The organism is Undibacterium sp. Xuan67W (assembly GCF_049340165.1).
In the GTDB taxonomy this organism is placed as follows: Bacteria; Pseudomonadota; Gammaproteobacteria; order Burkholderiales; family Burkholderiaceae_D; genus Undibacterium.
In genome coordinates, this window is record NZ_JBMPPN010000018.1 from 1 (window position 1) to 56,523 (window position 56,523).

63 protein-coding genes and 1 tRNA gene (1 of these 64 only partly in view) are annotated in these 56,523 nt (G+C 47.6%); 20 read left to right on the top strand and 44 right to left on the bottom strand.

Annotated elements, in window-relative coordinates; all coding sequences use genetic code 11:
• Nucleotides 1–94: 94 nt before the first annotated feature.
• From ACO0LE_RS15005 to ACO0LE_RS15055, 11 genes are all read right to left on the bottom strand, one after another.
• Nucleotides 95–385 carry a hypothetical protein gene (locus tag ACO0LE_RS15005; protein WP_422961164.1) on the bottom strand — a complete coding sequence of 97 codons (291 nt, stop codon included), beginning with the start codon at nucleotides 383–385 and terminating at the stop codon, nucleotides 95–97.
• A 104-nt stretch (nucleotides 386–489) separates the two neighbouring features.
• Entirely contained in the window at nucleotides 490–1,485 is a 996-nt protein-coding gene (locus ACO0LE_RS15010) for a hypothetical protein (RefSeq protein WP_422961165.1), read from the bottom strand.
• An 18-nt stretch (nucleotides 1,486–1,503) separates the two neighbouring features.
• Complete coding sequence (locus ACO0LE_RS15015; protein WP_422961166.1) at nucleotides 1,504–2,334, bottom strand: hypothetical protein; 831 nt, start codon at nucleotides 2,332–2,334, stop codon at nucleotides 1,504–1,506.
• Nucleotides 2,335–2,345: 11 nt separating this feature from the next.
• Nucleotides 2,346–2,744, bottom strand: coding sequence for a DUF4150 domain-containing protein (locus ACO0LE_RS15020; protein WP_422961167.1), 399 nt, complete (start codon nucleotides 2,742–2,744; stop codon nucleotides 2,346–2,348).
• A gap of 34 nt (nucleotides 2,745–2,778) precedes the next feature.
• Nucleotides 2,779–3,897, bottom strand: coding sequence for a hypothetical protein (locus tag ACO0LE_RS15025; RefSeq protein ID WP_422961168.1), 1,119 nt, complete (start codon nucleotides 3,895–3,897; stop codon nucleotides 2,779–2,781).
• Entirely contained in the window at nucleotides 3,894–5,009 is a 1,116-nt protein-coding gene (locus tag ACO0LE_RS15030) for a DUF2169 family type VI secretion system accessory protein (RefSeq protein WP_422961169.1), read from the bottom strand. The genes ACO0LE_RS15025 and ACO0LE_RS15030 overlap by 4 nt, the downstream gene beginning before the upstream one ends.
• An 11-nt stretch (nucleotides 5,010–5,020) precedes the next feature.
• Nucleotides 5,021–5,560, bottom strand: a complete 540-nt coding sequence (locus tag ACO0LE_RS15035; protein ID WP_422961170.1) for a DUF6484 domain-containing protein — start codon at nucleotides 5,558–5,560, stop codon at nucleotides 5,021–5,023.
• 10 nt (nucleotides 5,561–5,570) lie between these two features.
• Nucleotides 5,571–6,806 carry a hypothetical protein gene (locus ACO0LE_RS15040; protein WP_422961171.1) on the bottom strand — a complete coding sequence of 412 codons (1,236 nt, stop codon included), beginning with the start codon at nucleotides 6,804–6,806 and terminating at the stop codon, nucleotides 5,571–5,573.
• A gap of 187 nt (nucleotides 6,807–6,993) precedes the next feature.
• Complete coding sequence (locus ACO0LE_RS15045) at nucleotides 6,994–7,479, bottom strand: hypothetical protein (protein WP_422961172.1); 486 nt, start codon at nucleotides 7,477–7,479, stop codon at nucleotides 6,994–6,996.
• Between the two features lie 92 nt (nucleotides 7,480–7,571).
• Complete coding sequence (locus tag ACO0LE_RS15050; RefSeq protein ID WP_422961173.1) at nucleotides 7,572–10,313, bottom strand: DEAD/DEAH box helicase; 2,742 nt, start codon at nucleotides 10,311–10,313, stop codon at nucleotides 7,572–7,574.
• On the bottom strand, nucleotides 10,310–12,004 hold the full coding sequence (locus ACO0LE_RS15055) for a site-specific DNA-methyltransferase (RefSeq protein ID WP_422961174.1): 1,695 nt from the start codon (nucleotides 12,002–12,004) through the stop codon (nucleotides 10,310–10,312). The genes ACO0LE_RS15050 and ACO0LE_RS15055 overlap by 4 nt, the downstream gene beginning before the upstream one ends.
• A 146-nt stretch (nucleotides 12,005–12,150) precedes the next feature.
• Here ACO0LE_RS15055 and ACO0LE_RS15060 point away from each other — a divergent pair, with 146 nt between their 5' ends.
• Nucleotides 12,151–12,330 (top strand): hypothetical protein, encoded by a 180-nt coding sequence (locus tag ACO0LE_RS15060; RefSeq protein WP_422961175.1) that lies wholly within the window; start codon nucleotides 12,151–12,153, stop codon nucleotides 12,328–12,330.
• A gap of 59 nt (nucleotides 12,331–12,389) precedes the next feature.
• On the opposite strand, the gene ACO0LE_RS15065 is transcribed toward ACO0LE_RS15060, so the two are convergent.
• The gene (locus ACO0LE_RS15065; protein ID WP_354332239.1) at nucleotides 12,390–12,617 is read right to left on the bottom strand and encodes a DUF6471 domain-containing protein; all 228 of its coding nucleotides are present in this window, start codon (nucleotides 12,615–12,617) and stop codon (nucleotides 12,390–12,392) included.
• Between the two features lie 132 nt (nucleotides 12,618–12,749).
• Between ACO0LE_RS15065 and ACO0LE_RS15070 the strand changes: the two genes are divergently transcribed.
• A complete protein-coding gene (locus tag ACO0LE_RS15070) occupies nucleotides 12,750–13,772 on the top strand; it encodes an IS1595 family transposase (RefSeq protein WP_422961176.1) in 1,023 nt (340 codons plus the stop codon).
• Between the two features lie 10 nt (nucleotides 13,773–13,782).
• On the opposite strand, the gene ACO0LE_RS15075 is transcribed toward ACO0LE_RS15070, so the two are convergent.
• From ACO0LE_RS15075 to ACO0LE_RS15150, 16 genes are all read right to left on the bottom strand, one after another.
• A complete protein-coding gene (locus ACO0LE_RS15075) occupies nucleotides 13,783–14,217 on the bottom strand; it encodes a hypothetical protein (protein WP_422961177.1) in 435 nt (144 codons plus the stop codon).
• A 46-nt stretch (nucleotides 14,218–14,263) separates the two neighbouring features.
• Entirely contained in the window at nucleotides 14,264–14,890 is a 627-nt protein-coding gene (locus tag ACO0LE_RS15080; protein WP_422961178.1) for an Eco57I restriction-modification methylase domain-containing protein, read from the bottom strand.
• The gene (locus ACO0LE_RS15085; RefSeq protein ID WP_422961179.1) at nucleotides 14,887–15,066 is read right to left on the bottom strand and encodes a hypothetical protein; all 180 of its coding nucleotides are present in this window, start codon (nucleotides 15,064–15,066) and stop codon (nucleotides 14,887–14,889) included. The genes ACO0LE_RS15080 and ACO0LE_RS15085 overlap by 4 nt, the downstream gene beginning before the upstream one ends.
• A gap of 279 nt (nucleotides 15,067–15,345) precedes the next feature.
• On the bottom strand, nucleotides 15,346–16,725 hold the full coding sequence (locus tag ACO0LE_RS15090; RefSeq protein ID WP_422961180.1) for a relaxase: 1,380 nt from the start codon (nucleotides 16,723–16,725) through the stop codon (nucleotides 15,346–15,348).
• Nucleotides 16,722–17,123, bottom strand: coding sequence for a plasmid mobilization relaxosome protein MobC (gene mobC, locus ACO0LE_RS15095; RefSeq protein WP_422961181.1), 402 nt, complete (start codon nucleotides 17,121–17,123; stop codon nucleotides 16,722–16,724). Before mobC ends, ACO0LE_RS15090 begins: the two co-directional genes overlap by 4 nt.
• 209 nt (nucleotides 17,124–17,332) lie before the next feature.
• Entirely contained in the window at nucleotides 17,333–17,659 is a 327-nt protein-coding gene (locus ACO0LE_RS15100) for a hypothetical protein (protein ID WP_422961182.1), read from the bottom strand.
• A gap of 705 nt (nucleotides 17,660–18,364) precedes the next feature.
• Nucleotides 18,365–19,471, bottom strand: coding sequence for a hypothetical protein (locus ACO0LE_RS15105; protein ID WP_422961183.1), 1,107 nt, complete (start codon nucleotides 19,469–19,471; stop codon nucleotides 18,365–18,367).
• Between the two features lie 59 nt (nucleotides 19,472–19,530).
• Entirely contained in the window at nucleotides 19,531–20,742 is a 1,212-nt protein-coding gene (locus ACO0LE_RS15110; RefSeq protein ID WP_422961184.1) for a hypothetical protein, read from the bottom strand.
• A gap of 482 nt (nucleotides 20,743–21,224) precedes the next feature.
• A complete protein-coding gene (locus ACO0LE_RS15115; RefSeq protein WP_422961185.1) occupies nucleotides 21,225–22,151 on the bottom strand; it encodes a tyrosine-type recombinase/integrase in 927 nt (308 codons plus the stop codon).
• Between the two features lie 77 nt (nucleotides 22,152–22,228).
• The gene (locus ACO0LE_RS15120; protein ID WP_422961186.1) at nucleotides 22,229–22,468 is read right to left on the bottom strand and encodes a DUF4224 domain-containing protein; all 240 of its coding nucleotides are present in this window, start codon (nucleotides 22,466–22,468) and stop codon (nucleotides 22,229–22,231) included.
• A gap of 185 nt (nucleotides 22,469–22,653) precedes the next feature.
• Nucleotides 22,654–24,210, bottom strand: coding sequence for a replication endonuclease (locus tag ACO0LE_RS15125; protein WP_422961187.1), 1,557 nt, complete (start codon nucleotides 24,208–24,210; stop codon nucleotides 22,654–22,656).
• Nucleotides 24,211–24,421: 211 nt separating this feature from the next.
• Nucleotides 24,422–24,547, bottom strand: a complete 126-nt coding sequence (locus tag ACO0LE_RS15130; RefSeq protein WP_422961188.1) for a hypothetical protein — start codon at nucleotides 24,545–24,547, stop codon at nucleotides 24,422–24,424.
• Nucleotides 24,548–24,558: 11 nt separating this feature from the next.
• A complete protein-coding gene (locus ACO0LE_RS15135) occupies nucleotides 24,559–25,263 on the bottom strand; it encodes a hypothetical protein (RefSeq protein ID WP_422961189.1) in 705 nt (234 codons plus the stop codon).
• 85 nt (nucleotides 25,264–25,348) lie between these two features.
• Nucleotides 25,349–25,894, bottom strand: a complete 546-nt coding sequence (locus tag ACO0LE_RS15140) for a helix-turn-helix domain-containing protein (RefSeq protein WP_422961190.1) — start codon at nucleotides 25,892–25,894, stop codon at nucleotides 25,349–25,351.
• A gap of 160 nt (nucleotides 25,895–26,054) precedes the next feature.
• Nucleotides 26,055–26,360 (bottom strand): type II toxin-antitoxin system RelE/ParE family toxin, encoded by a 306-nt coding sequence (locus tag ACO0LE_RS15145; protein ID WP_422961191.1) that lies wholly within the window; start codon nucleotides 26,358–26,360, stop codon nucleotides 26,055–26,057.
• Entirely contained in the window at nucleotides 26,353–26,625 is a 273-nt protein-coding gene (locus ACO0LE_RS15150) for a hypothetical protein (RefSeq protein WP_422961192.1), read from the bottom strand. The genes ACO0LE_RS15145 and ACO0LE_RS15150 overlap by 8 nt, the downstream gene beginning before the upstream one ends.
• Nucleotides 26,626–27,107: 482 nt before the next feature.
• On the opposite strand from ACO0LE_RS15150, the gene ACO0LE_RS15155 reads away from it, so the two are divergent.
• Nucleotides 27,108–27,485 carry a hypothetical protein gene (locus ACO0LE_RS15155; RefSeq protein ID WP_422961193.1) on the top strand — a complete coding sequence of 126 codons (378 nt, stop codon included), beginning with the start codon at nucleotides 27,108–27,110 and terminating at the stop codon, nucleotides 27,483–27,485.
• Nucleotides 27,486–27,655: 170 nt separating this feature from the next.
• Here ACO0LE_RS15155 and ACO0LE_RS15160 read toward each other — a convergent pair whose 3' ends face one another.
• From ACO0LE_RS15160 to ACO0LE_RS15200, 9 genes are all read right to left on the bottom strand, one after another.
• Nucleotides 27,656–28,066 carry a hypothetical protein gene (locus ACO0LE_RS15160; RefSeq protein WP_422961194.1) on the bottom strand — a complete coding sequence of 137 codons (411 nt, stop codon included), beginning with the start codon at nucleotides 28,064–28,066 and terminating at the stop codon, nucleotides 27,656–27,658.
• On the bottom strand, nucleotides 28,059–28,490 hold the full coding sequence (locus ACO0LE_RS15165; protein ID WP_422961195.1) for a DUF5681 domain-containing protein: 432 nt from the start codon (nucleotides 28,488–28,490) through the stop codon (nucleotides 28,059–28,061). Before ACO0LE_RS15165 ends, ACO0LE_RS15160 begins: the two co-directional genes overlap by 8 nt.
• A 77-nt stretch (nucleotides 28,491–28,567) precedes the next feature.
• Nucleotides 28,568–29,320 (bottom strand): hypothetical protein, encoded by a 753-nt coding sequence (locus tag ACO0LE_RS15170; RefSeq protein ID WP_422961196.1) that lies wholly within the window; start codon nucleotides 29,318–29,320, stop codon nucleotides 28,568–28,570.
• A gap of 231 nt (nucleotides 29,321–29,551) precedes the next feature.
• A complete protein-coding gene (locus ACO0LE_RS15175) occupies nucleotides 29,552–30,094 on the bottom strand; it encodes a hypothetical protein (protein WP_422961197.1) in 543 nt (180 codons plus the stop codon).
• A gap of 2 nt (nucleotides 30,095–30,096) precedes the next feature.
• The gene (locus tag ACO0LE_RS15180) at nucleotides 30,097–30,318 is read right to left on the bottom strand and encodes a hypothetical protein (RefSeq protein ID WP_422961198.1); all 222 of its coding nucleotides are present in this window, start codon (nucleotides 30,316–30,318) and stop codon (nucleotides 30,097–30,099) included.
• A gap of 2 nt (nucleotides 30,319–30,320) precedes the next feature.
• Nucleotides 30,321–30,515, bottom strand: a complete 195-nt coding sequence (locus ACO0LE_RS15185) for a helix-turn-helix domain-containing protein (protein WP_422961199.1) — start codon at nucleotides 30,513–30,515, stop codon at nucleotides 30,321–30,323.
• Between the two features lie 107 nt (nucleotides 30,516–30,622).
• Nucleotides 30,623–31,243, bottom strand: a complete 621-nt coding sequence (locus ACO0LE_RS15190) for a hypothetical protein (RefSeq protein WP_422961200.1) — start codon at nucleotides 31,241–31,243, stop codon at nucleotides 30,623–30,625.
• Entirely contained in the window at nucleotides 31,240–31,494 is a 255-nt protein-coding gene (locus ACO0LE_RS15195) for a hypothetical protein (RefSeq protein WP_422961201.1), read from the bottom strand. Before ACO0LE_RS15195 ends, ACO0LE_RS15190 begins: the two co-directional genes overlap by 4 nt.
• Before the next feature lie 2 nt (nucleotides 31,495–31,496).
• Complete coding sequence (locus tag ACO0LE_RS15200) at nucleotides 31,497–32,795, bottom strand: tyrosine-type recombinase/integrase (RefSeq protein WP_422961202.1); 1,299 nt, start codon at nucleotides 32,793–32,795, stop codon at nucleotides 31,497–31,499.
• A 117-nt stretch (nucleotides 32,796–32,912) separates the two neighbouring features.
• On the opposite strand from ACO0LE_RS15200, the gene ACO0LE_RS15205 reads away from it, so the two are divergent.
• The 3 genes from ACO0LE_RS15205 (at nucleotide 32,913) to ACO0LE_RS15215 (ending at nucleotide 35,290) form a co-directional block, all read left to right on the top strand.
• A tRNA-Phe gene (locus ACO0LE_RS15205) sits at nucleotides 32,913–32,999 on the top strand.
• A 169-nt stretch (nucleotides 33,000–33,168) separates the two neighbouring features.
• On the top strand, nucleotides 33,169–33,915 hold the full coding sequence (locus ACO0LE_RS15210; RefSeq protein WP_422961203.1) for a hypothetical protein: 747 nt from the start codon (nucleotides 33,169–33,171) through the stop codon (nucleotides 33,913–33,915).
• A 61-nt stretch (nucleotides 33,916–33,976) separates the two neighbouring features.
• Nucleotides 33,977–35,290, top strand: coding sequence for an amidohydrolase family protein (locus ACO0LE_RS15215; RefSeq protein WP_422961204.1), 1,314 nt, complete (start codon nucleotides 33,977–33,979; stop codon nucleotides 35,288–35,290).
• 130 nt (nucleotides 35,291–35,420) lie between these two features.
• Here the strand turns inward: ACO0LE_RS15215 and ACO0LE_RS15220 are convergent, their stop codons facing one another.
• Entirely contained in the window at nucleotides 35,421–36,551 is a 1,131-nt protein-coding gene (locus tag ACO0LE_RS15220; protein ID WP_422961205.1) for a YeiH family protein, read from the bottom strand.
• Nucleotides 36,552–36,708: 157 nt separating this feature from the next.
• On the opposite strand from ACO0LE_RS15220, the gene ACO0LE_RS15225 reads away from it, so the two are divergent.
• The 12 genes from ACO0LE_RS15225 to prmC all read left to right on the top strand — a co-directional run bounded on the left by ACO0LE_RS15225 (nucleotide 36,709) and on the right by prmC (nucleotide 50,260).
• Nucleotides 36,709–37,641: a LysR family transcriptional regulator gene (locus ACO0LE_RS15225; protein ID WP_422961206.1), complete on the top strand. Its 933-nt coding sequence runs from the start codon at nucleotides 36,709–36,711 to the stop codon at nucleotides 37,639–37,641.
• A 120-nt stretch (nucleotides 37,642–37,761) separates the two neighbouring features.
• Entirely contained in the window at nucleotides 37,762–38,610 is an 849-nt protein-coding gene (locus tag ACO0LE_RS15230) for a hypothetical protein (protein ID WP_422961207.1), read from the top strand.
• Between the two features lie 243 nt (nucleotides 38,611–38,853).
• Nucleotides 38,854–39,621, top strand: coding sequence for a septum site-determining protein MinC (gene minC / locus ACO0LE_RS15235; RefSeq protein ID WP_422961208.1), 768 nt, complete (start codon nucleotides 38,854–38,856; stop codon nucleotides 39,619–39,621).
• A gap of 65 nt (nucleotides 39,622–39,686) precedes the next feature.
• Complete coding sequence (gene minD, locus ACO0LE_RS15240; protein WP_422957289.1) at nucleotides 39,687–40,502, top strand: septum site-determining protein MinD; 816 nt, start codon at nucleotides 39,687–39,689, stop codon at nucleotides 40,500–40,502.
• Nucleotide 40,503: 1 nt separating this feature from the next.
• Nucleotides 40,504–40,767, top strand: coding sequence for a cell division topological specificity factor MinE (gene minE / locus ACO0LE_RS15245; protein WP_422961209.1), 264 nt, complete (start codon nucleotides 40,504–40,506; stop codon nucleotides 40,765–40,767).
• Between the two features lie 378 nt (nucleotides 40,768–41,145).
• On the top strand, nucleotides 41,146–41,838 hold the full coding sequence (locus ACO0LE_RS15250) for a response regulator transcription factor (RefSeq protein ID WP_422961210.1): 693 nt from the start codon (nucleotides 41,146–41,148) through the stop codon (nucleotides 41,836–41,838).
• 66 nt (nucleotides 41,839–41,904) lie between these two features.
• Nucleotides 41,905–43,602, top strand: a complete 1,698-nt coding sequence (locus ACO0LE_RS15255; RefSeq protein ID WP_422961211.1) for a FecR domain-containing protein — start codon at nucleotides 41,905–41,907, stop codon at nucleotides 43,600–43,602.
• Nucleotides 43,603–43,624: 22 nt separating this feature from the next.
• Nucleotides 43,625–46,033 carry a CHASE2 domain-containing protein gene (locus ACO0LE_RS15260; RefSeq protein ID WP_422961212.1) on the top strand — a complete coding sequence of 803 codons (2,409 nt, stop codon included), beginning with the start codon at nucleotides 43,625–43,627 and terminating at the stop codon, nucleotides 46,031–46,033.
• A gap of 90 nt (nucleotides 46,034–46,123) precedes the next feature.
• Nucleotides 46,124–47,413, top strand: coding sequence for a glutamyl-tRNA reductase (gene hemA, locus ACO0LE_RS15265; protein WP_422961213.1), 1,290 nt, complete (start codon nucleotides 46,124–46,126; stop codon nucleotides 47,411–47,413).
• Nucleotides 47,414–47,519: 106 nt separating this feature from the next.
• Nucleotides 47,520–48,599: a peptide chain release factor 1 gene (prfA, locus tag ACO0LE_RS15270; protein ID WP_422957295.1), complete on the top strand. Its 1,080-nt coding sequence runs from the start codon at nucleotides 47,520–47,522 to the stop codon at nucleotides 48,597–48,599.
• Between the two features lie 309 nt (nucleotides 48,600–48,908).
• Entirely contained in the window at nucleotides 48,909–49,415 is a 507-nt protein-coding gene (locus ACO0LE_RS15275; RefSeq protein ID WP_422961214.1) for a disulfide bond formation protein B, read from the top strand.
• Nucleotides 49,415–50,260 (top strand): peptide chain release factor N(5)-glutamine methyltransferase, encoded by an 846-nt coding sequence (gene prmC, locus ACO0LE_RS15280; RefSeq protein WP_422961215.1) that lies wholly within the window; start codon nucleotides 49,415–49,417, stop codon nucleotides 50,258–50,260. Before ACO0LE_RS15275 ends, prmC begins: the two co-directional genes overlap by 1 nt.
• 43 nt (nucleotides 50,261–50,303) lie before the next feature.
• Here the strand turns inward: prmC and ACO0LE_RS15285 are convergent, their stop codons facing one another.
• Complete coding sequence (locus tag ACO0LE_RS15285; protein WP_422961216.1) at nucleotides 50,304–51,689, bottom strand: ATP-binding protein; 1,386 nt, start codon at nucleotides 51,687–51,689, stop codon at nucleotides 50,304–50,306.
• Between the two features lie 3 nt (nucleotides 51,690–51,692).
• On the bottom strand, nucleotides 51,693–52,382 hold the full coding sequence (locus ACO0LE_RS15290; RefSeq protein ID WP_422961217.1) for a response regulator: 690 nt from the start codon (nucleotides 52,380–52,382) through the stop codon (nucleotides 51,693–51,695).
• 235 nt (nucleotides 52,383–52,617) lie between these two features.
• Between ACO0LE_RS15290 and ACO0LE_RS15295 the strand changes: the two genes are divergently transcribed.
• Both ACO0LE_RS15295 and ACO0LE_RS15300 read left to right on the top strand, forming a co-directional pair.
• Nucleotides 52,618–53,499, top strand: coding sequence for an intradiol ring-cleavage dioxygenase (locus ACO0LE_RS15295; protein ID WP_422961218.1), 882 nt, complete (start codon nucleotides 52,618–52,620; stop codon nucleotides 53,497–53,499).
• 206 nt (nucleotides 53,500–53,705) lie between these two features.
• Nucleotides 53,706–54,128 carry a GNAT family N-acetyltransferase gene (locus ACO0LE_RS15300; protein WP_422961219.1) on the top strand — a complete coding sequence of 141 codons (423 nt, stop codon included), beginning with the start codon at nucleotides 53,706–53,708 and terminating at the stop codon, nucleotides 54,126–54,128.
• On the opposite strand, the gene ACO0LE_RS15305 is transcribed toward ACO0LE_RS15300, so the two are convergent.
• The 4 genes from ACO0LE_RS15305 to ACO0LE_RS15320 all read right to left on the bottom strand — a co-directional run.
• Nucleotides 54,121–54,606 carry an acyl-CoA thioesterase gene (locus ACO0LE_RS15305; protein ID WP_422961220.1) on the bottom strand — a complete coding sequence of 162 codons (486 nt, stop codon included), beginning with the start codon at nucleotides 54,604–54,606 and terminating at the stop codon, nucleotides 54,121–54,123. The genes ACO0LE_RS15300 and ACO0LE_RS15305 overlap by 8 nt on opposite strands.
• 133 nt (nucleotides 54,607–54,739) lie before the next feature.
• Nucleotides 54,740–55,564, bottom strand: a complete 825-nt coding sequence (locus tag ACO0LE_RS15310) for a hypothetical protein (RefSeq protein ID WP_422961221.1) — start codon at nucleotides 55,562–55,564, stop codon at nucleotides 54,740–54,742.
• Nucleotides 55,565–55,641: 77 nt separating this feature from the next.
• Complete coding sequence (gene lpoB, locus ACO0LE_RS15315; RefSeq protein WP_422961222.1) at nucleotides 55,642–56,268, bottom strand: penicillin-binding protein activator LpoB; 627 nt, start codon at nucleotides 56,266–56,268, stop codon at nucleotides 55,642–55,644.
• 63 nt (nucleotides 56,269–56,331) lie between these two features.
• Nucleotides 56,332–56,523, bottom strand: the end of a protein-coding gene (locus ACO0LE_RS15320) for a YcfL family protein (protein WP_422961223.1). It continues 207 nt past the right edge of the window; the window shows 192 of its 399 coding nt (coding positions 208–399); its start codon lies beyond the right edge, outside the window; it ends in the stop codon at nucleotides 56,332–56,334.

Below are 56,523 nucleotides of genomic sequence, written 5' to 3' on the forward strand. Positions count from 1 at the left end.
CACGTTCAGTGACTTGTTTAATCGCTTCTGCTTTGAATTCTTCAGTGAATCGACTCTTTCTCATGATGTACTTCCTTCTCAGTTTTTGACATTATTAAATGTCTACTGAATTAGGGGAAGTCCACACTTCTATCTTCCCGCTTGCCAACTCCAGTGCGCAATAAGCTCGCGTATTCTCAGTTTCAGTTTGTCTCATCACGCAAACTGATACGACCTGTTGTTCTCTGTCATGCTTATTCCACGCACCTTGATCATAAGTACTAAGTCTTGCATGAAAATACTCATCGCTTGGAAGTGCATCGAGTCTTGTGGAGAAATAAAAATAGTCTTTTTCAATAATACAAGCCGATAGAAATACACATGAAGCTAATTCTTGATTTGCCATATTTCACGCTTATATTTAGTGAGAGAGTATTACCTTGAAGTGCGTCATCATTTAAATGATCGACAATGCGCATTTTTTTAATACCCCCGAAATACCGAATGCGGTTACTGATTATCAGGATGATCAAACACGCGCCACTTCACACAATCATCCGTCAGAAAAATATCCTTAGAACCAAGTGCAAGCAGCTGACCATCGTAGGCATTCAATGTATGGCATTCAAAATCTTTTTTTGGTGTGCTCATCACTTTGTGGCAATTTTTACCGTCAAACTCGTAAAGCCCTTTTTGTTTAGTGCCGATATAGAGCTTGTTGTTGAACCATTCCAATCCCCATAGATCGTCATTAATACCCGTCTTTATTGCATGGAATCCTTTGGCGTTTCCTTTCAGCAGAATACCCTTGTCACCGACCGCGTAGACTGTGTTTTCATCGACATATTTGACGCGGTGCAGGTTGGCGTTAGTGACTTGTTCGAGTTGTTTCCAAGAACCGTCACCACGATGGCAAATGATGCCGCCAAAACCTACTGCAAATAGATTGTTGAAGTCGGAACCATCAATGGAATGCAACATGGAAGAAGTTTTTTGTGAGAGGCTGACCGCTTCGCTCAAAGATTTTCCTTGCTTCACAAATACTTCGGTTGGGGTTTCTTCCAAGCCCTGATTGAATATTTGCCAGACATTTTGATGGCGGCGATAGACTTGGCTGCTGCTACCTACGACATACAGATCATCTCCGATTTGAATGATCTGCTGAAGGTGCAATAAGCCGCCATCTTCTTCAGCACCAGGCAACATTTCAATTCCACGCTTCACTCCCTTAGCCCAATAGAAATGAACACAACCGGCCATTTCCGCCAAAGTACACATAGCTCTTTCAGCTGGAATAGGGTCTTTAGGCCGGTATACACAAACCGACGTTGTCATGTAAGGTAGATCTTCGCCACCCCAAGTATTGTTGCCAAACGAGTAACTTCTACTGTGTGAATAATCGTCATATTCCAAAAAATCCAACTTGCCACATAGCCAAATTCTATCTCTAGCAATAACACAGCCGTCATAAAAACTCACTGCTGGTGATATAGTCTTTTTATTCATAAAATCCCTTTCAAAATTTTAGTTGCCGGTACCGGTGTGATCAGGCATTTTCATTTTGAGAATTGGATCGATCTCAAAATTCGTCATGCTCGTCGTATTCTTGCCAAAAGGATCCGCCCTTAACAGTTTTTTCTCGTCCAGGTCTTTTTTCTGATGATATGCCCTCATTTGATTCTTAAGGTCATCCTTATCACAACCCGTTTCCAATGCCATAGACTCAGCGGCCTTATCCTCAAGATCACCTAGCTTGGCTGTCCATTTAGGGTTTCCCGCCTCACCAAGTTTTTTCTCTTCGGCATCAAACAATGTATGGATCGCGCCATGCACCAAAGTCTTACCTGCGCCCTCCACACAGATGGACAAACCTTCTTGCTTGTCCATCTTGGGGTGGTAGTACCTCCCGGCGTCTACCATGGATTCTTCAAAAGTTTGCGCCGCCTTATCGGCGACGGCCTCCCCCAACTTTCCAGGAATAGGCATCATCTTTGCAGCAGCACGACCCAATGACAGATACACCGAATTGCCCATACGCCAGCAATGATCGGGAATGGCGTGATGCGCATTGCCTTTAGGGCATTTGGTTTTTCTTTCTTTATACGCAAACAAGATGCACTTGTTCTCATCCTTGTCCTCTTTATTATCCTTATGGCGATTGGTGCCAACATTTTCCGTGGTTCTCAGTAATGGAATCGGCGGAAACACTGGTCGACGTCGGCGGTTGCCACCGACCATATCGATCTCATCCGGAAAATCCTCGGGTCGCGCAGGACGCGTACCGAGACCAGCGCCCCCAATTATCGTGCCTTGTGCTGCCGCTTGCTGCGCAATCACACCCTGTAATATGACCATAGACTTTGCTCTTATTTCTTATGGTTATGCGTCATCAAATCAAGATGTCGCGGCACGTTATAGCCTTCCACAAAGACATTCGGCGACCAACTGACGAAGTAGGCTTTACCTTTAATCGTATCGCTCTTCACTCCTTTTTTGAAATTCTCTGTGGCCGCTTCATTGCCAGTGCTGGTGCCTATGCGGCTTTTATCGCGCAGGGCAACTGGCTTACCGTACATCGATACGCTCTTGGAGCCGTTTTCTAAATCCTTGATCTTTGCCGTATTGGGATAAGGCACAGGAATACCGATTTTCTCAGGCTTGGGCGGACTGCCGCACACGTCCGGAAAAGCCGCTGCGCTCATGCCTGCATCTGAAGCCTGGCCTGCGATGGACATGCCGTTTGCATAGATCTTGAAGATTGCCATACGATGATTTTCCTTTGACTTTGTTAGGCTTGGGCTAGGCTTGGTATTGACCGAAACTAAGTATTGCTGCCGCTCTTTCACCCTCATCACTGGCTAACAAGCACAGTAAGTTGGAGGCTGGCAGATAGCCTTTGTGCCCGCTGGCATAAGCCCAACCGATTGCTAGCGGCCCTGCGGCAGCACCGGTTTCTCCCAAGCTATCGGCTAGCGTCCATAAGGGCGTGGCTGAGACATTGCTGCGGCTATTGGCAATGGCGAATTCCTTCGCATAAAAATCTTCACTAGATTGGCCGCTGATGCGTAGGCCGATATCACTTGCCTTGCCTGGTAATGCTTTCAGTGCCACCTTGGTCGCGTCGGACAGTCCTTTGGCTTTATTCGGGGCAGTGCCGCCGATGACTGCTGTCTCACGGGCGATACCCAGGCCTGTGCAAAATAAGCTGGCCCCTGGCGTTTGCTTAGCTTGCTGAATTTGCGGAATTTGCTGCGTTTGCACGTTGCTATAGCGTGGCAGGATATGCTGGGCGCTGTCTGGATGCCCCACCAATAATGCACAGGCAGCTTCGCCAGGAATAAAACCATTCTGATTGTCTGAGGCAAAGACCCTATTTTTCTCATGCATGGCTTTTAGGGTGGCGATATTCAGATAAGAGTCCACTCCTGCAATCAAGATCAATGGATGCGTTTTAAGTAATTCAAAGGCAGCATTCAGGGCAAATACGCCGCTGGTCTGTCCGTAGGCATAGGTGGCAGATTGCGCAGCAAATTGACATTGCATGGCCTGTTCGAGTCCGGCAGTTAAGGATTGCTCCAGATTCGCCAGGCGACCTGGCCGCGTTACTTCGGCCACGCATAACAGTAAGGGGATTTTGCTGATATCGAGTTCGGGTAAGGCCTGCAGGCATTCGCGCACTGCTTGCGCTAGCATGGTGATTTGTTTATCTAGTGACCCGAGATGCACGTTATTTACATTATCTGCGTCATCTGCGCCCAATTCCACTATTCCAGCCGAGACGGGTTCGCCTTTGCTGTCGAGGAAAGCAGTTTCTTCAAAATTGTTCAACCTGGCACGCATGGCAGCAAACGTAGAAGGTGCATTGAGGCCGACCGATGTTACTGCCCCAGTGCGTAGAATGGCAATGGGTAGCGTCATACATCCTCCTGCGGTCCGGCGCGGCGCTGCGAGGGGAGTTCTCCCGTCAACATTTCCAGAGGAATCTTGACGACATGCCCTTTCGGACGCGTGCCTATCTCTATCGATTTGTAACGAAAGGGATCATTCTGCAAGTCTTTGACGACTCTCCATAGCACGGTAAAGCGTTGTTTGTCCGGCTCAATTATCAGCGTATCGGCACGCGCTGCTATCCTTTCTGGTCCGCCTTTCTTGGCGTTCAAATTGATACTCATGGCGAGGTCAGGAAGTTGAAACTCTAGTCGGCCAGATGGCGTTAAGGCGGGATGGGTGAGATTGACTAGCACCACTAATTCGCCGCCGACGAGTTCAGGCAATTGCTGATCTTCCGGTGCACTCTGAAAGTAACGTGCGTCAAAGTCTGGCGGCAGAAATGGGAATATCTCTTCCTCCCATTTGGCATCGTAGGTACCCGCGTAGCGCACCCGTTGCGCCCAATTGCGGCCGATCGGGCCAAAGCTCATTGGTTGGTATTTGCCGCTGGGACTAGTAACAGGTGCATTCAGTGCTTCCGTTTGCGAGAGTGGCTTACCGTCTGCAAAACGCGTATGTGGCCAATAGCCACATCCAACCGGATTTAAGGCATAGGCTGCGCGCCCCTTATCATTCTTAGGTCCTGTTTCGACACCGCCATAAGCAATATCGTAACTAATGATTTGTTGAGTGAAGGGTTCAGGCTTGTTCATTGTGAGCATCGCGCCTAGGATGTGAGACATCCAGCTACGCTTGCCGACCACATTAAACATCTTGGTCATCGCTCCCACGCGTAAGGCGACCGGGACTTTGGTTGATGCGATACCTTTGGGCGCATAAGCACTGCCCAACAGCAAAACATCTACCTTAGGTTTATGTAGACAGAAATCGCATTCATATTCAGGTGCTGTGATGCCAGGTTCACCGGTCGCGGTATCTGCCAGCACAATCGGTACTTGTTGTTCCATCAGTTCGGCAGGCTCGCCCGCCAGTGGCAGCCTATAGGTCGCTTTTACTATGACGACCAACGTTTCACTGCCCGTCTTGTCGTGCATAGTGGTGTAGCTCGCGGCCAGCGAGGTATGGTTAATCAGATTCATGCAGGTTCAGCTCAATTCAATGAAACCGAACTACCTTTGAGCCGATTTTGTCCCGAGGCACGCGACACAATATACTTGCCCCGGAGTTCGATATTACCTTGGGCATCCAGGCTGATTGATGCGGAACCACATTGCAAAGTAATGCGGCGCTGCGCGATTAAGACGATGTCGTCGTCATCTAGTTTTGCTTGCATGGGCACGCCGCAGATGACGACTGAGGTTATTTCTTGAGCTGAGCTTAGGCGTGCATCCAGATCTGCACCACCTGTCTTGACTATGCCCATCACCAGCGGAGAGTGCAGATCACCGCGTTCAAACTGTAGTGCTACGCTCTTGCCGATATGCTCTTCGCCAATCTCGATCAGGGTGCGGGCCGGAATAGCTGGTTGATTATTAAACGCGACCAGAGGCGTGCTGTCGTCAGCGAAGCCTTCCAGCATACCAATGACTAGCCCATATTCTTTTTCTACTTTTTGTGCACTGGCTTTGCCGCTGGCTGTCGGTTTTTTGCTGGTGGTATTACTTGTTGCGTTACTTGTTGCGTTGCTCATGGAGTTCACTTTAAAGTTTTTGTAGATGGCTTAACTGAATAGAGCTACTGGCCTGCGTCGGAAAGCGTGAGGTGCCTGGTTGAATCAGCATACGATGCAGCGCAGCTAGTTCGCGGTGAGATTGTTCTGCCAGACCTAAAAGGTGATTGAGCCATTCCATAGACAGCGGTCGTCCCAAAAAGAACTTGGTATCGATGGCAAAGTCCTGATGGTTTTGTTGCCACCATGTGCTGAGCTTGGCGGCATCAGGCATAGGATAGCGTTGATTCTTGTTGCTGCGTGCATTCGGAATATCAGGAATGGCGTCATTCGCTTCGATATCAAAGCCCGTGATGAGACGAAACGCCTCTCCGGCTAGTCTGCCGTTTGCCTCATCATTCATCTGCGCTATTAACCAAGGGACATAGGCAGGGTTGCCACTCCATCCGGCGATTTCAATCAATATCGCTGGGCTTGTTATTTTTTGTTCGAATTGATGCAGATGTTCTTGTAAATCGCTGAACGGTAGTACCAGACACAAGAGTTTCATCGCATCGATACTGTACTGCGTATCTCCTAAAGACAAAGCTTGCAGCGCCGGGATGGCGTGCTGCCGCTCACCCAGCAACAAGGCTCCTTGCGCGGCGCTAAAACTGACACTGGTGCGATGGTTTGGCTGAGAGTTGTTCAGTATGTCGAGTATTGGTGCCAGCAAATCGGTCCGTCCGCAGTTGGCAACGGCATCTATTACCAAAGCAAAAGATTCTGGCGGGCTATCTTGTAAGGCATTCTTTAAAGCGACGCTGTCATAGATTGCGTGGGCATGAGCATGCCTTAACGCAGGGTGACGATAGGTCGGTTCTTGATTGGGAAACTGGGCTTCGATATTCTCGGCAATAGCAGGCGATGTTAGCCACGCAAATACACCGTTTAATGCTTCTGCGAAGCCAGGCTTGCCAGCAACCTGAGCAGTTACTGCATGAATGGTTGCCATGTCATGCGTGAGAAAGGCTAATGCCAATACGACGAAACCATCGGCACTGACATCTTCGGTACGACGATCAATCGCTGTCTCGTAGGCGTTATGAGTGTGCTCTACACCTGCGTTTCCTGCTTCCCGCAGTCCATCCAGATGAGCATCGATAGAATGATCAAACTCGACCAGTTCGTCAAAGCGGGTACGAGCATTGTTGAGATATATACCGCGACGCCACCATTTTGTAGCTGCATCTTCTGCATGTTGCTTGACGATGGTGGGATTAGACACTGTTAGTGGACACTGATAAATCGTGGTTAAAAAGGAAATAAAGTATAGTCCATATTGAGCGATCCCGGATAGGGAAAAGTGTTGTATTTACAATTACTTACAGCTCTTGTTGATTACGCTTGATTTCATCAATGCATCTTGCGTGAATTTGCGCATGACCAAACGGTCAATGCGCTCGACAACTCTACTATTTCCCGCCCTGTATAACATCCGCCCCGGCTTTTTCTAAGTTAAATGCGTGGCAATTGGCTTTGGCATCATGCAATGCATGATGATCCTTGATTCGATTGTCGATAAAGTACATCTGCAACGCAACTTGATCGAGATACTTGTAAATATTTTTGCCACGCAGCCATGCCGGAATTTCGTAGCTCATTGCATGGCAAAACAAACGCCAATCACCATCGTAATCAAAACAGATAATTGGCGCTCTCGCTGAGAATTGTTCTAACCACAATCGCAGCCGTCTTTGCAACTCATCCACTGAACATTGTGCTGCTGCCACCTTGCCCAGTTGCGGCAAAACAGTCGTCACAACAAAATCATTACACTTGCTTAGATTAACCGGAAGTTCTGCATAAAATTCATGCAAACCGCATTCTGATACCAAACCGATGCTGATTAACTCAGCATTCGCGAAATCGGTAAATTCGGTGTCGATGAAGATCAGCACGTCAATTCCTTCAAGGTTACGCGACTAAAAAAAGCTTTGGTTGTTTGTTGATATCATTTTGCAATTATTGCAGGAAAGCAAAATTTGATCGCTCAATTATCAGTTCGCCTCAATGTTTCCCTGAGCACCGATAAATCGCTGTTAACCTTGACTCCCTTGGTTCCATTATCATTAACGATATAAAGGTTGTCGTTATCCTTTGTTAAAAAGATAATTTTCTTGTAATCCTTGTGTTCTCGGCGCGATTTCTTGAAGGCATCCTTTAGATCGTGTTTGGTATCGGCCAGCCGGATTATTGGCTCCGCTTCAGAATAATATTGAACGCACAAAATAAAATCTGGCCAAAAATTCAGATGACTATCTGGGCGCACCACGGCTACGCCATAATCGGCCCTGTCAGGATTTCTATGCCACCAAAGGACGAATTCCGCTTCGTCTAGTTGCTTGGCGAATTCATTTTCACTTTCGTACATCGCGTGAGTGCCGTTATACCCATCCACCCAAATTGTACTTTCGTCCCGTAGATGATATTGGCGATGTTTCAAGAATTGGCGCTCCTCCTTTACCAAAAATGATTCCACTTGAGGCATATCTTCATTTCGGCGCGGCGGGAGAACACCGTAACTGTTTTTTGCAGATGGCAGTAGCGGCAAGTCGGATGGAAACGCCATGTAGTCCGGCAAAGGGCTTTTGGTTTCGCGGCTGGTCACAACCTGGGATATTGCGTCATGATACAGTGCAACGACATCATCGGCCTTCATGCGAACCAGGTCGTGCGCCATATCTCGATAGATGCGATCGCGCTCACTTTCATCGATCATGACGGCTATACCGTTAGATTCGGCATCAACCTGAATCCGACTGGTCAAAATTTGTACGAATTGCCGAACATCAGCATCCTCAAATTGAGCGGTAGAGAGCAACACCAATTTTGCTTGTCGATGTAATTCCTCGCGCCGAATCAAAGCAACAATCTTTGTATCTGGAGCGCGTTGCCGAGTAACTAGCTCGGTACGCTGCTCGATCGCTTGAGTATGGCCGGTTGCTGCTGCCAAGGCGTTGTTCAAATCCGCCACCGAGTATTCCAGCCGTTGAGCAATCCTTTTAACCACTTTCGCTAAATCTACGACGCTCGGTCGCAATTCGGTTAGCAAGTGAGGAGCGAAATGCGGCAAGCCGTCATTGCGTGGGTACAAACTTAATCTGATTTCATTGAATGCGGCTCGCAGATCGTCGCGATTCTTCGCTGGAATTTTGAGTAAGCGCGGCGGAACATAAGTTTCCTCGTTATCCCAATCCGGTTGAATGTCACCATCAAACAAAAGTCCTTGTCCTTCCTCAACGAAAGTCGTTCTACCAGCTTGTGCTTCAATTTTTACAGAAGGATGTACTTCATTCGAGCTAACCGATTGACCCTCGGCGTTATCCACTGTGCTATCGGCGACAGTTTCTGCATTGCTTCCGTGCGTGGTATCCCAATCTACTTCCGGCAACATTGAAGATTGTGGAGTCGGACGGTTGGTGAAAATATCCGGTCCGCCGTTGCGCGTCTTAATCCTTTTGAGTCTTTCTGTTTCACCTTCAAGGCTTGACTTAATGCCCTGCAATACTGTCACGGCCTTCTGATAGCCGTCCTGTGCTGCCGCGTTCGCCAGATAAATATATGCCGTACGGAGATCGTCGCTAAGCCGCTTTCCTTGCTTTTCAAGTGTGCGAGTAATTTCCCGTACTCTTTGATCGACACGCATGACGCGCCCGACGAATTGCAGAGCGTAATCTTTATCCGTGACAGGTTTGGTTGACGCTAGGACAAAAGCCCTGGGCGCATCAAATCCGGTTCCAGCAGCTTCCTTGAAAATTAGCACTTCCTTGCTGGTGTCATGAGCAATCGTATTCATCAACTCTGGGTCTGGCGCTTGTGCCGTATGCTCCCCGATGAGTTCAGGGCGCACCCCACATTCGCGGGTCAAGAATTCGAATGCTTCCCGCGTGGTATTTTCTCCATTCCCAACTTGCACCAACAGCAAAGGCACCGTTTGTATACCTCGTTCAACCAACAGATTTTTGAGTGCACAATGCTTCTTCCAAGCTTGCCGCAGCACCGTGCGCTGCAAGTCAACAAGGCTTTTCCATTCATCTGAGACGCGGTAAACATATGCAGCGATGAATTCTTTGTTGAGTAAGGCATCAACCGCCTCCTGCCGACTTACTGAGAAGGTCTTATTCTCGCCAAAGCCAGACGCAGCAAGAAACTGATTTAGCTTTATGTCGTTCGGCGTTGCAGTCGCCATAACGAGAGAATCCGGTTTGAGGCGCTTCACAAATTTACCAAATTCCGTTTCGGACGAAAGGCCGATATGTGCTTCATCGACGACAACACCAATTTTAAGTTTGTTGGCACGGGCGCGGGCGACAATACCTTGTACCGAAATCGAAAAATCATCGACCTGTTTCAATACTTGCCTGTCTGCCGACTTGCTGGAAACCTGTTGGGCATTCGCAATCAACACGTCGCCATTGGAGTGGTCACGCTGCCGCTCAGTAGACATGGCGTAAAGCCTCAATTCCTTGATCCAATCAAGCGCCAACACGGTTTGCCCTACCAAATTTGCATATGGTGTAAACCAGAACCAAAGTGTAGGTCGTTCAGAACATACCTTAGCAAGCACTTGGCTTAGCATAAACGTTTTTCCCGCACCAGTTGGCGCGACCAACAAGGCAGGTGAAGGTTGACGCGTTAGGTGTTGCGTCATCGCGCCGATGATTCTGCGTTGAAATTCCTCCGGCTCCATCAATGGGATTGCCGGTTTATTGAAATCAAATGATTCGCTCATGCACCTTGCCCCTTGATTGCTTCTGACATCCATGAAGAGCTATCCACCAATTTTCCAGATTCAAGAAGATAACTTGCTACGCTATCAGGACGATCGGAGTAGACCCGCAATTTGTAGGCCGGATGTGATGCCAATTGCATCAAGGCTTCATCGTCTACACTGAAGCAAAATAGAATAGCTGAATCGCTGCTCGCAGCGATTGTCGCCACTGGCACATTCGAAAATGGCAAGATGCGTCCGACATGTTTCAGGCAAATGGAGTGCCACGCTGTTTCCGGTTTAAGATCGTAAAATGCATCGGCATGATTGATTTTATTCAACCGTAAATAGGCAAAATCGCCGCCAAATCCTTTTGTGGTTCCATATCCTTCAGAAACACGCCGGATTCTTTCGGCACATATGTCCAAACAGACATTCCTTGCTGGCTCTCTGGCTGTCGCCTCACGACTGGATACCATAATGAATTTTCGTGGGATTTCACTTAGATTTTCTGAATTTAGTGCAAGCACCGCGTGGGCTGTAGTGCCAGAACCGGCAAAAAAATCAAGAACTGTGTCGCCAGGGTTCGTGGCTTGTCTTAATAAATTCAGCATGAGGCTTGGTGGTTTAGGATATGCAAACGCCTGGAAGCCAAGTATTTCATTGACTGAATGTTCGCCAGTGCCGCTACGCTGTGCATTCAACGCAACGACGAAATCGTCATCATCAGCGTCATCGCTTGCGCCCTTGATCCAACTTGATACTGCTCTTACTTCGCTTTGAAGGTCACGCAGATGCCGCTTAAACCACGGTCTGCCGAAGCCGACAGGTTTGCCTACCCAGAATTCAAGCCCAGGGAGATCCTTTGACAAAATCGGTGTTTTTGTTTTCGGCCTGATCGGAACGTCGCCGCTTTCTATTGCGGCAAGTAGTTCCTCCATTGTGTTCCATATTTCGACACGCTCGCTGGCTGGATCGGGAAACAGAATTTTTTCCTCGCGGATATATTGCTCCATAGATTGTTTGCGGAGCGTAGAGACATCTTCGACGATCTTTTCCGACGCAAACGCCCATACTCGGCTTGGATTACATGGATACCAGACTCCCGTATTCGCATTTTGAATCGGGTAGTAGAGATTTCGCCTTTGTGCCCAAGTGAAACCGAGCGTCAGATCACCCGTTTTCCACCTGCCTCGTGGATCATTATCTGGGTTCTTATATTGGGAAAAATCTTTGTCTTCCCCTCGAAACGAAAAGCCGCCTCTCCCGTAAACAAGTATGTGTTCATGATCATTGGATAGGCGAACATCATTACTCAGGTTTGTTCCCGAGCGCGTTTTCCAAACCATCGAACCTCTGCGCATACCGGCAAAAACTTCATCCATCAGAAGTTCTAGACGTGAGCGATTTTCATCGTTAATGGAAACCAAAATTACACCGTCGGGTGTCAATAAATCACGTGCCAACGTCAGACGTTGAAATAAAAATTCCAACCACATTGAATGGCGGTATCGGTCATTTTTGCCGACGTAGTGATCGTTGTATACCCAGTCCTTTTCTCCCGTGTTATAGGGAGGGTCGATGTAAATAACACGAATTTTGTGTGCGTGCGTAGTACGAAGCAAACGTAACGCATCGAAGTTATCTCCTTCGATGATGAGGTTGTCATATGGGCCTGTGCCGTTGCATTCGTCAGGAACCAAATCGGGCATCACCAAATTTGCGGACAATGCACTGTCAAATTCAATTTCATTCCGTTCCCAATGCAGACCAAGCTTCGCGTCAGTTAATTTTTTCGCGAGTAGGGCTTTCAGTTGGGCATGAGTTAAATCATCTAGCCGATCAAGTAAGGAATTATTTGATTCAGGTAGGGAACCATTTAATTCATCGCCGGTCTTTTGGCTGGCTGGCTGGCTGGCTGGCTGGCTGGCTGGCTGGCTGGCTGGCTGGCTGGCTGGCTGGCTGGCTGGCTGGCTGGCTGGCTGGCTGGCTGGCTGGCTGGCTGGCTGGCTGGCTGGCTGGCTGGCTGATTGATTGATTGATTGATTGATTGATTGATTGATTGATTGATTGATTGATTTTTTTCGACCGTATACATTAATTGTTCTCCAAACGAATTACCTCGCGGCCCAGCGCTTTCATGCATTGCATAAAAAAAGCAAAACTGAAAGCGCCACGGTTGATTTTATTGGCAATGCCTTTATAACTCTCTTCTACATCGATCTCATTTAATCGACGTATCAATTCTTCGTAGCCGACACCCGATCGGGCCATTTCTGACTTCAGCAAATTGGTGGCAATCTGGTTCCATTGATCGTGCTGCATCGCAAACCTCCTGGCGCTCTATAACAACGAGGAACATTCTACATATAAATGGATTAATCCACAAATATACATTGCATCATTCCACAAATAAGGTATAATTTCCACATTAATGTGGAATATTGGATGATCAACATGACCCAGCACTTCTTACTTTCAGCAAAAGCCCGTACCCTGTCGGTTCGCCGCGTCTTCGAGATGAACGACGAACAGGCATTCAAAGTCTTCAAGAAAGTACGCTGGGGCGACAGCAAAGCCGTCACTTGTCCTGCTTGCGGTATCGTCCATGAGCACTATTTCATCGCCACCCGCCGCCAATGGCGCTGCAAGGATTGCAGTCATACGTTTAGTGTGACATCGGGAACCATCTTTGCTTTTCACAAGCTGCCGCTTAAGATGTACCTGGCGGCAATTGCGATTTACACCAACGCCGTCAAAGGGATTTCAGCCCTGCAAATGGGGCGTGATTTAGATGTGCAATACAAAACCGCCTTCGTGCTCACCCATAAAATCCGCGAGTCATTGATGGAGCAGCGCGATACCTCTCAACTCTCCGGTGAGATCCACATGGACGGTGCCTACGTCAACGGTCATGTCCGCCCAAAGAATAAGAAAGAAGACCGGGTTGATCGCCGCCTAGTGGAGAATCAGCGCCCTGACAAGCGATGCGTTTTCGTGATGCGCCAGAAGATCAACATCGTCGGCGATATGATTCAGGGTGCGAACAAAACCATTTCATTTGTGATTAAGGCAGAGAACCAAGCCGATGTCGGTAAGCTGGCCGAGTTGTATGTACAGAAGGGTTCTGTCATTTGCGCTGATGAATCCACGGCCTACGATGGCTTACATGCAAAATTCGATACGCGCCGGGTGAATCATGCCATTGAATACCGTAGCGATGCCGGAACCACGAACAATCTGGCAGAATCTTATTTCTCACGTTTCCGTCGCATGCAGTACGGCCAATGCCACAAGTTCGGCAATCTGTACCTGAACAACTATGCGAATGAAGCGGCGTACCGCGAAGACACCCGCCGCATGAGTAATGGCGATATTTTTGATGATATTTGCACGAAGTGCGTAGCGACACCGACCAGCCGGGATTGGTGCGGATATTGGCAAGGGAATAAGCGCGTGGCCGAACGGCTTGCGGCTTGAATCAAACGACTCAAACAATCATCCATTTCATTACTCCGTGTTCGCCGCTGGTTTCGACCTGCTCCACCAATTGACCATCCTGGCGGTGCAGTACGGCGATGACGTTCTTTTGAATTCGTGCGATTAACTCGGCACTGGATGCAATACCTTTGCGTTTGAGTAGTCGGTCGGTAATTTCACGGCTATTTAACGGCTTACCAGCTTCGCGCATGGCATCGAGCACCATACGCTGCGCTTCTCCCTTCGCGAAGTACTGATTGCGCTTGTTGGTGCGCTTGGCCTTGACAGTACGCAGGTCAAATTCCGGCGCGAATAGCTTGATGCTGCCATCGAGGTGCGACAATGCGCCTTGCAACCGGATGATTTCTGTTTTGAATGAGGCGATTTGTCCAGCGACTTCAGCACGCTTTAAGACCAGCCCGGATACAACCATTGACTCTGCCATTTGACGCTCCTAGAAAATGATGATTTACTAGGGCGATTGTAGGTTTTTAACTTAGAAAAAGCTTTGTGCGGTTGCTACATAATTCCGGAAGTTTGCTACATTGTTCGCCAAGATAAGTTCTCAGTGACTGCGCATGCATTACGTGAATGATTTCTGCTGGCAAAATCATCCCAAGTCTACCACCGGGTTTGAGTACCTTTATAGCTGCAATCACAAATGGAACCCAAGCGTTTGTATGCTTGGTAAACTTAAGATGCTCACTTTTAAAGATGATTTCGGACTTTTCCTGGGACTCTTTAGGTAAATATTGATAGCGAATAAATGGAGGATTTCCAACAACTGCATCATATTCAGTTTTTCCAGAGGACATCACTTGAATTGCATGGTCCAAGAAATCAATGCACTTTATCGTACTTTTGACTTTCAATTCATCGGCACGTTCTTTTGCTTTATTAGCTTCACTGTCTAGTAATTCAAAACCATAAAAATGTGATTTCTTGCCATATCCAATATTGTGAATGGCTTTAATGAAAACTCCATCCCCGCAACTCGGTTCCAGAATGCTTTTTGGGGATGAATTTGCAACCCATTTTGTAATGTAAGTTGCTAAATCTTCGGGCGTGTAATATCCACCTCGAAGCTTTTGCTCGGATTCATTTTCAATGAAATTCATTTTTTACTGTTCTTCAAGGTGTAGATTTCTGGGTGTTGATTCTTGATGTGCTCTTCCGCAGTCTTGATGAACCAATCTTTCAATGTCATTTGCTCTAATGCTAAACACGCATAGAATTTCTTCTTAAGTTCAGGCTCTATTTCTAGAACTATTCGTCCTGATTCACCGATAGCCATTATGTGCCTTATGTTATGTCATATATAGAACATGATCGTAGCGGGTTCGGAGCCAAGCGTCAAATACAAATACACTCCCGGTGGGTGATTTCTCTCAGGCACTAAAAATAGTATCTATTGGTAAGCAAATCTTGAAGCCCGCCTTAACTAAGTTGTTCTTAAATAAACTTGAGTTAACGTCTAGCGAATGTAAATATATTCGGGCCGATTGAGCACTTAGACTAATCAAATTTCAATCTTGGAATTTTCACCTTTTCTTCCACACCTGAGCCGCCACTATTAGATTTTCGGTTTGGCGTTGGAATCAACAAAACTAATATTCATAGCACCCCTCGCTTTTTCCATCTGCATCCTATAATTCAAAACCTCCATTTGGTGCTGCAACTTAACGATCTGCGCATGAAGTATTTCGTAGTAGGCGGCATTGGTTGTGGTTTGGGCTCTTATCATCAATTTGGACACCATATTGGCGAGATTGCCGATCTGCATTTCTATGCCGAACACCATGGCACTGCTAACCGGATTGACCGTTGGAATATGAGAGTCTTCATTAACGAATGGTTTTGACGTTTCCACGTTGGATTGAGATAACTGGTGTTTGGAAACTTCCGTGCCTGTTTCGGCTGAAGTGGCTGCTACAAAGCTCAGAACCTCGGTTCTCGCTGGGCTAATATGTACCTGCTCTATTTCTGCTTTTATTCGCTTGAGTGATGGTGTCACATTATCGCCACTTGCTTTGTGCGCCTCACCACGATTGTTCATGGTACGTTTGAACGTTGATTTTTTCTTGTATCGCTTGGCAAAATATGCCGCCCTCTCAAAAGTCAACTTTTCTAAGGTGGCCTTGGCCTGTGTGTATTCTTCGGTAGTCAGCTTTTGCGGCTGTTTAGATTTCTGGTGCTGTTTGACCAATGCCTGATAATCAGCATCCTCCTGAAACAATGGTCCCTTGAGTCTTTTGGCTTTGCTGCTGCCAGGCAGTTTAATGGAAATGTAATCCTTGCCGATGCGAGTGACTTCACCATAGCTGCCTTCCAAATGTGTGATGAGTTCATCACGGTTGGCAATCCTGCCGCTTACAATGTGGCTATGCAACTCACTGGACAAAATGCGCTTAACTCGTCTGGATTTTTTACCAGCATCGGTCTTAGCTTCAAATTCATTAAGTGCAATTTTAAGCGGATCGGGTGTAACTTGATCATAGCCCAAAGCCTGATTCATGACCTGCGTGAATGCCTGAAAGTGTGCAATATTGCGTTTTCCCGGCGGATGAATATTGAGCTGTCTTCCAGACTGAATTTCGGTGCCAGCTACAACAAAATGCAATTCGAGATTGGATTTATCTCGGTGAGCAATCCAAGCATCTGCATAATTATCGTCCTCCTTCAATCCGGGTAAGAGGCTAGCCTTGAAAGCAGCCATGATGCTTTTTATCTGATCTTCGCTAGGGTGCTCATTGTCACGGAAGCTGATTGCACCACTAACGTATTTTTGTTTTCTATCCGTGCTATTGCAGACTAGCTGAAAAAGACTTGGAGAACCGTGGAGCCACTCTGGAGCTACCGCTCTGAGCTTGCCAGTGTGATCATTTTTGCCCATGAGGTAATTGATGGCTGATTTGGCATTACCCGTGCCAGTATTAAACACACGTACCATCATGATTGCACCTGTGCACGGAGATTGTTCTGGAATTGCTGATCCATGGCAGCGAGTCTAACCTCCACTTTGCAAAGTTCTTCTAGCATGGCCATTGAAACATCATCGTCACGATTCAAGGCTCTCGCTATCTGATTGACGTTGTTGCCAATACGGGCCATTTCGGTAATGACTGCCTTGCTTGTATCTAGCTGTTGGCGATAATGCTCTATAGCAGCATTGCCACCATAGATGAGTTTGTTTCTGGCGTACTGTGCTAATGAATTACCTTCAGCAAGTAGGGCTTGGGATACAAGTCCGTTATATTCACTAGGAGATAAACGGATCTCGAAGCGCATGGTGCGCAAATCTTGGTTTTGTTCTATGCCAGTTTGACCGGCTTTTTTCTTCTTTTGTGTCATGATGACCTCCTGTTATTTTTATTGTGTTTGAGGCTGAACCTCATTCCTTTCTCTTATTTCCTGCTATTTGATTTCAGCCGTGGTGTGCAAGGTTCACTCACGGGGGCTGGGGAGACACCCCAGATAATTCAATAAACCGGTAAGCAAATTTTTGCGACGGGTTATTGATTGACCTTGCTGTGTACCTCTTCACACAGCATGGGTACTGGTTATCTCTTAGGCTTTCGCGGTTGATTTGTTGCCGAACCAGTTGAGCCATGACTGCCAGAATCCGCGCATAGAAATTTCCGACGTAACTCACGCACCAAGATTTGAGTACGTTCTTTTGAAGGCACTCGAATTCCGTGGATATACCAATGGCACTGTTCTGGATCGGGTGAGCAAATGGCTGGTCCGTTCTCACGGTGTAATTGACCATCATAAAAGTAGTAGCTTGTGCCATCGGATGTTTCCAAGGCTGGCCCATCTTCACAATGAAGCTGGCCGTCGGTGATTGAGATAGTTGTCCCGTCTGAGAACTGTAGTTTTTCTTGCATATTGATTTCCTCCTGTAGATATGTAGACAAACCTAATGGATTAAATTCAAATTGCAAGGCCTTCAGAGGGATGAAATACGTTATGCGGTATCCGACGGTAGAATTAGGATTTGGAGCACTAAAGTCACAACTTTTTGATACGTATATGCTGTTCAATTTTCCTTAAAATTCAACCCCAAATTTGTGAAGATGTGGCTACCGCTAGTGCGGCAGCCTGTCTCATTTTATTAGTGCTGGCGTTAAATCTTAAACAGCGTCAAAATGTGGCATTAAGTGTTCCAAACAAGTGGAACACCTGTTGGTAGCGATTTTGTGATTAACACCTATATAAATCAATGACTTAGGTGTTTTGGTAGCCAGTCCGCCCCGGGCCACCAAAAAATTAGCTTTAAAACAAAGGCTTACAGCAATGTAAGCCTTTGTTTTTTATGCGTCGATTCTACAATTTATAATTTCTTTCTACAAGTGAACAGAAATCCAGATGTAACGGTCAAAAATCTTTGTGCTAGTTTGCACGTAGATTTGCACAGCGAGATTTTGATTTAACGATGCGCCAATTTTGACCGCGGTTTGCGACAGTTTGACCTATGATTTCTGCTAATACTTAATGCTAGTGGGTTAATTCTCGCCAAAATCAAGAAGCCGCCTTAGGGCGGCTTATAATCTATTTAATTCAACCAAGATTTTCTATCTGTTCAATATAACTTAAGACCTTTTAGTTTTTTTATGAATTTCGGCAACGAAATCTTGAAAGGTCGCGTTCTTTTTATTCTTCTCGGCATAATCATCAATCCTGTTCTCAAGAGAACGGAACGCGGGGGTGGTGCCAAACTTCTCAATGAATTGGTCAGAATTCCCAGAAATAAGATAAGACACTATTTGTCTAGGGTCTGTACGTGGGTCGCTAAGTTGATTCATCACGGCTGAGTTGATGCTGTTGGCGCTATTTCCGCCATTCACGATCGTCCAGGATTTCAACCAATTCGCATACTTAACCGAGTCTACAATGTCAAAGTCGTCTGAGGTTGCTGGAAATCTAGGTTCTCTTTCTTGCAGAAGCACACGTAATGCCTTTAGCGAGTCTGGGGAGAAATTCTTTATCGACTCAGGGTCTTGAAGCCTCCCTGCGATGATTTCGGCAGAGAAATTATCTTGTGCATTCCGCACAGCATCAATAATTGCTTTTTGCCTATCAGCAGGGGCTACCCATAAAAGATGGGCTAACTCGCCATAATATTCTGTTTCAGGAATGTATTTTCCATTCTTTGCTGCAAGTAGAATCGCTTCAGAATCACTGAAATAACCAAGGCGCGAATACGATACTGTGGCTTCTCTAGCAATCGCGGTATCACTAGATTGAGTCAGTTGTCTAATGTCTTCCAAAATACGAGCATTTACGCTACTGAGGTCACCTTGAGTATATTGATCTGCAACAATCCTGATTAGACTTACTTTTTCTCCACTTGAGACGTTTGATTTCAGCAGGTCACTCGCGATTTTGTAGTTATTAGAACTCTTTTCGATGCCGCTTGAGTAGGCGCGATCCAACATCATTTTGGCTTGGGTGCTGTCTAATTTATTTGTTCGGTATTGCTCAAGCAATTCGTTACCAAGAAATTTATTAGCCGTTTTACTAATTTTTCCATTTTCCAAGGCGGTTGATTGGCGGGAGTCGCTCGTAATTCCATGCGGAAACTCCCTTTGCTTAGGTGCGACTAAAGGAGCAATTTGAATTGATTCGTTACTCTTTACTGCAACATAAGTCCCAGCAGAAACCATTATCAACATTGCGCCTAATGCTAGATATTTCATATTTTTCCATACACATTGCGTTGGCAAAATAACGCTCAATGGCGTTACACTCAAGTAAATTAATTGAATGAGTTAAATAAGCTTCGTGGCTGAATTGTCAGTCCCCATAGGTTGCTTACCTTTGTACTCCAAGCCTGATCATATGGTAGTTTTGTCATATAACTGTTTCCATATGGGACTGTATGTGTGAATAAGTCGATCAAAAAAGTATCACACCGATATAAGCCGCGTCTAGCCGGAGTACTCACAGAGCCTTCCGCTGCCTCACTGTAATTTGGACTTATTGTATAGCTTGCTCCAAGCTGTTGAATTTGTAATGCTCTTTTCACTAATGCCACACGAACGTTAACTGACTCGCGCTGGCCTCCTTGAGACGTTGGTAGGTAATTGGAACAATAAGGTTGATAGCAGGCTTCTACATTGTATGATTGAACATTAAGGCCTGCAGTTCCCCAAAACGTAGTTTTTGATTTAAAAGACTGAAGCGAATTAAATTGCACGACCGTTAGCTCGTTCATAACTTCAGCCACAGAGCCTCCTGTCCAAAGACCTACATGCCCTAAAAATCCTACCCCAGGTGCATTTAAGTCTCTCCCAACAATTTCTCCAACTGCGCTCGGATCTCTAGTAGTTACCAGCGTTTCTGACAGGGATGCTTGACCACCATCCCCAATGGCTGTCCAAACACATGTTGAAGGATACTTTACCCAGTTCGGATCTGCCGTTCCATATACAGTATTGTTTACGCTATCGAGTGTTTGTGCACCGCTATAGCCAGTACCTGAAGCCGTACATTTGTAGGACACACTTTTAGCATCAGTTGTAGCCCAAGTTACGGAATAAGCTCCTCCTGCGCTTAACTGCGCCGGAGAACGAGTTACTTTGATGGTTGGCGCCTTAGGCACAGTGTAGAAATTATCGTATACGGACGCGGTTTTTCCGTCTGCGCTGGTGGCTGTCCATATACAGGCGGTTGGATAGTTAACCCAGTCCGCACTAGCAACCCCAGAAGACGAGTACGATGAGTTTGGGGACGTAACTACTGGGTAACCTGTGCCACGAAAACCAGTCCCTGAAGCTGCACATTGGTACACTAATGATACTGTATCAGTAACTGTCCAATAGACGGTATATGGATTCCCTGCGACAAGATTTGCTGGTGATCGAGTTACCGTAATCGATGGCACTACTGCATAGGTCATACTTGATGCCATGACAGCGAAAACTAAAAATATTCTCGAGCAGATTATTGGGAAAAATTTGCTTTTCATCACCTCTCCTGTTGTTAAATTTGCTTAATATTAACATAACATAGTTAGTAAATATGAAATATTGAAATCAATAAATTTATTCGGAGTTCAATTTCAAATATTTAATGACCTCTGTTTAAGGTAACTATATTTGTCATTTTTTAATTTTTAATTTTTAATTTTTAATTTTTAATTTTTAATTTTTGGTGAGTAATTTACGAACGTGTGTTAATAATCAAATTGACTCTCCTATTTTCAGTGGATGCACTAAATTTCAGCTGATTTGTTGCAATGGTCAGGATCCAATCTATACATCTCAATATTCAAAAATGACTACGCTGGCGCTGGCGATTGTGCCACTACAATCGGTACCGTATGGAAGAGTGGGGAAAGGAATGCGAGCTGCGCGATAAAGCCCAGCGTTCGATCAGGTACAATTTATACGTATCATTAGATAGTAATGCTCCGGTTGTTACAACGCTGCCATAATTGTGATAACGAATTTACTGCGCAACTTTCTTTACCCTCCGTAGCGGACTAACTAAATCGCCAAGACGATCACGCGTATAAATCTCGGTTGTCGTGCGATTTTTATGCCCCAATAATTTTTGAGCATGAGCCAAATCCCCTGTATCAGTTGCCGCTTTAGCTCTTAAATCTCTGAATTGAAAATTTATGCCAGCTAAATCTCTTGCCTTATCAAAACGAGAGCGTAAAGCAAAATAGTTTAACCGCCGCCCATCCGGGTCTTGCAGCAACGCCTTGTTCACCTTATCGCGTGGCTTAGCCATAATCCTCGTAATTACTTGTGCAAGTTCCCCTTCTATTGCGATACGTAATTTCTTGCCCGTCTTATTTTGTGTAAGATTCAAGCTACCGTCAAAAATATCGTTAACATTGAATTTCAATACATCTGCCGGGCGCTGTCCAGTACAAAGTGCTAAATCCATAGCGTCTTGTACAGTGGGATGAGCACAAGCCCAAACAGCCGCATATTCATCATCAGACACGTATCGATCACGCGATTTTTCCTTATGGCCTTTAATGCCGATGCACGGATTCGTCACATCGGTATACCCCCATGACCTGGCATGATTAAAAATTGTACTGAACAGTGCTTTTTCCCGATTGGCACGCACCTTAGATGCGGCACCTCTTACCCTCAAATATTCGGCAATATCAAATGGACGAATAACGTCAATTGGCATCTCTCCAAATACCTTATTTAGAAGCTCAAAATATTGAGCGTAGTCTCTCTGAGTATGCAAACCTAATGTCGGTAATACGTCGCGCATATATCGACGGCCAATTACACTAAACGTTTTATCATCACTTGCCACAGGATCACCTTCAAGCTCTGCCCATGTCCTGCGCGCTGCGTTAAGATCATTACCTAGCGGTGTCCAAGTACGAGGTAGAGTGCTAGACACGTGGTAATACCACCCATTTTTCACGTTCATGCGCGGTGGAAGATTATGATGATTAGTTCTCTTACGACCCATGATATTTATCTAACTCTCGGTTGATTTAACAATTCAAATTTCGGGCGAATTGGTAAGACGACCAGTTCTTCGTTTTGCCTAGAGCTCGAGCCGCCTAGGCGCGATTCAAAATAAGAACGAGATACCTTGGGAATTCGTTGTGCGTTCACCTCAAATTTCCAATGGTAGTTACGCAACCATTCAATTTGTTTTGAGGCGTAGGCGTATCCGGTTAACTCTCTGATCTCTTCTTTGGTTAGGAACATGCTTGACTCCGTTTTGATATTTTTCTATTTTTCATTTTCTTTATTCTTCTTATTGAAAGTCTGGATCAAAACAACAAGACGTAACGATCCCCGCCTAATACCTTTAGTATTTGAAATTCATTGTTTTTTATTGATTTTTTGCGTCGGTGACGAACTCATCCAAACGCATGTATGAAACGGCTAGATCAACATCGCATTCGATCAAAATCAGAATTTTTTGAGAACTGAATTTCCATCCAAAAAGGTATCGACTGCGTTTCAGCATCGATACCGTGCGTACAGTTATTTACACGAGTCCAAGGAAAGGCAATTCCGGTTTTTTTCAACACCGCTTGTGCTTGTGAATGTGGATCGTTTGCAATGGTCTGATTTAATGCTTCGATAACTTCAATACGCTTCCATGTGTACCGTGTGGATTCGTACACCTTCAAGGGTTCATCCACGGCATATATCCCGATTGGACGTTCGCCCAACGCTTCACCATAACGGCCTGGCGTATCGTCATGTAATTTTGCGAGCTTGATTTGTTCATGCTTGCGAGGAATGGCAGCACCGCCCGTGGCCTTTAAGTAACCGGAATAATCTGCTCTATGTTCTGTTTCGCCATCTGTAGTGATAGTTTTTTGCGCCGCATGCCAAGCGCTTTGCAAATGCTCTGGCGCGTCTTTCATGGCACTAAAAGGAATACGACGTAGTTCGCGCCACACTGTCACGCTACCAGCACCGAAGGCTTGAAACTGCCGGATGCCGTGTGTCTTTGCCCATGCTGTGACATACAGGCTTGCGGTGATTGCTGTTTCGCCTGTTAGGTCATTTTCCAATTTATAACCATCGATATTTTTGGCAATGTATTTGGCGATATAACCAGTAGCACTTCCCTTTTCCGCATTGATTTCCTTGAAATCACAACGGTATTGTTTTGCCCCTGGTTCATCTGGACTATCCAACAACGCATAGTGCTTAACAATGCGTTCTAGTGCCACAGCATGATGCGGCTTAACGAACATAATCAAGTGCCAGTGTGGACAGCCATCATGATGTGGCTCTGCTACTCTCATACCAAAGGTGGCAATGCCTTCACGGTCAAGCTTTGCTCGTACCTTACCCCAAACGTTGCATAGATAGTCTTGCCCCTGGCGCGGTGTCTTTTCACGATATAAAGGATTAGATAAACCACTGCCCTTTATCGTGGAGTGGAAATACGAAGGGCATGTGATAGTGACGAAATAGGCGACATAACCAAATTCATTTGCATAGTCTTCCATGCCGCGAATACGTGTCATCAGTTCCGCTCTGCGTATGGCTTTATTGCTCGTTGAGAGATCGGCCAATTCTTGCAAACTGAAACAATCGCCATTTTCGTTTTCAAGCATGATTTTTTCCATCATCAAGCGGTTGCGATCGTCCTGGCGTAAGCAGCGGGTTAAAGCGTCACGGCTTGCGTAAGGATCACGCCTGGCTTGAACAAAACCAAGTTTGATGTTGCCGTTTTCGATTGCCCTGGCGTGAACTGTGCGCAATTTACGCGCCCACCAGCGAGAACATGAGAGGCGTTTTTTCCTGGCGTCCAATGTTTCACCCTTCGGCATTGGTACATTCGCTTGCTGGCAAGTCGTAGCAATAATGGCTTCGATTGCCCATTCGTCTTTCAACCTAGCCATCATCATTGCCACAGTATTTGCACGTCGCCTTGCTGTCTCGATGATTTCTGAATCACTTGCCGTCAAATCAAGGCCGTTCAACACGTGTTTAGCGCGAAAACTAGTCATGACCTGATCAACAATTGAATCCACAATTTTTGGCAAAGTAAAATGCTTACATGCGTCAATCGCCTTACCTACAAGCGCCTTCGACCATCGCGGCGGCAACCCCTTTAAACCAGGGTGAGCCGCGATGCGCTCATTGCGCAAACGAATAGCCATTTCGTAATTCATGATGAAGTCTCGTAATGGCTTATTGCGCTTGTTTTGGCTTGCGGCTTGCCAAGTAGATCAAAGTCGTCAGTAACCCTAATATGATCAAACCAGCGCTTCCGCTTTTGTCCGACATCATTTTGATTGGCAGATTTGGAATATTCATGATGTGTCCTCTTATTCCGCAATTGCTGGAATTTTTGAATCTGTATCTATCAATGCACCGTCACCAGTGGCATCGAGAGGCAACAATTCAACCAGCGCCGAACCATTGAAGAAATGAGAAACTACATCCGCCAAATTATTTGGCTTGGTTTCAGGATCTACACGTTCAACGATGTTGCGACCTTGCAGAGAGCGAAACGCAATATAGCCAAGAGTACAGGCGGCAAATATTTTTTCTAATTTCGCCTCGGTTTCACCTGTCAAATTTCCCAAGAGCGTTTTTTCTACTTTCGCAGGGAGAAGGCTGTAGATTTCTTGGTCTAATTTTTCAAGCGCATGAAGGATTGCATGGCGCTGCTTTTCGGGGATCGAGTCTGAGAGGGTCAGACTAGGTTTCAGAGCGTAGTGAGCGAAATCGCCGGGGATTTTTGGCAATTCAACGTCACTGATCTGCTCTTGAATAGTCAGGCCATTTTCTGCGCACTTTGCATCCAAGAACGTACGCAGTTGCGTTTGCTGTGCGCTAGTGAGGTTACGTGTGTCGTTACGAAATTCGCTGATATAGGCTTTTGATAAGCCTGTACCTTCTGCGATATCGGCAACACTTAGGTTGGTGCCGGATGCTGATTTGATATCAGCGGTGGCTTGGCGGAATTGCTCCGATGTGATGGCTTTAGTTTTTATGTTTGACATATAGTCCTCTAAATAATTAATCAAAACGAGATTTAATCTCTTTATTGATTATAGAAGAGTTTTAATTTATGTCAAATTTATTTCGAGATTTTATTAAATAATTCGAGATTTATCGCTTTTCTTCTCTTTTTCGTCTTATTTCAGCAATACGACTATCAAATGCTCGTCGATTTATTGCAGGGAAACTTATATCAGCTAGTGTTTGTGATAGTCCCCCCATCATTTCTTGTTTTACCATTTCCTTTACAATTTCTTCAATTGTTGGCCTGACCGCACCAAAAGGGTCTTCATCATCGTAAAAAAATCTTGTTATAGATACTCCCATTGCGTGAGACAAAAGTTTTATTTCACGATAGCCAGGTAGTGAGTCTGCATTTTCATAACGAGATATAGCCACTTTGGAAACGCCAGCGCCTTCAGGATCTGCCATTTTAGTTAATTCACTAAGTTCATCGAGTGTCAAAGTGAGTGAAGTTCTGAATCGTCTAATCCGTAGGCCGCACTGGATAGCTTCTGCTTTCTTGTTATCAAAGTCTCCCGACTCAATTGCTGGCGCAACAAAAAAATTGGACGAAGGTTGCTGGCTTTCGGTCTTATTAAGTTCGCTGGTATCTAATTGAGTATTTTGATTTGAGTTTTCTATTTTTTTAGGCATATTTCAAAACGTTTTTGTATGATTTGACAAAGTACATATATCCATGAAGACCCGCATAATAACTAGGTTTTGGTAGCACTAGCACACTTGAAAACATTAGTTACTCAGCATGGCACTTTCGACGATTTTCAGCAACAAAATATCTTTTTAAAATCATTTTTTATTCATTTACTAGATATCGTTGCCTTTGCCTATACCACCTCAAAATACGCAACTCACCGTGAACAACGCGGTAATTTACTGTATGGCCAGTTTGTGGAATTGCGTAACGTCGTACGCATGGCATCGCAGTAAATGTTCCCATACCTGGCTGAATCGTTAATAGTGACATGGACTTTTCAACGCGTTGCAAGACCAAACGAGCCGTTCCAATATCTTCATTTTCGATACGCTCTAATGTCTCTAAGAATGCTTTCTGAGCACTGGCTGACCAAATGATCGAAAGATCATGTATCGACTCAGACACGTTTTGATGCGCTCTTGAGCTGTTTTTTTGCTGCTTGTATCACGCTGGCATGACTCACACTTTCACCCCGAGAGAACTCACGGTCAGCATCAATACTTTCAGCAATATCTTCCTCGCAAACTGCAAAGCCATCACGCAACACAAAGCGCAGCATCGCTTGCGGCGTGCGGCCAGCGCTCGCAGCCAAGCGTTCAAGGCGCTTCTGATCTGTCTTAGTAAGAGTCGTGTGCTGAATCTCAGCATGTGCAGTGAGCGAGCTAGTCATGATTTATTCCTTATGATCCAAGGATGCCATCATACCGCATGCTCTCCCGTGCGACAAAATCGACTACTCAGGAGCCTAAAAAATCGTTCTACAATTCAAAAACACACCGCGCCAGCAATGGCTTTCAAGCTATAATGAAAAGGTGTTTTGTAGAAGCAATTTGAATTAAGTTATTGTTTTATATGAAAAGTTGGAATGCTTGAAAATCCTTGTGTCGGTGGTTCGATTCCGCCCCGGGCCACCAAGTACATGAAGGGTTAGAGCCGTAGTAGGCACTAACCCTTTTTTGTGTTTTGTGTACGGCTTGTGTACGGCTTGTGTACGGCTTGTGTACGGCTTGTGTACGGCAACAAATACAATCAGGCATATCTGCGTGCGCTCCCTATTCATCATTTTGAGCACAAATAAACCAAAATATTAATCTGGTATGAGTTTCGGCTTTGTCGTAAGCTCCGTAAGTTAATTTTACTTATGGAAATATCATGTCAAACAAGAGCCCGGCCGAGATTGCATATCACTTAAATGCGCTTTACAACACAGCATTTGATAATAAGAGCTGCGGTAATTACTCTCTTTCCAAGGAATCTTTTCGTTCTCTATCAGGTAGAAGTAGACTTGAGGCTGGTCACATTCGTAAAGTTGCAGACGAATTACTCGAAACTCATGGAATTGTACTTATCGAATTAAATGATTCTTTTTGCATCACACTTGAATCATTACTCCTTAAATGGCGAAAAGTACCAAAGGGTGTTTTGTCAAAACAAGCAAAACGTCGAATTGACCTCGCCCCCACTAAAAGCAAAACCGTTGTTTCGCCGACAGCAGCATGGCCGTTTCCAACAGGGACTAGAAAAGCTTGAGTTTTTAGGAAAAGTGCGTTTTCAAAATTCACCCTTTAGGGTTTCGAATCTCATTTCGTTAAATGGCTTTTAAAAAACGATTAAATAAAAAAATGGAGCAAACACAATTTCAAAATGTTTGCCCCCAAAGCCCACCCAATGACTAGGATGAGCACCCGAAAAACTGTTAATCAATACTTCTCATTAAGGCGCTTGTGACACCCTGCTACCGTGACAACAAAACTACTGGCAGAAGGCTCATCAATGGCTTCAAGTGCGTCGGCTGGCAGTTGATCCAGAATGGCTTTGTCGGCGTCCGTTACCGTGCCAGCCTCAATTCGCTCTGCGAGTGGATATAGAAGGTCTTCAAAATCTACAGTGCGAGTTGGAACCCATATGATTGCCGCGACGTGTTCTTTTGATCGAACGTTATAGCCTTCTCGCACTGGCGGAAGCGCGATGTGCAAGGCGTCAAACAGTCGACCAAAGGCAGCGGAATGCTTAACTTGAGCGGCTTTTTCAGCGCGCTCAGCCAATTGCTTCTCCATACTGGCCATGCGCCTATGTAAAGTATCGAGGCGTCTTTGTGTGATTTTATTCATTATTCTTTCCTTCAACGGTGAGTAATTCGAGTACGGCGATGCGATCAGCCAAAGAATCTACTTCAACTATTTTGGATAAAGTACCCAAAGCGGCCAACAGTTGCGCGGCTTGCGATGGTGCCAGTGTTCCATTAGAGGCCGCTGACAGCACGGCATCAGCTTTAGCTGTCAACGTGCCACCCTCCGGCAATTGCAGCGCTACAGCCTGCTCAATGGCTCGCACTGGCGGCAATACGCGCTCAAGCAATAGACGTGCGGCTTGTGAGTCACCATTCTTTGCCATGACTACCAACGTCTCAATAATCGACGGCACATGCTTTTCAATGGCGGCGCGCAACTTACCCACCTTTCCAACGCCCGGCATGCGGCCTTTCGGGTTCCCTGATTGCCCCGGCATAAATCGGTTATGTGGTTTTTTATCCATGAGTCCTCCTGCTTAATTCCTGCATGATCAGGTCAATTAACTGCCAACAGTTATATGAACAGTTGGCAATCCTTTTTTTAGCTGTAGATATTTGATACTGCGTTATTTACAGCGTCCAAGGCATCAGGAACATCCTCACCTTCATCGTCAATCGGATAGCCGCCACCCATTGCCGCAATCTGCAAAGGATCAAGAGTTTTCCCAAGTTTCATATTGCGTTTGGCAGATGCCGCTGATGCCGCCAGAATCGTGTGTAGTTCGATTGCTGAATGAAGCTCCTGTGCCATGTCTGGTAAAGACCGAGCACCTCGAACAGTTCTACCAAGCTCAATCGTGTCTGCGTCCAATAGAGGGGCAAACTGGCTGGCATTTTCAACTGCAATGCAACTGGCGTCATCCTCGCCAGATTCGCAAAGTTGGATATATCGAACTGGACGGTTTAGGTTGTCAATATTGGCAAATGCTGCTCTTGCCTCTACTGCTCGTAGTTCTGTAATCAGGGTGGCATCAGCGCCGCTTGCTGCCTTTCTTAAGGCATTTGTGCTAGAGACCATACTTGCATTCAATGAAGCCAACAGCGGCTTGGTTAATGCGTCCAATGCAGAGATTGACTTCGTAGACTGTGCCAGTAGTGCGCTGGCTCTGCCTTGAGTTGAAAGGTCTCCGTTTTGGTTAATGCTTGAGACTGCGTTATTGAATGAATCGACAAAAGTAAGTATTCCGTCTATGCCTGACTTTACTTGTTCCTTTAACGCCTTTGCTGTACTGGCATTATCAATGCCTTTGTAATACATGGTTTGTAGAATTGTGTCGAATGATGGATTAGTCATGATGTGATTCCTTTAAGTGGATTAAATTACTTAGGTCGTGCTATTTGGACTGCTCTAAATTCCCCCTATACATGGCTACATATAAAGGAGTTTAAATTTTGAACAGGGAACATCTATTTCTTAATATTTCAAGAATTGACCGGAGAGCCAATACCAGAGCCACTTTTCAATAAGTAATTCCTTGTTCAAAATCTGAACCATATCTACAACCCCATGTTCACTTTCTGAACTTTAAATTTTGTCTTTAGGTTCAGTTATTGAACTAATACAGTTCAGATTTTGAACAGGGATATTTTTCCTTCCCTGTTTAGATAATTGTTTTTTCCTCCCTTCGGCAATAAGTAATTCAACACCGTCACGCAAGGCAATTTCTGCATCGCGTACCGACTGAAATTTCATGTAATCGTGCGTTGCCTTCATCGGCTGAATTCCTTTTTTTGGAAAACTAAACACTTCCAAATCTGTGAACCTGTAAAGAGTGCAAACTCTCGTCTTTTGCTTCAAACCTCCCATTCGAGTCACAGCTATAAATCCCATGACACGAAGCTCGTAGAGAGCTCTCGAAATCGTTGCTGACGATGTAAATCCTTTGTGCCTTAGGTCTGGCAGCACGGCACTTACATCCCCGTTATTACTTCCGTTAAGCAAACTCCGGAGGGCGAAATACAATGCTATCGCTGAGAAACTCAGCACTCTATAAGCTGGGGAATTAAGCAAAGTGCAGTAAATACGGATATGCTTTCCGTTTGGATCTACGGGTTTTTTATGAGCCATGTTTAGATATTTCCAAACCAAAAATAGCGCTTTACTCGAACTGTCTTATCGAAGCGAGTTTTAACTTCTTCCCATTCGCCGCAAATGAGCATTCCTTGATTGCGTAGCGCGCTTACTGTGCTTGGCAAAACATGGTCGCCGTACGCCTCTGCTTCAAATCGGTTTAAACCTCTTGGTCGCTTCAGAAGGCGCAATGTTTTCGCTTGCTTAGTATCGGATTTCATATCTAAACCCGATCAATTGATACACCACCGAAAACATTAGATTCGATGAAATTTTCAATATCGCTATTTCTGTAGCGGACTAAGCGTCCAACTTTAACGAAGGGAAGTATTTCAGGCTTGGTACAGCGCCAGTTCGATAACGTTTGACGTGATATTTGAAGTAAATCAGCGGTCTGATTTTCTGTGAAAAGTTCCATAAGTCACCCCTGTAAATTCCCGCATTTGCGATGTGCTTGCGGTATAGGGGTGAACTCTACTTACTAAGTGTTTTTTGAAATAGTTAGTCAGCCAGCAGACTAACTATTTAAAGGTCTGGGAACATTAGCGCCAAATCTGGGTTATTGGCTCGGAATGCGGCCCACTGTTTTTTTGCAGAATCAATCTCTTTTTCTTCTTTGCGCCATTTTCGCAAGTAGGACTTGGCGGTAGAAAAGACAACTGGTGCAAGCCTAGCTGCGGCTTGGTCTTGTGTAAATTTCGGTACTGCGTGCTTGATGTGCGTCTCCCATTCAGTCCGGGCAAGTAACTCTTCTTTGGCGTCATCAGTATGTCTTGCCCGTGCGGCAGATAATGCCTTTTCACGTATCGCATTAATTGTTCCGTGAGCTTCGCCAGCCTCAAAAACAGCCTGAACAAGCGACTTGAACGCTTTCGCACAATCACCCGCGCTTAGTCCAATACGAGCAATTCCAGCGTGCTGCGTAGCGCTTGCTAGTCGAGCAAGGTGAGAGTCCGCGCACTCTGAGAGAACAGTCGACCATTGATTAGAAGACAAAATCAGCCGATTATCAATTATCAGTTCAAGCATTGCGGCTTGTGTTTTGTATTTTGCTGGCTGGTCCGCGATTAAGTCGAGCAAGCACTGATCCACTAGAGCCAATTCTGCTTGCAACAGACCAGTTATGCCCGCAACATCGGGATTCAATGTAGCACCCGAGACTGTTGTTCTTTGTATTCATCCATCAATGAAATCTGCGCTGTGTCTGGCTCGGCAAAGCCGCCGTCAACCAAACCATTGCGCCAGCCGTGATGGTAGGCGCGGGACTTTGTATTATCGGGTTCAGCGCCGTTTTCCATTCCGTGCCAATAGCCATCCATTGACTCTCTTGGATCGAGCATTCTGGCTTCAGCTAAACTGCTGATTGGTTGAAATTCGCTCTTTTTGACAATCTTCATTTCTAATTTCCCTTGTGATTAAACGGACGTTGAACAGTCGTTGAGCGCTCGTTATCCAACTGAGTAACCGTTGCCAATGGCGCGTCATTGTTGGCAATTTCCGAAAGAATAAAATCCTCATACCTCTGTAAAAGCATTCGCAACATGTCCAAGGGACGGCGCTTGTAATGTTGTTCTGTAACGCCGCCCGGCTTATGCCCAATAATCTGTTTTACCGCGCCATCAGGAAGCTCAGCCCACTCCGCCAATGTTGTAAAACTTCGCCGCAGATCATGGCTAGATAAGCGTATTCCTGTTATTTTCTCGATTCGATCAATATGTTTTGCTGGCTCTACCATGCGACCAGACTTGCTCGTTTCACTTGCAAATACCCAGTCGCTACTTTGCGGCAATGTGGCAAGCATGGCTCTCACTTCTACTGTCAATGGTATGCAACGATCATCACCATTTTTGGTATCAACAAACGTGCAACTATTCCACCGAAGATCCACGTTTGCCCATTTCAATGAAAGAGCCTCTTCCCGGCGCGCGCCCGTCAGCAATAAAAATCTAAGATATGTCCGTGCGGTTTCATTTTCCAGTTCCGCGCTTGCAGCCCACCATGAGTCAATCTGACCACGTTCTAAACAGCGAATTCTTTCATTGATTTCATGCATTTTCCCGGTCAAGACTTCGACCGGGTTCTCGGTTATCGCACCTAAAAATTCATCATTTTTCAACATCCAATTAAGCACTGCTCGTATCGACCGCATTGCTTGATTGGCCTGTGCGACCCCCAATCTCGCAATAAGTACACGGTAAGAGGCTTTTATCGACTCTTTGGTTATTTGACGAATTGGCTTATTCGCCCATGTTACGAAGGTTTTATCTAAATGCTTGCGGTAATCGCGCACTGTGAGCGGCTTAAGCGGCCTTATATCGCTTGCACGCGAGTCTAAGTAGGCGTTCCACACTTCTCGCAATGTAATCGTCCCTGCGCGCTTTTTAATGGCTTCCGCCTGTATCGCGGCCTTTTTAGTCTTTGCCAAAATCCGTGGATCATTGCCGACATTGCATTCAGCATCAAGAGCAGTGGCTTTTTGTTCCGCCTGACCAACCGGCATTTCAGGGAAAAGGCCAATGCGCGTTCTGATTTTTCGTCCGGCAAACTCTCGTTCAAAGTGCCAAGTTTTGCTTATCTTGCCCTCGGTGCGACGATCAATCCGAAGAAACAATCTGGTGCTACCATGCCGAACTCGAACGACCTGTCCGGCTTCACCTTCCATTTTCTCTATGTCTTTTTTCGTCAATTTTATTTGCATGATGAATTCCTGTGTACGGCTTGTGTACGGCAATAGGTGAAACATTAGGTATATTGCGGGAATTTCCACGAACTGTCAATGATGTAACTAATTGATTTCATTGACTATATTTAAGGTGGCGGTATATTGAAGTATCTTCGAGAAAGAAAATATTTAGGATTGAAAATCCTTGTGTCGGTGGTTCGATTCCGCCCCGGGCCACCAAGTATTAAAGCCGTTTAACAAAGAAATTTGTTAAACGGCTTTTTTTGCATCCCCGTCCCAACAAACAAATTTGTCACATCACACCCCACTTTCTATTTTCACAAGCTAGATGCATACTCGGCACCTAGCCAGCACACTTCCTCCGCAGCAAAATCACCTGGAAAATTCCATGACAAAGCGTTTCGTTTTGCTCTTTTTTCTTTTGGTTGTCAGCCTGACCGTATGGGCTGATCCTGGTTATTATGTGGTGACGGTGTATGACAACAAGGACGAGAAATCGCTTGATTACCGGTATTGGACGGTCAATCGCGCCAACGGTGCGCAGACAATCTGGCCCGAGCTGGGGTTTGGGTATGGCGTTACTGCGCGTTGGTATACCGAGCTATATGCGAGCGCTATCGGGACGTCGAAATCAGACCTTAAACTTAGCACCTGGAACTGGCAGAACGATTATCAGTTGACGCAGGGACAGTATCCGTTCGACCTCGCTTTACACACTAACTTTATTCGTCCGCATGATACTGCCGAAGGGTATACGTATGAATTTGGCCCTGCGTTGCAAACGGATATTGGTAAGGTGCGTTTGAACGGTAATGTTTTTTTTGAGCATAGCTTTGCGTCAGAAGAATCTTATGGCAACGGACAAGCTAATGCGACGCAAATGAAATATCAGTGGCAGGTAAAATACCGCTGGATACCGGCCTTGCATATTGGTTTGCAGGGATTTGGCGAACTCGGCGACTGGGATCATTGGGCGTCGCGTAATCAGCAGTCGCATCGTATCGGGCCTGCTTTATTTGGGTCATTTGAACTGATGCCCTCAACTAAATTTGCTTATCAGGCCGCATATCTGAAGGGCTCTGTTTATGGCAAACATGCTGACATGTTCACGATGCGTTTGCAGCTTCTGTTTTAACTGTGATCGTCATTCCACCACCTCGCTAATTCAGCACCGAACATCCTTTTGGAGAAACTATATGAGTGTACGTTTGTCGTCTTTCGCTGTTGTATTCCATGTGGCTCAACAATTTATTCTTGGCGTCTCGCTGATAACCATATCGGCCATCAGTATATCCGGCGAGACTCCCCAACCTCTGATCGCGGTGAAAGCGGCGCACATGTTGAATGTCAACGACGGCACTTTCATTGACCATGCCATCGTACTGATACGTGGCGATAAAATTATCGCCGCTGGTAACAAGGTGAAAATTCCTGAAACAGCGCAAATCATTGACCTAGGAGATAAAACACTGCTACCCGGCCTGATCGATATGCATACGCATCTGACGGCAGATCCCGAGAACAGCGGCTACTCTAGTATTGCACTGTCCGTACCCAGACAGACCTTGATCGGCGCACGCAATGCCCGGCTCACCCTGAATGCAGGATTTACTACGGTTCGCGATGTTTATGCCGAGGCTTACTCGGATGTTGGCTTGCGTGACGCGATCAATGCGGGGGACATCCCTGGCCCGAGGATGATGGCATCTGGTCCTGGCATGGGAATTACGGGTGGTCATTGCGACGATACGATGCACGCGCCGGAATATCGCCTGACATCTGGCGGTACTGCGGATGGTGTTGCGGCCGTCATGCAAAAAACCCGCGAAATCATCAAGTACGGCGCCAGTGTAATCAAGATTTGTGCAACCGGCGGCGTACTTTCATTTGGAGACGATCCCAAAGCATCGCAATATACGCTGGAAGAGATGAAAACTATCGTCGGCGAGGCTCATCGATTAGGTAAAAAAGTGGCAGCACATGCTCACGGTGGCGACGGTATCAGGCTTGCCGTATTGGCTGGCGTGGATTCAATTGAACACGGCTCCTACATCGATGACGAAGGTAGCAAGCTGATGAAGGAACATAAGACCTGGCTAGTGCCGACCTTGTATCTTGGCGACTGGCTCATCCAGCATGCAGAAGAAATCAAATTGCCTAAAGCTTTGCTAGAAAAAGCCAAAATCGTTCTGCCAGATGCGCGCAAGCATGTCGCTCGCGCAGTAAGTCTGGGCGTACCGATTGCGTTTGGTACCGATGCTGGCGTGTATCCACACGGCCTGAATGCGAGAGAGTTTGCTGTGTATGTGCAAATCGGCATGACGCCCATTCAGGCGATCAGATCAGCGACCGTTAACGCATCAAAGCTACTTGGCTGGGAAGATCAGGTAGGCTCGATTGATGTCGGAAAATTTGCCGACATGATCGCAGTAGATGGAAATCCGTTAGAAGATGTGACTGAGTTAGAACGGGTTAAATGGGTGATGAAAGCTGGTGCGGTTATCAGATAATCTCATCAGATTCGCTTAATAGAACTGCTTAAAAATACGCCTGCTTGGACACTTAGTTACTTAAAGTTATCTAATTATTTAGTTACTTGGCAAATTAGTTGCGGTGCAAATAGTTTTACATTCATGATGATTAAAACAGATAGCTCACCATCTGATTGATCATCATGCCTCCGGCCATCAACCACACAAAAAGTGCTCCGCCCAGCAATAATGGTTTGCTGCCGACCTTGCGTATCATACTAAGATTCGTGCTCAAACCTAAGGCAACCATTGCCATCGACAATAAACACATATCCACCTGCTGAATCACATTAAGCCAATGCTTGGGTATTGTCAGAATCGAATTGATTGCAACCATCAAAACAAAAACAAATGCAAACCAGGGAACACTGATGGCCTGCGTCTGTTTCTGATGAGGCATTGCCGATTGATCAGAAGACACTCTCTTTTTTGACAAAGCCAGTGATAATAAAAACAGAAACGGCGCCAGCATCATAACTCGCCCCATCTTCGCAACAATGGCTGTATGTTCAGCCTGATCACCTGCTGCGTGAGCAACGGCGACAACTTGTGCGACATCATGAACTGTCGAGCCTGCAAAAACACCAAAAAATTCTGCCCTAACAGAGACCAGATGCAAAGACAGATTCCAATGGTATAAGAAGGGATAGAGCAAGGTTGCCATCATGCCAAACACCACCACGGTAGAGATTGCTACACTGACCTCTTCCGGTTTAGCGCTGACGATATTCTCTGTTGCCATGATCGCTGCCGCGCCACAAATAGAACTCCCGGCACCGATTAAGATTGCTGTATTTTTATCTAGCCCCAGCAACTTCATTCCAAGAAAAATACTCAGGCCAAAAGTAGTGCTCAGAACCAGCGCATCAATCAAAAAACCACTGATGCCGACGTCTGCCAGGTCCTGAAAATTTAAGCGAAACCCATACAACACGATCCCCAGACGTAGTAAATGATGCTTTGAAAAGCGAATACCTTGTGCGGATTGAGCCGCACAAGCAATGACGGTCGTGTTACCAGCAGCGATACCTGCAAAAATTGCCAGGCTCAACACGCCAAGGCCATGCTCAGTCAACCAGGAGAATTGACCTAGCGATACTGCAACAGCACTAATCATTGCGACTAGCAATAGTCCGGGAAGATATGTCCGAACAAGCGCTACGAACAATTGATGTCGATGTAAGCAATTAGCGATACGCATGGATCTTATTGCGCTGGGAGAGTGAAATATGTGAGACATAGTGAGCTTCTGATTGGTGCAGCATAATTTTTGAGTGATCAAACAGATCAAGATAACGCGCAGTGTATGCCACCTCAATTAATTGATAAAACAATTCATTTATCTATAATCAAGCTGTAAAATAGGTATTTATTTTGTACAACCACCCTGCGTCCAAATGCGTCTGACCTTAAGGCAACTACAGATTTTTCTGGCCATCGCCCAAACTGGCAGCACATCGGCTGCCGCTGATGAGGTTAATCTGTCGCAATCTGCTACCAGTGCCGCGTTAAATGAACTTGAGCATGGATTGGAGATCAGTCTGTTTGACCGCATCGGCAAGCGTCTCCAGCTCAATGACAATGGTCGTTTGCTACAGCCTCAGGCAAATCAACTGCTTGATGCTGCACGCGTGATTGAGCAGCAATTTAGCCCGGGCTTCGCGCAATCCGGTGCAGGATTGCGACTAGGTGCAAGCACTACTGTGGGCATTTACGTGTTGCCCGCCATTCTCGCTAAAACACACTCCGACTCGATGAGCTATCCGAATGTGACGATTGCCAACACGGCAGACATTGCGCATGCCGTCGCGAATTTCGATCTGGATCTCGGTTTGATAGAAGGTCCTTGCCATCAGGAAGAACTTTACGCAGAGCGCTGGATCAACGATGAACTCATTATTGTCTGTGCGCCAAAACATCCCATCCTGAATGCTGGTGTTGAAGTAAAAGTGCCCCTCAAGAATTTACGCAGTGCTCAATGGTTGCTGAGAGAACCAGGTTCGGGAACGCGTGAGACAGTGGAGCAAGCGCTGTTACCCCATTTGCATCATCTGAATTGTATCGGCGAATTCGGCAACTCGGAGGCAATTAAATATGCCGCAGCCGAGGGACTGGGCATCGCTTGCTTATCACGCCGCGTTGTTGCGGATTTATTGAGCATGCGTAAAGTGGTCGAGGTAAAAACCACGCTTCCTAAACTTGAAAGAAATTTTTATCTGATTCATCACAGACATAAAATACTATCTGCGCGCCTGCAAGACTTTTTAACATCGTGCCGCAAGATGTCCGCATCAGATAAGTCTATCCGGACCGAACACAAACAGGAATAATGCAACATCTTCCTACCGATTGATCGCTACCCGTCAGCATGACAGCCATAGATGACTGCTACGAATAGCGGTCTTAAGTCAGTGCACAACCTTTCAGAAAATATTTAACCAGCATCACCCATGACCATACAAATTAACAAAGAAATTAAAGCCTATATTGATCCGCTGACAACCCATGAATATGAGGCACTGGAACGTAGCATTTTGCGCGAGGGCTGTCGTGATGCCCTGATCTTATGGGGTGATACGCTAATCGACGGCCATAACCGTTATGCAATTTGTCAGCAACACAATTTGCCTTATAAAACAATACAAAATACTTCACTCGATAGTATGGAAGATGTCATTCTCTGGCTGATCGATAACCATATCGGACGTCGCAGCGTCACGGATTTTCAGCGTGGCATGCTGGCATTACGCAAAAAAGAAATTGTCGCCGCACGCAATAAGCCAGCGAGCGACAATACGGCACCAGCGCCCGATGAAAACACGGAACCAAAGACAAAAAATACGCGCGAAGACATCGCCAAATCCGCCGGAATCAGCAGCAATGCTGTCACGCAAATTGAGAAAATTCAGAAGGCGGCAAGCCCCGCATTAGTCAATGCGGTCCGCGCTGGAACCATCTCTATCAGCGCCGCCGCGGCTATTGCCTCCTTACCGGAGGCGCAACAAGCCGACGCCGTCGCAGGCGGTCGTAAAGAGTTACAACAGGCCGCCAGACGTGCGCGCGAGATCAAAGCAGCAAGCCGGCCTGTCAAAATAGTAAAAAATGAAGCTCCGGAACATAGCACTTCACAAGACGATGCTCAGGTGCAAAGTATGGATAGTATTCCTCGCGCCTCAGCGGCTCTTGCGGATCCCGCCGACATCGCAGTACTGCAACAAAAAATAGCCGAACTGCATGCCGAGAATATGGCTCTTAAAGCGCGCGTTGCAGAACTGACCTTGGTTTTAAACGCTGACTAAGGCACTCGTCGCGACGACAAAAACGACAGATCGGCTCGATAATTTGCATAGGTTTTTGAAAAAAATTCTCCGGCAAAGACAATTGCCAGCCTATTTTTTAATCGGATTGCAAGCGGATTTCGCTTATTTTTTTTGCAGTTTTAGCGAGACTTAGACCACAACGACAGGGATAAGTCTTTTACAATAGCCGTTATTCTTTCGCCTGTTCAGACCGTCGCATTGCCACCTTACTGATTATTTACTATGCAAAATAGCCTGACGCACAAGCCTGTTGAAATAAAAATTTCTACCGTTGTCGCCGTTGCGATTATTTTGCATGCCGCGCCCATCGCTACGCTGGAAGCCGCTTTGAAGCAAATGACAGCGGGTACGCCAGATTTTTTTGACGACGAGTTTGCCGTCATCGATGTAGAAAATATCGCCTCAGAAAAACTAGACTGGCCAGCACTGATCAGTTTATTTAAATCGTTTGGACTCAATCCGGTCGCCGTACGCAATGCGCAGGAAAGCGATTACAGCACAATACGCAGCCACGGCCTGAGTATCGACGTGGTCAGCAAGCCACGTCCAGAGTTCACCAGCCCGACTCCGGTTACGACAGCGACTGCAGTGGAAATCGTCGCTGAGAAACCTGTTCCCGCGACAGCACCACAAATTATCCATAGCAATACACCGGCAATGGTGATCGACACACCGGTGCGTGCGGGGCAGCGTATTTACGCGCGCGGGGCAGATCTGATCATTACCGCATCGGTCAATAATGGCGCTGAGGTCATTGCTGACGGAAGCATTCATATTTACGCACCCTTGCGCGGGCGTGCTCTGGCTGGTGCTACGGGCAATACCGATGCGCGTATTTTTGCACTGTCAATGGAGGCTGAATTGGTCTCTATTGCAGGGATCTACCGCACGTTTGATGATGGCTTTCCGGCATTGCTGCCTAACCATCCCGTACAAATCAAGCTGATTGGTGACAGTATTGAAGTATCATCCGTAAAATCAGCTGGTTAATTATTTAACATCATTCCATCACCGCTATCAGTAGTTTGATTGCTCGAAAATTAAAGGAGTTCTTTGTGGCAAGAATCATCGTTGTGACATCCGGTAAGGGCGGCGTAGGAAAAACGACTTCCAGTGCCAGCTTTGCGTCTGGCCTCGCCATGCGGGGACACAAAACCGCCGTACTCGATTTTGACGTGGGTCTGCGTAATCTGGATTTGATCATGGGCTGCGAACGGCGTGTCGTCTATGATTTAGTCAATGTCATCAGCGGCGAAGCAAGCCTGAATCAGGCACTGATCAAGGACAAGCATTGCGATAATTTGTTTATCCTGCCGGCCTCGCAAACCCGCGACAAGGACGCGCTGACAGAAGAAGGCGTTGAGCGTGTCTTAACGGATCTCGCCAAAATGGATTTTGAATACATCATCTGTGACTCGCCTGCCGGTATTGAGCGCGGTGCAGTCATGGCACTGACATTTGCCGACGAGGCGATCGTTGTGACTAACCCAGAGGTGTCTTCCGTACGTGACTCCGACCGTATTCTGGGCATCATTCAAGCGAAGTCAAAACGCGCGCAGGAAGGCGGCGAGCCAGTGAAAGAACATCTGCTGATCACCCGCTACTCGCCAAAACGTGTTGAGGCTGGTGAGATGCTGTCCTACACGGACGTGCAGGAAATTTTGCGCATTCCCCTGATCGGTGTGATTCCAGAATCAGAAGCGGTGCTGCATGCATCAAATCAAGGTAATCCGGCCATCCATATGAAGGGAAGCGATGTGTCGGATGCGTACGAAGATGTGATTTCACGTTTTCTCGGTCAAGAAGTGCCCCTGCGTTTTATCAATTATGAAAAACCAGGTCTGCTGCAACGGATTTTTGGAGGTAAGTAATATGGCCTTGCTATCTTTTCTATTCAACAACAAACCTAAGAGCGCCAATACCGCCAAAGAACGTCTGCAAATCATCATTGCGCGTGAGCGTACAAGTCGTGAAGGGTATGATTTTTTACCTGCTTTGCGAGAAGAGCTGATCGCTGTGATTTCCAAATACACCAAAGTCAACGCAGACGATATCAAAGTTTCACTGGATCGCCAGGGTAATCTGGAAGTACTGGATGTGAATGTCGTCTTGCCTGATGCAGAGCTACGGAGTTAATGCACCAACGCCAGGGCGGCAGATAGTGTTAACCGCTCTGGTGTAATCTGGCGCAACGATGTGATTCATCGATAAATCATCCCGTTATAAAGTCCAAGTTCAATCCCAGTCCAACCTCTCCCAGGCTCTTATTCATTTATCATCCGCACGGATATATCAATGACAGCAAACGTTTGCGATCGCTTGACAGATATTCAAGACAATAATTTCTATACAGAAATATTTAGTCGTTTTTATGTGCCAAAAAGCTATTAAAATGAAGGAAATGCCTATTTTTTTTGCTCATTCTTTCCAGCTTGCCTAAAATCATTCTTGTGTTAGGTACAATGCTGTATCTTTACTATTTTACGATTGTTCAACCCCAATCTGCGTGCCCTTATGAGAATTGCTGTACTGGACGATGACAATAATCTGCTTGAGCTGGTATGCACCATCTTGAATGCGGCTGGTCATACTTGCCACCCGTTCCTGAGTGGCAAGGACATGTTGCATAATTTGCGTCGCGATAGTTACGATATGCTGATCCTTGACTGGCAAGTACCGGATTTAAGCGGCACAGAGATTCTTCATTGGGTCAGAGAAAAGCTGTCACCTAACCTGCCGGTACTCTTCATGACCAGCCGCTCTGGCGAAGACGATATCGTCGCTGGCCTTGCTGCTGGTGCAGATGACTATATGATCAAACCAGTACGACGCAGCGAACTCGTAGCGCGCGTACAGGCACTCTTGCGCCGCGCCTACCCTTCGCAAACGGTCTCAGAGCATCTGCAATTCGGCATCTACAAATTTGAAACACGTGCGGGCCGCGTCAGCATCAATGATGTCCCCGTCGAAATGACACAAAAAGAATTCGATCTCGCGCTGCTTCTGTTCCGCAACCTCGGACGTCCCTTATCAAGGGCTTATATTCTTGAAGCGGTCTGGTCGCGAGACATTGACATCCCTTCGCGCACGATGGATACCCATATTTCACGGGTACGCAGTAAGCTGGAATTACGACCTGAAAATGGCTACCGGCTCGCACCAGTCTATAGTTATGGCTATCGCCTCGAGCAGGTAACAGCCGAGTAATATCCTGCCAGACTCACTTAGCGGCTTAGTTGTGCGAGTCTGGTAGCAGTCCCTTCAGGAGTTTTCATGTTGACCATCTTACGCCTGTCGCTGACGCGCACATTACTTCTATCCTTGATTCTCAGTTCTATGGCAGCCCCAGCTAACGCTGCCAGATCTGTCACGAGCAAAGGTGAACCTGGCTCCGTCCTCAGCACACCGCCCAACATGACTTACTTTGCGTCCGAGGGTGACACACTGTCGTCCATCGCCAAACGCTTTACAGAAAAAACGCAAAACTGGTCGATACTCGGCAAAGTCAATCACATATCGAATGACCGCACTATTCCGGTAGGGTCATTAATTTTGATTCCATTTGAGTTGCTGCCGGAAGACCCTAGCGAAGCCAAAGTCTTAGCGCTGGCAGGCAGCTCCATAGCAAAGACATCGAACGGAACGGAAAGCCCGGTTTCACTTGGCAATGTGTACAAAGAGGGCACCCAAATCACTACCGGTAAAAATGGATTCCTGACGCTCGTGCTCCCGGACGATTCACGCATCTCCATCCCGTCGAATAGCCAGGTCACACTGAGCAGATTGCGTATGACCAAATATACGCAAAGCCCGCGTACTGAGATCGCGTTATTGCAAGGACGGGTCGAGTCCAAAGTCACGCCGCTGGAATCGAATAAAGGCCGCTTTGAAGTAAGATCGCCACTCGCGGTGGCGGGTGTGCGCGGCACACATTTTCGGGTTGGCGTCAATGACGATGGCATTACCAACGAGGTCTTGTCAGGCGGGGTTGCCGTCGGGAATGCAAAAAAACCGAACACGCTGGTACTGCCAGCGGGTAAAGGAAATGTGATTAGTCAGGAAGGCGTAGGCAAACCGGTTGATTTATTGCCAGCGCCTGCTTTGGTCAGCGGTTATCAGCTACAGGATCGCCCAACTATTGTATTTACTCTCGATAAGACAAAAGAAGCTGCGAGTTATCACCTGCAAATAGCCAACGATGCACAAGCACAAAACATCGTGATGGAAGCACGCTCTGCAGATAACCGTTTTAAATTTGACGGTCTGCCTGACGGCAATTACTTCGTACGCGCCAGTGCGATCGATACGCTCGGCCTTGAAGGCTTACCGCTGACACAGGCGTTCACATTAAAAGCACGTCCGGAACCGCCATTCAACGTACAACCAAAAGCCAAGTTACGCGCAGAAAAAGTTGATTTTGTCTGGACCGAATCTGCCGATGCCAAGGCCTACCATTTACAAGTCAGCAGCGACGCCTCGTTTAAACAAATCATTCTCGATCAAACCGATATCAAAGAAGTACAGTTCAGCGCCGACAAGATCACTAATGGCAAATATTACTGGCGTGTCGCAACGATTGCTCAAGTGAATGGCAAAGCCGATCAGGGCCCTTACAGTGATGTACAAGCATTTACCCTGATGTCACCACAGACCATGAATGCGCCAGCCGATGATGGCGGCAACCAATTGTCATTCAATTGGCCATCCGAACCAGGCCAAAAGTTCCTGATTCAAATCGCCCGTGATGCGACATTCAAAGATGTCTATCTGTCCAAAGAACTGGATCAGGTAGAGTTACGCATTCCCCGCCCTGATTCAGGGCTGTATTTCATTCGAGTGCGTGCCACCGATGCGGATGGTTATGTCGGTGCCTTCACTGCCACGCAAAAGTTGACCATTTTTACCCGCTGGACCACCAGTAGTGGAGAACCGATTCAATCCGGCAGCGGCATCGTCAAGCCAGGATTTTAAGACTTAACACCTCAGCCATCAGATGAATACTGAACACATCAAGGTAGAACGTATCGCCTTACGTGAATGGCTGATGATCAGTTGCCTGATGTTGTTACTGACCGCATGTCTGGCGTGGATGGCGACGCTGAACCGGATTGACCTGAGCCTGTACGATCGCTTCATGCAGGCTAATCCAGTTCAGGCACGTGACGACATCATCATTGTCGGCATTGATGATTACAGCCTGACAGAACTCGGCAAGTGGCCATGGCCAAGAGCAAGACATGCTGAGCTGCTACAACAACTCTCTGCGGCCAAACCTCTGGCGATAGGGCTCGACGTTTTTTTCCCCGAGGCGGAACCATCGGGTATTGATGGCTCATCTGGCGGAGACCAGCAACTCGCTGCGGCACTCAGCGCCAACAACCTCACGGTACTACCGGTGTTTTCTGAAAACGCAGGCAAAGGTCTGAGTGTCGGCAAACCTATTCCGGCGCTAGCCAGCGCTGCCCGGCAACTCTCGCATATTCACCTGGAATTGGACAAAGACGGCGTTGCACGCAGCGTATTTCTACGAGAAGGCATGAACGGCGAGATGTGGCCACACATGGCTCTGGCTATGAAAGACGTGGCCTATAAAATTGCCCCCGGGACTGAGATCAATCTGCCCGGCGCACGCCTGTCCGCAGCTCTCCGCGCCGATTCGACTAAGTCAGGCAACGGTCTTTGGCAGCGTGATTACCAGATGCATATTCCTTTTTATGGCAGCAGCGGTCACTTCAAATCAGTTCCTTATGTCGCAGTTTTACGTGGTGAAGTACCGCCCGATTTTTTTAAAAATAAATATGTCCTGATCGGGCCGACGGCGGTCGGCATGGCGGATTCCTTCCCTACGCCCGTATCTGCCAACGAAGGCATGATCGCCGGGATCGAGATTCATGCCAATATTCTGGCAAGCTTGCTCGACGGCCGTTCTGTTCAGATGGCATCGAATCTGGAAGCCAGCTTGTATTGCTTGTGCCCGGTGCTACTTGCGATGCTGGCCTATTTGTTTTTTTCACCGCGACTCGCCTTATTGACGACCTTCTTTTTATTTATCGGCGTGCTGACGACTAGCTATCTGGCCATGCGAAGCGGCCTGTGGTTACCTCCGGCTGCAGCCTTGGTCTCGTTGATCATTGCTTACCCGCTTTGGAGCTGGCGCCGCCTTGAGGCAGCAATACGTTATCTCGGTGAAGAATTCATTTTGCTCGATAACGAACCCCATCTGCTACCGGAATTAAAAACCACAGACGAGGAAGAAAAGCGTCCCGTACAAGACAGGCTGGAACAACGGATCGATGCCATGCAAGTCGCAGCACGACGGGTACGGGATCTGCGCCAGTTTGGCAGCGACAGTCTCAGCAGTCTGCCGGATGCAACTCTGGTCACGACTACCGACGGCAACGTGCTGCTATCGAACCAGATCGCCAAGACCTATTTCGCCAGCATCGGCGTGCCGCAAGTCAACGATGCACTGGTTCCTTATCTGTTCGCCAAGATGAATCCTCCGCACCTACAGGAGCAACTCCCTGCCGAAGCTTTTAGCTGGTGGAATTTACTGGATTTACAAAAAACCACCCTCATGACAAGCGGGATAGAAGTGGTCGATCCGCGCGGAAGGGATTTACTGATCAAGAGCGCCCCTTGCTACTCGGGTAAAAAAGAACTCGTCGGCTGGATTGTCAGTCTGATTAACATCACGGCAATTCGCGCTGCCGAACGCAGCCGCGACGAGACTTTGCACTTTATTTCGCATGATATGCGAGCACCTCAAGCATCTATCCTCGCCTTATTGGAGCTGCAACAGGACCCGGCAACCGCACTGCCACAAGACGAATTTCTCAACCGCATAGAAAAAGCCTCACGCATCACGCTCGGGCTGGCGGATAATTTTGTCCAGCTCGCACGTGCCGAATCACAGAATTACCATCTTGAAGATATGGATTTTCAGGATGTCTTACTCGATGCCAGCGAAGAGATGTGGACACTCGCCAAAAGCAAGCATATCAAGATCGTCACCCAGATCCCCGAAGGGGATTATCCCGTACGTGTCGATCGTGCTCTGATGACAAGGGCATTGACTAATCTTTTATCGAACGGGATCAAATATAGCCCCGCCGATACGACCATTACCTGTAGTCTGGAATATGAAGCAGGATTAGTCGAAGCAAGCGTCATCTGCACCATCAAAGATCAGGGTTATGGCATCGCCAGAGTCGATCAGCCAAAACTGTTTCAGCGCTTTCAGCGTTTCAAACATGGCGAGCAACCAAAAAACGATGGCGTTGGCTTGGGGATGGTCTTTGTAAAAGCCGTTATCGATCACCATCATGGTCAGATTAGTTTTGTCAGTGCACCCAACGAAGGCACGACATTTCATATCAAATTGCCAGCATTTAGCGTTTGATCTCGCGCAATGAGGTCGTCTGCGTCAGAAAATCTTTGCTCTGACGCGTTATAATGCGGGCTTACACTTTGATCTTACGCTGCTCACGCCATGCAACTTCTAGCCGTCGGCCTCAATCACACGACTGCGCCACTTTCACTCCGTGAAAAAGTCGCGTTCTCTCCTGACCAGATCGGTCAGGCAGTGGTTGCTGCGCGCTCGTGGTTTGGTCGTGAGGCAAGCCAGCATGATGCTTTTCACGCAAATGTAGAGGCCGCTATTTTATCGACCTGCAATCGCACTGAAATGTATGCGGCCAGCCACGTCGATAATCCTGTTGATGCCACCGCCCATTTTCTCGCGGACTTTCACAAGCTGCCCTACTCAGAATTACGCCATCACCTGTACACACTGCCGCAGGACAATGCTGTGCGTCACGCGTTTCGCGTTGCTTCCGGTCTAGACTCGATGGTTCTCGGTGAACCACAAATTTTAGGTCAGATGAAAGATGCCGTGCGTCAGGCTGATGCCGCAGGCGGACTAGGCACTTATCTACATCAATTATTTCAGCGTACCTTTGCAGTAGCCAAAGAAGTGCGCAGTACTACCGAAATCGGTGCGCATAGCGTCTCAATGGCCGCCGCCGCGGTACGCTTGTCACAGCGTATTTTCGATACCATTTCTGAGCAGCATGTGCTATTTATCGGCGCGGGCGAAATGATCGAACTATGTGCGACGCATTTCGCTGCACAAAATCCTAAAAGCATCACCATAGCCAACCGTACACTCGAGCGCGGCGAAGCACTTGCCCATCGCTTCAACGGCAAAGCGATTCGCCTGGCTGAATTGCCTCAGTGTTTATCGCTGTTCGACATCATCATTTCCTGTACTGCGTCCACCTTACCTATCATCGGACTGGGTATGGTAGAGCGTGCCGTCAAAGCGCGCCGCCACCGTCCTATCTTCATGGTCGATCTGGCAGTACCGCGCGATATCGAAACAGAAGTCGGCGCACTTGATGACGTATTTCTCTACACCGTCGATGACCTTGGTAATGTAGTACAGACTGGCATAGAAAACCGTCAGGCCGCTGTCGCTCAGGCAGAAGCCATTATCGAAACACGCGTACAGTCATTCATGCACTGGGTCGATGGGCGCATTGTGGTGCCGGTGATTCAGGATCTGCATGAGAACAGTGAGGCAATGCGCCTGCTGGAACTCGAACGTGCGCGCAAAATGCTGGCACGCGGCGATGACGTAGAAGCGGTACTCGAAGCGCTCTCCAAAGGTCTGACTGCTAAATTTCTACATGGCCCGCAACAGGCACTGCATCAGGCCAGCGGCGACGAACGCGCCCGTCTGGCGACCCTGCTGCCACAGTTGTTCCGCACTAAGCGTTAGCGACGCCTGACAGCCGCCAGGCCGACGTGCCCGGCACTCTACTCCGATGCGACGATCTGCTCGTACATCCTCCGATATCCCCGTATTGATTAAACTAGGTAAGACAATGAAACCATCGATGCTTTCAAAACTCGACCAATTGGCAGAACGCCTGGTCGAAGTCGGCCAACTCCTGAATCAGGAAGGCGTCACCAATGACATGGACAACTATCGCAAGCTGACGCGCGAACATGCCGAACTCGAACCGCTGGTTGAGCTGTATCAAAACTATCAGCAGGCGCAAGCAGATATCGACTCTGCACAGGAGATGATGGCCGATCCAGATATGAAAGATTTCGCTCAGGAAGAAATCAATGCCGCCAGACAGCGCATGGAAGAATTGCAAGTCGACCTGCAAAAAATGCTACTGCCGAAAGATCCGAACGATGAACGCAATATCTTGCTCGAAGTCCGCGCTGGCACCGGCGGTGACGAAGCAGCGCTGTTCGCAGGCGATCTGCTGCGCATGTACACCCGCTTCGCAGAGCGTAATCGCTGGCAAATCGAAATGATGTCCGAATCGCCGTCAGAGCTCGGCGGGTATAAAGAGGTCATCGTCCGGATCGCCGGTTTCGGCGCTTATTCCAAATTAAAATTCGAATCTGGCGGTCACCGCGTCCAGCGCGTTCCCGCCACCGAAACGCAAGGCCGCATCCATACCTCGGCCTGCACAGTAGCCGTCATGCCAGAGGCGGATGAACTCGCGGACGTAGTCATCAACAACGCCGATCTGCGCATCGATACATTCCGTGCATCGGGTGCCGGTGGTCAGCATATTAATAAAACGGATTCTGCCGTGCGTCTCACGCATTTACCGACCGGTATCGTGGTCGAATGTCAGGATGGCCGCAGTCAGCATCAGAATAAAGCACAGGCAATGCGCGTCTTAGCGACTCGTATCATGGATGGTCAAATGCGCGAGAAGCAGGCAAAAGAAGCGGCGACCCGCAAGAGTCTGATCGGCTCCGGCGACCGCAGCGAACGCATCCGTACCTACAATTACCCGCAAGGCCGCATGACGGATCACCGCATTAACTTAACTTTATACAAACTCGACTTCATCATGGATGGCGAGCTGACAGAATTGACAAACGCCCTGGTTGCGGAACATCAGGCCGAGTTACTGGCGGCATTAGGTGACGACTAAATTTGATAAATAGGGGGAGTATATGTATTGATATCTATATTCCGCACGTTATATAAGCGGATTAAAGGATTGATATCACATACATCACCCAGTATATCGATAAAAAATTCGCATCTGCTCTGATCGTGATCACTAGCAGTGCTTTGCCATCTATCACTTCGCGCGGCGAGATCGACAGTATCTGCGGACGAATCTGAGAGTCAATGAAGCCGCTATTTTGCTATTCGCGAACAAATACTACGTTTAGTCACAGAACCAATTGCCGCTTAGGGTATCCTACGGCAAGTTCAATTATTTCCTCAGTTCGCCATGACCCGCACAAAAACCATTCTAATCTCTGTCGCCACGATTTGTATTGCCCTGCTCGGCTTTGCCCTGTATCTGCAACTTGTTAAAAACATGCCGCCCTGCCCGCTGTGCGTCATGCAGCGTTATGCATTTATTTTCATTGCGATATGTTGCCTGATCGCTCTTGCTTTGCAAGGTCAAGCCCGTCGCATCAGCATCGGACTGGCCTTACTGTCCTCACTCAGCGGTCTGGGGATCGCGGGCAAGCATCTGTGGCTGCTCGCCAATCCTGAACTGACTTGCGGCATCGATCCCTATGAAACTGTCTTGAACAAGATATTTACAGCGCAATGGCTGCCTATCATGTTTAAAGCCGACGGCTTGTGTGAGACACCTTACCCGCCAATTATCGGCCTGTCGATTCCAGGCTGGGCAGCGGTATGGTTTGGCGTCTTCACCGTCGCGCTGTTGTTTGCCCTGCTGCAAAAAGACAATACGCAACGCGGTTTATTTGGTCGTCACCGTTAATGGCACACTGGATCCATGAAGGCATCAGCATCGGTGCCTGCCAGACAGCCAGTCCGCTTGATGTGGTTGATACGCGCATCCTGATGATGCATGCGCTAGGACTGACCCGCATCCAGCTGATCACGCAATCGGAAGAACGCCTCGACGCAGCACAGGCAGCCAGGCTCGATCAGCTTCTGGTACGCCGTTACGACGGCGAACCTATCGCGTATCTGATTGGTGAACGTGAATTTTTCGGCCTGCCTTTCCATGTCACCAGCGATGTGCTGATTCCACGTCATGAAACCGAATTATTAGTCGAATTGGCCGTCGAGCGCGCACCGCAACAGGGTCGTCTGCTCGATATGGGTACAGGATCAGGTGCGATTGCCATCGCGATTGCGCACCAGCGACCTGATCTGACGGTCACAGCGACTGACATCAGTACGGCAGCGGTCGCCGTGGCACAGCAAAATGCCGACCGCAATGTCCCGCACAGCAAAATGCGCTTGCTCCCAAGTGACTGGTTCTCGGCATTAGGCGATGAGCAATTCGACACCATCGTCAGCAATCCGCCCTACATCGTCAAAGATGATCATCATCTGCAACAAGGAGATTTGCGCTTCGAACCCATCATCGCACTCACTGATCAGGCCGATGGCTTAACTGGATATCGCATCATTATTCAAGGTGCGGCACAACGCCTGAGTGCGCAAGGCTGGCTGCTGATGGAACACGGCTATGATCAAGCACAGGCAGTACGCGGGTTACTGACGCAACACGGATTTATCGAGGTACAAAGCTGGATTGATCTGGGTGGTATTGAGCGTGTTACCGGCGGAAGATTGCCAGAAAATCCAGCGTAAATATACTTGTAGAAATGCGCCCTCTTACCGATGCATTTCACCGTCACAGAGTAGTCGATTTTGCCAGAACCGGCAAGATAATTTCGACGCATAAACCACCAGGCGCGCCACCGGTTTGCGCCAGATTACTCGCGATGATGCTGCCGCCATGTGCAAAGATCACGCGCTGTGCAATCGCTAGCCCCAGGCCGTAACCATCCGCATTTCTCCCCGTTCCAGCAGCGCTGTTTGCACTGGCATTCGCGCCTCGGAAAAACGGCTCAAAGATGGTTTGCAACTCAGACTCTGGCACGCCTTTACCTTCATCGAGTATCCGCACTCTGAGTTGCTTAGCGCCCGCTGCACTTGATTGTGTCACTGTGAGAGGCGCCGCTTCCAGTTGTGCTTCCAGACGGACAATGCCATCGTCTCTGGTATATTTGATGGCATTGCGCACGACATTTTCTAAAGCCCGGTACAGCAATTCATAACGGCCCCTCAGCAATACATCCTGTCCCATCACACTGCCGAAAAACACCAGCTCCTTGCCATGCGATTCCGCCTCGAAGCCTGCGTTATCAACAATCTCGGCAAGCAATTCATCGACCTGAATACTGTCCATACTCGCCATGACACCGGCTTCAATGCGCGACAATGTCAACAGTTCACCGACCAGCTTGTCCATGCGCACACCTTCACGCTCGATCCTGTCCATCGAGGCATCGACACGCTCGGGCTGTTGTCGCGCCAGACCGATCGCGGCCTGCAACCTTGCCAGTGGCGAACGCAACTCGTGCGAGACATCATGCAAGAGGCGGCGCTGACTTTCCATCAGATTCGCGAGTTGCTCTGCCATGCTGTCAAATTCGCGTCCCAGATCTGCCAGCTCATCCTGCCGCCTGCCCATACTGGCACCGACTCTGGTCTGTAAATTACCCTCAGCCAAAGAAATAAATGCAGTACGCAAGTGACGTATCGGTTTTGACATGTACCAGGCCAGTAAAGCAGCAAACAATAGGCTTGCCAGCAGCGCTGCCGCCATCGGAATAAAAACATTAACCTCGCGCGGCCCTGGCGGCATGTCATGATCGCCCCCTAAACTGTCGTCGTGCCGAAATCCTGGATGGTCAATGTGTGCGGGCGGCCCGGGATGCGTGGTTCCAGGATGATTATTCCTATCTGGAGGGGAAATATGGCGGGGCAATAATTCCGGTCGGTCTGACCGAGTTTGTGGCCTGCCCGCAGACGCAGTATCTGGCGGTATGATGTCTGACAAAACATCAGGCGCCAATACCATTGCCGGATGCTCTTTTGCATAGAGCAAATCGGCCGCCGCACGCGCCTCCTGCTCACGCTGATGCTTGAGTGACAGCGTGCCGCCGATACCGGCAATTGCCGTTAATTGCGCCAGCCAGATGAAGAAGAAAAATTTCCAGAACAGGCGACCCACCGCTTACTCCTTGGTCAGCATATAGCCTTGCCGATACACGGTCTGAATGACGGCGCGGCCATCGGTTAACGGACCTAATTTTTGGCGAATGCTACTCAGATGCACGTCGATGTTGCGGTCAAAGCGCGTCAGGGGACGCCCCAAGCCTTGTTCGGATAAATCATTTTTGCTGACGGTGCGGCCCGCATTTCGAGCGAGTATTTCCAACAGTGTAAATTCGGTACTCGTGAGTTCCAGAGGCTGTCCGCTCCATTCTGCGCGGCGCTGACTTTGCCAAATGCTCAAGGCACCGATCACCAGCGGCAGGACTTGTACGTCGCTACCAGGCGCACTTTGAGTCCGCCGTAAAATCGCCCGGATACGCGCCAGCAACTCACGGGGCGTACACGGCTTGGGAACATAATCATCAGCTCCCAGTTCCAGTCCAATGATACGGTCAACATCATCCCCTTTGGCAGTCAGCATCAGGACCGGCATCCGGCTCTGGGCACGGATGCGGCGCAACGCCTCAATCCCGTTCATATGCGGCATCATGATGTCCAACACCACAATCGCATGATGACCGGTCAAAGCCTCACTCACCGCCTGGGCGCCATCATGGACCACAGTAACGACATAGTCTTCACGCTCAAGGTATTCCCTGAGCATATCAACCAGTTCGACATCATCATCGGCGAGCAGTACCTTGGTCATTGCATTGGCTAGAGTAGATTTGTAACAGTGTCATCATACCGAATTTCTCCCTTAACGACGTGCACAAAGACCCGGGGAAAGCCTGATTTACCCAGATTTACAGTCACACCGGACTCACCGGAACGGGCATCTGTTGCAGATTTTTACCGGCCTTTACGCCACCTTAACCTCGTTTTACAACTCTCCGGCAGACAATGCAAGCATTCCCCACCATACATTACTCATAGGAGATCACATGGACTCACACGACCACGGCTTGGCGCATGATCTTACGACCCTGCTCAATACTTCCCCCAATCGCCGCCAGCTATTACGCTGGCTCTCGGCAGGGGGCGCAACAGCCTTATCAGTGATAGCATGCGGTGGCGGCAGTACCAGCGCCAGCAGTACAACGACATCGACCACTAGTGGCGCAACAACCGGTACCAGCACAGGCACATCCACTGACACCGGGACAACGACCAGCACAAGCTGCGCCGTCATTCCGGAAGAAACTGCTGGCCCCTATCCGGGTGATGGCTCCAATAGCAGTACCAATGGTATTGCCAACGCATTACTACTGTCTGGCATCGTGCGCAGCGATATTCGCGCCAGTATCGCAGGCGCCAGCGGTGTGGCAGCGGGTGTACCACTGACCATCAAGCTTCAGGTCGTCAACACCAAGTCAAGCTGTGCAGTACTTTCCGGATATGCCGTGTATCTGTGGCACTGTAATCGCGATGGTCTGTACTCGATGTACTCGGCCGGCGTCACTGGCGAAAACTACCTGCGCGGCGTACAAGAAACCGACAGCAGCGGCAACGTCACCTTCACCACGATTTTCCCGGGTTGCTACGATGGTCGTATTCCGCATGTGCATTTTGAAATCTATCCAAGCTTGGCAAAAGCGAACAGCGCATCGAATAAGATTAAAACCTCGCAATTCACCTTCCCGATGGCGACGCTGAACGAAGCGTACCAATCGACAGGGTACAGCGCCAGCGTAACCAATCTCACCAAGATATCGTATGCGACCGATAACGTATTCAGCGACGGAACCAGCCTGCAAATGGTCAGTGTCACCGGCAGCGCCGCGCTCGGCTATGTCGTTACATTGACGGTCGGTGTGTCGGTATAAGTCAGTGCAATTAAACTAGAAGTAGGCTACAAGTGAGCTCCAAGTAAAATAGGGAAAAATGCTGACAGATACCACTCAGAGCAAAAAAATAAAACGGCATGTATAACCACCATGCCGTTTACCTTTTCAATCAGGGATGCAGAAGAATGCTGCACGTGATCGACAGATGGCACAGATAAGAACAAACATTCCGTTAAAATAAACGGATGCATATCTCTACCGATCAATCTCTTCTCGACATCCCGCTGATCCACGACTTTTTGTCGCAACATACGGCATGGGCCAAAGGCATCCCTCTGGCAATCGTAGAACGTTCGCTGACTCACTCACTGTGTTTCGGCGGCTATCTCGGCAGCCAACAAATTGCCTTCGCCCGCGTGATCAGTGACTACGCCACTTATGCCTATCTGATGGATGTGTTTGTCTTGCCAGATTACCGTGGGCAGGGTCACAGCAAGCAACTCGTCAGCGCGATCATGGCGTATCCGGACCTGCAAGGACTACGCCGCTTTATGCTCGCCAGCAGTGATGCGCGGGGCTTATATGAAAAATTCGGATTTAAAGCCCCTACCAAACCAGAAACACTGATGGAAATTAACCGGCCAAGTATTTATCAAAAAACTAGCTGACCGGCACGGTCGCTGCAGATGAGGTGGAATCGATCACCACTGACAAATACGCATCACAAAATTCTGCGGGCATCCGTCTGGCCTTACCGCTACTGACTTCAATGCAGACAAGATCCCAGCGACCACGCAAAATCACCGCCTGATCGCTGTCACGTATCAACTGAAACCGCCGCTCCATCGTCAACTTGCCATCACTTGCGGTCAGCCAGGTTGCCAGTGTCAACGACTCATCCAGCAGCGTAGGCAAAATATAATCATACTCAGCCCGCCGTATCGCCATCGCCCGGTTCAGGCGCTGATAGTCTGCGAGAGTCAGCCCAAGCTGTTCAGAATGCGCCCAACCTATCGCTTCACACCATTGCACATATACTGCGTTATTCGTATGGTTGAGACCATCGATGTCGTTCACGGCTGGTGTGCGTTTCAGCGTAAAAGCTTGCGGATAATCCCACGGCATATCGGTGCTTTCTGAATGCATATTTGGGTTAATGTGAGTTGATGGGAATAAAGAAGTTTAGCTCAAATTAGTTAGAATAAAAAAGCCAGTGCGAGCACTGGCATTTTTTATTTGCAGATGTAACTTCAGTCAACGCAAAGTTATTTATTTGTATTTATTTATATACCGTCACTGGCTCAGGTGCTTGTGCAGGAACGGCTGGTTGTCCCATCCCATTGCTGTTCATGGGACGATTGGCACCACGTGGCATACCGAATTGCACCATCAGCTCACCGTAGGCTGCGTCAGCCAGACTGCGTGAGGTCTCTTGCATGACTTTGCCGCGATTGAAGGCGACGCGGTCACCGGCGCGGCTCAGAATTTTGGTATCGACACCAGAACCGCTAGCACTGAAAGCTGCTTTAACTTCATAAGTTTTGGTGTTAATCAGACTAAAATCAGCGACCAGGTCGAGCGACAAGCTGGCGGTGATCGAATTGCCGTACTGAAGCTGATTGCTTTCTTGACGGAACTGGATGTTGCTGACTGTGCCGAACAGGACATAGTCAGCGCCTGGGTACATACCTTGTTTAATCCGGCCGATGATGTCGAAGATTTTTTCCATTGGCTTGCCTACATAAGGACGAGCCTGGATCAGATGAACCGCACCGCCTTTGATCAGTGCCCCCTTAAGATCGGCAGTATAAGTTTTCAGTTCGCCGCGGTCGATGTAGGTATAAAACCCTTCGGCTTCGTAGTAATTGCTTTCGCTCTTAGCGTTATAGCTGCCACGTGCCGAATAACTGTGATCAGTTTCGCGTTCGCTGGAGCGGGCGTTGACGCTACTCTTGCTACTGGCAGAAACAACACGAAAATATTCACTGACTTTTTCTTCATAAGTCAGATCAGTGACTGCGATTTTTGGCATGTCGGCAGCATAGGCAGACAAGCCGGAGGCAGCGCAAAACAGGGCTGCCAGGATTTTTTTTGCATTCAACATAGTGATCCTTTTTCAACTTGGCTATGCCGGTCTAACTAGATAACACGACATAGCAATGTGTGACGTAATGGTCGAGATTATTGACGTTTGGACGTTTTACGAATTTCTTTTTCATCTTGCCATTCGATGGAACCGTCTTCGATGTCATACAGTTTCAAAGTCATTTTGTAGAACACATCTTTGGTGTTGGCGTTTTGTTTAACGATAGAAACGATCTCGCCTTCCAGTGAATATTTGGCTGCTTGCATGTTGCCGACCTTCGCTTTGCCCTGGGCTTTATATAGGCCACTTTGGTTTTGGCGTTGCAACTCGTCGACGCCTTGCTGCATCTCATCGGCGCTACGGGTGAATTTCACTTTTTTACTTTTGACTAAAGCCGTCTGAATTGTGTTCATGATCGATTTAGTATCGATGTATTCACTCGTCTTGTTACGCACACCGGCGAGCGTCATCGTTGGACGATTTGCCAGTGCTGGATCTTCGAGCAGAGAGCCGACCATTTTTTCAGCAATCATTTGCAGATCTGTGGAGCCAAATTCGTTGGTCACGGTTTCTACTGCTTTGTTATCGCCGTAGCTGACCTGACGGGAAAAACTGACTGTGGGTTGTGATAATTTTGTCTGACACGCAGTCATTGGCAATACAACGATTGCCATGGCGCAGCAAGCGCGTGCAAGAGAGGACATGGAGGAAATGGATGTCATGATAATTCCTGAAAAATAAAGCGATTACGATACAAATAAATGACTGACTGATGAAGATAAAAATCAGCGCGGTTCGGAACTCATTTCAATTTTAAAATCCGTTGCCTGAGGACCATAGGCAGTGCTTTTAATAAATTGTGTTTGCTTGCCTAAGAAGGTCATTGGCTTCCACACTTCGCCATCACCTACCTGCATGCCCGCTGCATCAGTCCAGCGGAAGCGGTAGTATAAACGCAGGTCTTTGACATCCGTGTT

Coding starts and splice junctions, on each gene's coding strand:
- ACO0LE_RS15005 (WP_422961164.1), bottom strand. CDS start 385: ATGGCAAATCAAGAATTAGCTTCATGTGTATTTCTATCGGCTTGTATT.
- ACO0LE_RS15010 (WP_422961165.1), bottom strand. CDS start 1,485: ATGAATAAAAAGACTATATCACCAGCAGTGAGTTTTTATGACGGCTGT.
- ACO0LE_RS15015 (WP_422961166.1), bottom strand. CDS start 2,334: ATGGTCATATTACAGGGTGTGATTGCGCAGCAAGCGGCAGCACAAGGC.
- ACO0LE_RS15020 (WP_422961167.1), bottom strand. CDS start 2,744: ATGGCAATCTTCAAGATCTATGCAAACGGCATGTCCATCGCAGGCCAG.
- ACO0LE_RS15025 (WP_422961168.1), bottom strand. CDS start 3,897: ATGACGCTACCCATTGCCATTCTACGCACTGGGGCAGTAACATCGGTC.
- ACO0LE_RS15030 (WP_422961169.1), bottom strand. CDS start 5,009: ATGAATCTGATTAACCATACCTCGCTGGCCGCGAGCTACACCACTATG.
- ACO0LE_RS15035 (WP_422961170.1), bottom strand. CDS start 5,560: ATGAGCAACGCAACAAGTAACGCAACAAGTAATACCACCAGCAAAAAA.
- ACO0LE_RS15050 (WP_422961173.1), bottom strand. CDS start 10,313: ATGAGCGAATCATTTGATTTCAATAAACCGGCAATCCCATTGATGGAG.
- ACO0LE_RS15055 (WP_422961174.1), bottom strand. CDS start 12,004: ATGCCCGATTTGGTTCCTGACGAATGCAACGGCACAGGCCCATATGAC.
- ACO0LE_RS15065 (WP_354332239.1), bottom strand. CDS start 12,617: ATGCAGCACGATCAATGGAACCAGATTGCCACCAATTTGCTGAAGTCA.
- ACO0LE_RS15070 (WP_422961176.1), top strand. CDS start 12,750: ATGACCCAGCACTTCTTACTTTCAGCAAAAGCCCGTACCCTGTCGGTT.
- ACO0LE_RS15075 (WP_422961177.1), bottom strand. CDS start 14,217: ATGGCAGAGTCAATGGTTGTATCCGGGCTGGTCTTAAAGCGTGCTGAA.
- ACO0LE_RS15080 (WP_422961178.1), bottom strand. CDS start 14,890: ATGAATTTCATTGAAAATGAATCCGAGCAAAAGCTTCGAGGTGGATAT.
- ACO0LE_RS15085 (WP_422961179.1), bottom strand. CDS start 15,066: ATGGCTATCGGTGAATCAGGACGAATAGTTCTAGAAATAGAGCCTGAA.
- ACO0LE_RS15090 (WP_422961180.1), bottom strand. CDS start 16,725: ATGATGGTACGTGTGTTTAATACTGGCACGGGTAATGCCAAATCAGCC.
- mobC (WP_422961181.1), bottom strand. CDS start 17,123: ATGACACAAAAGAAGAAAAAAGCCGGTCAAACTGGCATAGAACAAAAC.
- ACO0LE_RS15100 (WP_422961182.1), bottom strand. CDS start 17,659: ATGCAAGAAAAACTACAGTTCTCAGACGGGACAACTATCTCAATCACC.
- ACO0LE_RS15105 (WP_422961183.1), bottom strand. CDS start 19,471: ATGAAATATCTAGCATTAGGCGCAATGTTGATAATGGTTTCTGCTGGG.
- ACO0LE_RS15110 (WP_422961184.1), bottom strand. CDS start 20,742: ATGAAAAGCAAATTTTTCCCAATAATCTGCTCGAGAATATTTTTAGTT.
- ACO0LE_RS15120 (WP_422961186.1), bottom strand. CDS start 22,468: ATGTTCCTAACCAAAGAAGAGATCAGAGAGTTAACCGGATACGCCTAC.
- ACO0LE_RS15130 (WP_422961188.1), bottom strand. CDS start 24,547: ATGAATATTCCAAATCTGCCAATCAAAATGATGTCGGACAAAAGCGGA.
- ACO0LE_RS15140 (WP_422961190.1), bottom strand. CDS start 25,894: ATGCCTAAAAAAATAGAAAACTCAAATCAAAATACTCAATTAGATACC.
- ACO0LE_RS15150 (WP_422961192.1), bottom strand. CDS start 26,625: ATGACTAGCTCGCTCACTGCACATGCTGAGATTCAGCACACGACTCTT.
- ACO0LE_RS15155 (WP_422961193.1), top strand. CDS start 27,108: ATGTCAAACAAGAGCCCGGCCGAGATTGCATATCACTTAAATGCGCTT.
- ACO0LE_RS15160 (WP_422961194.1), bottom strand. CDS start 28,066: ATGAATAAAATCACACAAAGACGCCTCGATACTTTACATAGGCGCATG.
- ACO0LE_RS15165 (WP_422961195.1), bottom strand. CDS start 28,490: ATGGATAAAAAACCACATAACCGATTTATGCCGGGGCAATCAGGGAAC.
- ACO0LE_RS15170 (WP_422961196.1), bottom strand. CDS start 29,320: ATGACTAATCCATCATTCGACACAATTCTACAAACCATGTATTACAAA.
- ACO0LE_RS15175 (WP_422961197.1), bottom strand. CDS start 30,094: ATGGCTCATAAAAAACCCGTAGATCCAAACGGAAAGCATATCCGTATT.
- ACO0LE_RS15180 (WP_422961198.1), bottom strand. CDS start 30,318: ATGAAATCCGATACTAAGCAAGCGAAAACATTGCGCCTTCTGAAGCGA.
- ACO0LE_RS15185 (WP_422961199.1), bottom strand. CDS start 30,515: ATGGAACTTTTCACAGAAAATCAGACCGCTGATTTACTTCAAATATCA.
- ACO0LE_RS15195 (WP_422961201.1), bottom strand. CDS start 31,494: ATGAAGATTGTCAAAAAGAGCGAATTTCAACCAATCAGCAGTTTAGCT.
- ACO0LE_RS15200 (WP_422961202.1), bottom strand. CDS start 32,795: ATGCAAATAAAATTGACGAAAAAAGACATAGAGAAAATGGAAGGTGAA.
- ACO0LE_RS15210 (WP_422961203.1), top strand. CDS start 33,169: ATGACAAAGCGTTTCGTTTTGCTCTTTTTTCTTTTGGTTGTCAGCCTG.
- ACO0LE_RS15215 (WP_422961204.1), top strand. CDS start 33,977: ATGAGTGTACGTTTGTCGTCTTTCGCTGTTGTATTCCATGTGGCTCAA.
- ACO0LE_RS15220 (WP_422961205.1), bottom strand. CDS start 36,551: ATGTCTCACATATTTCACTCTCCCAGCGCAATAAGATCCATGCGTATC.
- ACO0LE_RS15225 (WP_422961206.1), top strand. CDS start 36,709: ATGCGTCTGACCTTAAGGCAACTACAGATTTTTCTGGCCATCGCCCAA.
- ACO0LE_RS15230 (WP_422961207.1), top strand. CDS start 37,762: ATGACCATACAAATTAACAAAGAAATTAAAGCCTATATTGATCCGCTG.
- minC (WP_422961208.1), top strand. CDS start 38,854: ATGCAAAATAGCCTGACGCACAAGCCTGTTGAAATAAAAATTTCTACC.
- minE (WP_422961209.1), top strand. CDS start 40,504: ATGGCCTTGCTATCTTTTCTATTCAACAACAAACCTAAGAGCGCCAAT.
- ACO0LE_RS15250 (WP_422961210.1), top strand. CDS start 41,146: ATGAGAATTGCTGTACTGGACGATGACAATAATCTGCTTGAGCTGGTA.
- ACO0LE_RS15255 (WP_422961211.1), top strand. CDS start 41,905: ATGTTGACCATCTTACGCCTGTCGCTGACGCGCACATTACTTCTATCC.
- ACO0LE_RS15260 (WP_422961212.1), top strand. CDS start 43,625: ATGAATACTGAACACATCAAGGTAGAACGTATCGCCTTACGTGAATGG.
- hemA (WP_422961213.1), top strand. CDS start 46,124: ATGCAACTTCTAGCCGTCGGCCTCAATCACACGACTGCGCCACTTTCA.
- prfA (WP_422957295.1), top strand. CDS start 47,520: ATGAAACCATCGATGCTTTCAAAACTCGACCAATTGGCAGAACGCCTG.
- ACO0LE_RS15275 (WP_422961214.1), top strand. CDS start 48,909: ATGACCCGCACAAAAACCATTCTAATCTCTGTCGCCACGATTTGTATT.
- prmC (WP_422961215.1), top strand. CDS start 49,415: ATGGCACACTGGATCCATGAAGGCATCAGCATCGGTGCCTGCCAGACA.
- ACO0LE_RS15290 (WP_422961217.1), bottom strand. CDS start 52,382: ATGACCAAGGTACTGCTCGCCGATGATGATGTCGAACTGGTTGATATG.
- ACO0LE_RS15295 (WP_422961218.1), top strand. CDS start 52,618: ATGGACTCACACGACCACGGCTTGGCGCATGATCTTACGACCCTGCTC.
- ACO0LE_RS15300 (WP_422961219.1), top strand. CDS start 53,706: ATGCATATCTCTACCGATCAATCTCTTCTCGACATCCCGCTGATCCAC.
- ACO0LE_RS15305 (WP_422961220.1), bottom strand. CDS start 54,606: ATGCATTCAGAAAGCACCGATATGCCGTGGGATTATCCGCAAGCTTTT.
- ACO0LE_RS15310 (WP_422961221.1), bottom strand. CDS start 55,564: ATGTTGAATGCAAAAAAAATCCTGGCAGCCCTGTTTTGCGCTGCCTCC.
- lpoB (WP_422961222.1), bottom strand. CDS start 56,268: ATGACATCCATTTCCTCCATGTCCTCTCTTGCACGCGCTTGCTGCGCC.